Annotated in this window: 49 protein-coding genes and 1 pseudogene (2 of these 50 running past the window's edge); 36 read left to right on the plus strand and 14 right to left on the minus strand. The window is 55.0% G+C overall.

Going from position 1 to position 57671, the window contains the following annotated elements; all coding sequences use genetic code 11:
* From yfcD to KXR87_RS02575, 3 genes are all read left to right on the plus strand, one after another.
* Window positions 1–13, plus strand: partial view of an NUDIX hydrolase YfcD gene (gene yfcD, locus KXR87_RS02565; RefSeq protein ID WP_437430701.1) — the final stretch only. Its footprint begins 533 nt before the window's first position; 13 of the gene's 546 nt are visible here — the last part of the coding sequence; the start codon falls outside the window, past its left edge; it ends in the stop codon at window positions 11–13.
* 141 nt (window positions 14–154) lie between these two features.
* Window positions 155–1216, plus strand: a complete 1062-nt coding sequence (locus KXR87_RS02570) for an AAA family ATPase (RefSeq protein WP_437430702.1) — start codon at window positions 155–157, stop codon at window positions 1214–1216.
* Window positions 1217–1218: 2 nt separating this feature from the next.
* Window positions 1219–3015 (plus strand): vWA domain-containing protein, encoded by a 1797-nt coding sequence (locus KXR87_RS02575; protein ID WP_437430703.1) that lies wholly within the window; start codon window positions 1219–1221, stop codon window positions 3013–3015.
* Window positions 3016–3065: 50 nt separating this feature from the next.
* On the opposite strand, the gene pta is transcribed toward KXR87_RS02575, so the two are convergent.
* Together pta and ackA are read right to left on the minus strand one after the other, a co-directional pair.
* A complete protein-coding gene (gene pta, locus KXR87_RS02580; protein ID WP_437430704.1) occupies window positions 3066–5204 on the minus strand; it encodes a phosphate acetyltransferase in 2139 nt (712 codons plus the stop codon).
* A gap of 199 nt (window positions 5205–5403) precedes the next feature.
* On the minus strand, window positions 5404–6606 hold the full coding sequence (gene ackA, locus KXR87_RS02585; protein WP_437430705.1) for an acetate kinase: 1203 nt from the start codon (window positions 6604–6606) through the stop codon (window positions 5404–5406).
* A 335-nt stretch (window positions 6607–6941) separates the two neighbouring features.
* Here ackA and yfbV point away from each other — a divergent pair, with 335 nt between their 5' ends.
* From yfbV to KXR87_RS02605, 4 genes are all read left to right on the plus strand, one after another.
* A complete protein-coding gene (yfbV, locus tag KXR87_RS02590; RefSeq protein WP_437430706.1) occupies window positions 6942–7397 on the plus strand; it encodes a terminus macrodomain insulation protein YfbV in 456 nt (151 codons plus the stop codon).
* An 85-nt stretch (window positions 7398–7482) separates the two neighbouring features.
* Entirely contained in the window at window positions 7483–7977 is a 495-nt protein-coding gene (locus tag KXR87_RS02595; RefSeq protein WP_437430707.1) for a YfbU family protein, read from the plus strand.
* Window positions 7970–8647, plus strand: a complete 678-nt coding sequence (locus tag KXR87_RS02600; protein WP_437430708.1) for a sugar phosphatase — start codon at window positions 7970–7972, stop codon at window positions 8645–8647. Before KXR87_RS02595 ends, KXR87_RS02600 begins: the two co-directional genes overlap by 8 nt.
* 75 nt (window positions 8648–8722) lie before the next feature.
* Window positions 8723–10555: an SLC13 family permease gene (locus KXR87_RS02605; RefSeq protein ID WP_437430709.1), complete on the plus strand. Its 1833-nt coding sequence runs from the start codon at window positions 8723–8725 to the stop codon at window positions 10553–10555.
* Between the two features lie 39 nt (window positions 10556–10594).
* Here the strand turns inward: KXR87_RS02605 and yfbR are convergent, their stop codons facing one another.
* A complete protein-coding gene (gene yfbR / locus KXR87_RS02610) occupies window positions 10595–11194 on the minus strand; it encodes a 5'-deoxynucleotidase (RefSeq protein WP_437430710.1) in 600 nt (199 codons plus the stop codon).
* A gap of 81 nt (window positions 11195–11275) precedes the next feature.
* Window positions 11276–12490, minus strand: a complete 1215-nt coding sequence (gene alaA, locus KXR87_RS02615; protein ID WP_437430711.1) for an alanine transaminase AlaA — start codon at window positions 12488–12490, stop codon at window positions 11276–11278.
* 940 nt (window positions 12491–13430) lie between these two features.
* Here alaA and lrhA point away from each other — a divergent pair.
* The 14 genes from lrhA to nuoN all read left to right on the plus strand — a co-directional run bounded on the left by lrhA (window position 13431) and on the right by nuoN (window position 30248).
* The gene (gene lrhA / locus KXR87_RS02620; RefSeq protein WP_437430712.1) at window positions 13431–14369 is read left to right on the plus strand and encodes a transcriptional regulator LrhA; all 939 of its coding nucleotides are present in this window, start codon (window positions 13431–13433) and stop codon (window positions 14367–14369) included.
* 621 nt (window positions 14370–14990) lie between these two features.
* Window positions 14991–15434, plus strand: a complete 444-nt coding sequence (nuoA, locus tag KXR87_RS02625; protein WP_437430713.1) for an NADH-quinone oxidoreductase subunit NuoA — start codon at window positions 14991–14993, stop codon at window positions 15432–15434.
* Between the two features lie 15 nt (window positions 15435–15449).
* Window positions 15450–16124, plus strand: a complete 675-nt coding sequence (nuoB, locus tag KXR87_RS02630) for an NADH-quinone oxidoreductase subunit NuoB (RefSeq protein ID WP_437430714.1) — start codon at window positions 15450–15452, stop codon at window positions 16122–16124.
* Between the two features lie 90 nt (window positions 16125–16214).
* On the plus strand, window positions 16215–18017 hold the full coding sequence (nuoC, locus tag KXR87_RS02635) for an NADH-quinone oxidoreductase subunit C/D (protein WP_437430715.1): 1803 nt from the start codon (window positions 16215–16217) through the stop codon (window positions 18015–18017).
* A 2-nt stretch (window positions 18018–18019) separates the two neighbouring features.
* On the plus strand, window positions 18020–18520 hold the full coding sequence (nuoE, locus tag KXR87_RS02640; RefSeq protein WP_437430716.1) for an NADH-quinone oxidoreductase subunit NuoE: 501 nt from the start codon (window positions 18020–18022) through the stop codon (window positions 18518–18520).
* Window positions 18517–19854, plus strand: coding sequence for an NADH-quinone oxidoreductase subunit NuoF (gene nuoF, locus KXR87_RS02645; protein WP_437430717.1), 1338 nt, complete (start codon window positions 18517–18519; stop codon window positions 19852–19854). Before nuoE ends, nuoF begins: the two co-directional genes overlap by 4 nt.
* Before the next feature lie 202 nt (window positions 19855–20056).
* Window positions 20057–22783 carry an NADH-quinone oxidoreductase subunit NuoG gene (nuoG, locus tag KXR87_RS02650; RefSeq protein ID WP_437430718.1) on the plus strand — a complete coding sequence of 909 codons (2727 nt, stop codon included), beginning with the start codon at window positions 20057–20059 and terminating at the stop codon, window positions 22781–22783.
* The gene (gene nuoH / locus KXR87_RS02655; RefSeq protein ID WP_437430719.1) at window positions 22780–23757 is read left to right on the plus strand and encodes an NADH-quinone oxidoreductase subunit NuoH; all 978 of its coding nucleotides are present in this window, start codon (window positions 22780–22782) and stop codon (window positions 23755–23757) included. The genes nuoG and nuoH overlap by 4 nt, the downstream gene beginning before the upstream one ends.
* A 13-nt stretch (window positions 23758–23770) precedes the next feature.
* A complete protein-coding gene (gene nuoI, locus KXR87_RS02660) occupies window positions 23771–24313 on the plus strand; it encodes an NADH-quinone oxidoreductase subunit NuoI (RefSeq protein ID WP_437430720.1) in 543 nt (180 codons plus the stop codon).
* Between the two features lie 11 nt (window positions 24314–24324).
* Window positions 24325–24879, plus strand: coding sequence for an NADH-quinone oxidoreductase subunit J (gene nuoJ / locus KXR87_RS02665; RefSeq protein ID WP_437430721.1), 555 nt, complete (start codon window positions 24325–24327; stop codon window positions 24877–24879).
* Window positions 24876–25178 carry an NADH-quinone oxidoreductase subunit NuoK gene (nuoK, locus tag KXR87_RS02670; protein WP_002463445.1) on the plus strand — a complete coding sequence of 101 codons (303 nt, stop codon included), beginning with the start codon at window positions 24876–24878 and terminating at the stop codon, window positions 25176–25178. The genes nuoJ and nuoK overlap by 4 nt, the downstream gene beginning before the upstream one ends.
* Complete coding sequence (gene nuoL / locus KXR87_RS02675; protein WP_437430722.1) at window positions 25175–27016, plus strand: NADH-quinone oxidoreductase subunit L; 1842 nt, start codon at window positions 25175–25177, stop codon at window positions 27014–27016. Before nuoK ends, nuoL begins: the two co-directional genes overlap by 4 nt.
* 238 nt (window positions 27017–27254) lie before the next feature.
* A complete protein-coding gene (nuoM, locus tag KXR87_RS02680; RefSeq protein ID WP_437430723.1) occupies window positions 27255–28784 on the plus strand; it encodes an NADH-quinone oxidoreductase subunit M in 1530 nt (509 codons plus the stop codon).
* Window positions 28785–28790: 6 nt separating this feature from the next.
* Window positions 28791–30248 carry an NADH-quinone oxidoreductase subunit NuoN gene (gene nuoN / locus KXR87_RS02685; protein WP_437430724.1) on the plus strand — a complete coding sequence of 486 codons (1458 nt, stop codon included), beginning with the start codon at window positions 28791–28793 and terminating at the stop codon, window positions 30246–30248.
* Window positions 30249–30314: 66 nt separating this feature from the next.
* Here nuoN and KXR87_RS02690 read toward each other — a convergent pair whose 3' ends face one another.
* Window positions 30315–31340, minus strand: coding sequence for a chemotaxis protein (locus KXR87_RS02690; RefSeq protein WP_437430725.1), 1026 nt, complete (start codon window positions 31338–31340; stop codon window positions 30315–30317).
* A gap of 77 nt (window positions 31341–31417) precedes the next feature.
* The gene (gene rnz, locus KXR87_RS02695; protein WP_437430726.1) at window positions 31418–32335 is read right to left on the minus strand and encodes a ribonuclease Z; all 918 of its coding nucleotides are present in this window, start codon (window positions 32333–32335) and stop codon (window positions 31418–31420) included.
* Window positions 32336–32407: 72 nt separating this feature from the next.
* Here rnz and KXR87_RS02700 point away from each other — a divergent pair, with 72 nt between their 5' ends.
* From KXR87_RS02700 to menE, 8 genes are all read left to right on the plus strand, one after another.
* Window positions 32408–32869, plus strand: coding sequence for a GNAT family N-acetyltransferase (locus tag KXR87_RS02700; protein ID WP_437430727.1), 462 nt, complete (start codon window positions 32408–32410; stop codon window positions 32867–32869).
* Window positions 32870–32923: 54 nt separating this feature from the next.
* Window positions 32924–33226 (plus strand): stress response protein ElaB, encoded by a 303-nt coding sequence (gene elaB / locus KXR87_RS02705; RefSeq protein WP_437430728.1) that lies wholly within the window; start codon window positions 32924–32926, stop codon window positions 33224–33226.
* 86 nt (window positions 33227–33312) lie between these two features.
* A complete protein-coding gene (menF, locus tag KXR87_RS02710) occupies window positions 33313–34611 on the plus strand; it encodes an isochorismate synthase MenF (protein ID WP_437430729.1) in 1299 nt (432 codons plus the stop codon).
* A 71-nt stretch (window positions 34612–34682) separates the two neighbouring features.
* Window positions 34683–36353, plus strand: a complete 1671-nt coding sequence (gene menD, locus KXR87_RS02715; protein WP_437430730.1) for a 2-succinyl-5-enolpyruvyl-6-hydroxy-3-cyclohexene-1-carboxylic-acid synthase — start codon at window positions 34683–34685, stop codon at window positions 36351–36353.
* The gene (menH, locus tag KXR87_RS02720) at window positions 36350–37111 is read left to right on the plus strand and encodes a 2-succinyl-6-hydroxy-2,4-cyclohexadiene-1-carboxylate synthase (protein WP_437430731.1); all 762 of its coding nucleotides are present in this window, start codon (window positions 36350–36352) and stop codon (window positions 37109–37111) included. Before menD ends, menH begins: the two co-directional genes overlap by 4 nt.
* A 10-nt stretch (window positions 37112–37121) precedes the next feature.
* Window positions 37122–37979: a 1,4-dihydroxy-2-naphthoyl-CoA synthase gene (menB, locus tag KXR87_RS02725; protein ID WP_437430732.1), complete on the plus strand. Its 858-nt coding sequence runs from the start codon at window positions 37122–37124 to the stop codon at window positions 37977–37979.
* Window positions 37979–38944: an o-succinylbenzoate synthase gene (gene menC / locus KXR87_RS02730; RefSeq protein WP_437430733.1), complete on the plus strand. Its 966-nt coding sequence runs from the start codon at window positions 37979–37981 to the stop codon at window positions 38942–38944. The genes menB and menC overlap by 1 nt, the downstream gene beginning before the upstream one ends.
* Complete coding sequence (menE, locus tag KXR87_RS02735) at window positions 38941–40305, plus strand: o-succinylbenzoate--CoA ligase (RefSeq protein ID WP_437430734.1); 1365 nt, start codon at window positions 38941–38943, stop codon at window positions 40303–40305. Before menC ends, menE begins: the two co-directional genes overlap by 4 nt.
* Window positions 40306–40422: 117 nt before the next feature.
* Here menE and nudI read toward each other — a convergent pair whose 3' ends face one another.
* Window positions 40423–40848 (minus strand): nucleoside triphosphatase NudI, encoded by a 426-nt coding sequence (gene nudI / locus KXR87_RS02740; RefSeq protein WP_437430735.1) that lies wholly within the window; start codon window positions 40846–40848, stop codon window positions 40423–40425.
* A 189-nt stretch (window positions 40849–41037) separates the two neighbouring features.
* Here nudI and KXR87_RS02745 point away from each other — a divergent pair, with 189 nt between their 5' ends.
* The 6 genes from KXR87_RS02745 to yfaU all read left to right on the plus strand — a co-directional run bounded on the left by KXR87_RS02745 (window position 41038) and on the right by yfaU (window position 47245).
* Complete coding sequence (locus KXR87_RS02745) at window positions 41038–41580, plus strand: YfaZ family outer membrane protein (RefSeq protein ID WP_437430736.1); 543 nt, start codon at window positions 41038–41040, stop codon at window positions 41578–41580.
* 97 nt (window positions 41581–41677) lie between these two features.
* Window positions 41678–42877: a nicotinamide mononucleotide deamidase-related protein YfaY gene (locus tag KXR87_RS02750; protein ID WP_437430737.1), complete on the plus strand. Its 1200-nt coding sequence runs from the start codon at window positions 41678–41680 to the stop codon at window positions 42875–42877.
* Window positions 42878–43083: 206 nt separating this feature from the next.
* On the plus strand, window positions 43084–43866 hold the full coding sequence (locus KXR87_RS02755; RefSeq protein ID WP_437430738.1) for an IclR family transcriptional regulator: 783 nt from the start codon (window positions 43084–43086) through the stop codon (window positions 43864–43866).
* Between the two features lie 13 nt (window positions 43867–43879).
* Window positions 43880–45085 carry an L-rhamnonate dehydratase gene (gene rhmD / locus KXR87_RS02760; RefSeq protein ID WP_437430739.1) on the plus strand — a complete coding sequence of 402 codons (1206 nt, stop codon included), beginning with the start codon at window positions 43880–43882 and terminating at the stop codon, window positions 45083–45085.
* 49 nt (window positions 45086–45134) lie between these two features.
* Window positions 45135–46421 (plus strand): MFS transporter, encoded by a 1287-nt coding sequence (locus KXR87_RS02765; RefSeq protein ID WP_437430740.1) that lies wholly within the window; start codon window positions 45135–45137, stop codon window positions 46419–46421.
* A 14-nt stretch (window positions 46422–46435) separates the two neighbouring features.
* Window positions 46436–47245 carry a 2-keto-3-deoxy-L-rhamnonate aldolase gene (gene yfaU, locus KXR87_RS02770; RefSeq protein WP_437430741.1) on the plus strand — a complete coding sequence of 270 codons (810 nt, stop codon included), beginning with the start codon at window positions 46436–46438 and terminating at the stop codon, window positions 47243–47245.
* 43 nt (window positions 47246–47288) lie between these two features.
* Here yfaU and glpC read toward each other — a convergent pair.
* The 3 genes and pseudogenes from glpC to glpA form a co-directional block, all read right to left on the minus strand.
* Window positions 47289–48473: pseudogene (gene glpC, locus KXR87_RS02775) on the minus strand (anaerobic glycerol-3-phosphate dehydrogenase subunit GlpC); the annotation flags it as partial.
* Window positions 48470–49726, minus strand: coding sequence for a glycerol-3-phosphate dehydrogenase subunit GlpB (glpB, locus tag KXR87_RS02780; RefSeq protein ID WP_437430742.1), 1257 nt, complete (start codon window positions 49724–49726; stop codon window positions 48470–48472). The gene glpB and the pseudogene glpC, both read right to left, overlap by 4 nt.
* A complete protein-coding gene (glpA, locus tag KXR87_RS02785; protein WP_437430743.1) occupies window positions 49716–51338 on the minus strand; it encodes an anaerobic glycerol-3-phosphate dehydrogenase subunit A in 1623 nt (540 codons plus the stop codon). The genes glpB and glpA overlap by 11 nt, the downstream gene beginning before the upstream one ends.
* Before the next feature lie 275 nt (window positions 51339–51613).
* Here glpA and glpT point away from each other — a divergent pair, with 275 nt between their 5' ends.
* Window positions 51614–52966, plus strand: a complete 1353-nt coding sequence (glpT, locus tag KXR87_RS02790; RefSeq protein ID WP_437430744.1) for a glycerol-3-phosphate transporter — start codon at window positions 51614–51616, stop codon at window positions 52964–52966.
* A 30-nt stretch (window positions 52967–52996) separates the two neighbouring features.
* Here glpT and yfaE read toward each other — a convergent pair whose 3' ends face one another.
* The 4 genes from yfaE to ubiG form a co-directional block, all read right to left on the minus strand.
* On the minus strand, window positions 52997–53251 hold the full coding sequence (gene yfaE, locus KXR87_RS02795) for a class I ribonucleotide reductase maintenance protein YfaE (RefSeq protein WP_437430745.1): 255 nt from the start codon (window positions 53249–53251) through the stop codon (window positions 52997–52999).
* Window positions 53251–54381, minus strand: a complete 1131-nt coding sequence (nrdB, locus tag KXR87_RS02800; RefSeq protein WP_437430746.1) for a class Ia ribonucleoside-diphosphate reductase subunit beta — start codon at window positions 54379–54381, stop codon at window positions 53251–53253. The genes yfaE and nrdB overlap by 1 nt, the downstream gene beginning before the upstream one ends.
* A 105-nt stretch (window positions 54382–54486) precedes the next feature.
* Window positions 54487–56772 (minus strand): class 1a ribonucleoside-diphosphate reductase subunit alpha, encoded by a 2286-nt coding sequence (gene nrdA / locus KXR87_RS02805; protein WP_437430747.1) that lies wholly within the window; start codon window positions 56770–56772, stop codon window positions 54487–54489.
* A gap of 344 nt (window positions 56773–57116) precedes the next feature.
* A protein-coding gene (gene ubiG, locus KXR87_RS02810) for a bifunctional 2-polyprenyl-6-hydroxyphenol methylase/3-demethylubiquinol 3-O-methyltransferase UbiG (protein WP_437430748.1) crosses the window boundary here: on the minus strand, window positions 57117–57671 show its 3' portion. The gene runs 174 nt beyond the window's last position; 555 of the gene's 729 nt are visible here — the last part of the coding sequence; its start codon lies off the right edge, out of view; the stop codon is at window positions 57117–57119.

The raw sequence follows: 57671 nt of genomic DNA on the forward strand, positions 1-57671 counted from the left end.
AGAGACCGAGTAACGTCTTTGTTTCTGCATTACTGAAAACCAGTCTGTGGTTCAGCGACTGGTTTTTTTTTATAACCAGCCTCATGCATACGTCATCGACTGTACGGGCCCCCCCTGGAGTACCGCCGCAACCCTCTTAGCTAAAAGGAATTTTATGCTTTCCGCGATTCAACTTACCCCGGATGACACCTTTACTTTTCTGCTCAACGTGGCCATAACCCGCCCTGTTTTTTTATGGGGTCCGCCAGGCATTGGTAAAAGCGCCCTGATTAGGCGGTTTGCCGACGAAGTGGGTATGGAGTGCGTGTCGTTGTTGGGTAGTCAGCTTGCGCCAGAAGATTTGCTGGGCATTCCGCAAATTGACGGGAAATGCTCTCGTTTCTTCCCACCTGCCAGTATCGTACGCGAACGTCCCTTCGTACTCTTCCTGGATGAGCTCAACGCCTCATCCCATGAGATACAAAAAGCCTTTTATTCATTAATTCTCGAGCAGCGAATCGGGGAGTACCGCCTGCCCGAAGGCACTATTGTGATTGGTGCCGGCAACCGGGCAAAAGATGCTGCGATTGTGAAGCCCATGCCATCGGCGCTCATTAATCGCATGGTGCACATCCATTTGCGCGCCGATCATCGCCAGTGGCTGAACTGGGCGATTAATAGTGAAGGTATACATCCCTGGGTGGTGCAGTACATTCAGCTGCGCCCCGATCAGCTCTGGAACGAGCCGCCCAAGCATGAAGAACCCTTTTCGACCCCCCGTAGCTGGCACATGCTCTCCGATGCGCTTCACTCATTTGGTGAGGGCATTGAAGACGACATGCTGGAAGCGCTGATTTATGGTCTGCTTTCGCCCTCCCATGCGGGAAGTTTTAAAGGTTTTATTAAACAGGTGCGCCAGAAGCACACGATCGCTGCGATTCTGAAAGGTGATGCCGCCTGGCCGGACGATCCTGCGGATCGTGATGTGCTCTATTTTCTGGCCCAGTCGTTCCGTTCGCATCTGTACAAGGAGTTGCCGGAGAACGAGAAATCCCTCCGCGCTGAGCATACCCAGCTCGCTATTCGTGCGAAGGACGTGCTCAAAAGCCTTGCACGCATAAGCGTTGAGATAGCCCAGTCGGTCATGAGCGAAGATGAAAATGGCAGGACACTACCGGCCTGGTTCCTGCTGGAAGTGGCCCGCGATCTCCCTCGACTGGCGTCAAGGGGAGGCTGAGAATGCGAAAGCCTGGTCGCAACCCGGCGCTGGAGGCCTGTAACGCGGGTCTGAACATTATCAAACAACATGCGCTCTTCTCACCCATTTTCTCGCATGTTTATGAACGTATTGATAACGACCATCATTATGTCTCCTCACGTGGCTGGCTGACCCTGAGCAACCGGGGTTACCTGTGGCTGAATGCAAAACGCCACGCTACGCCAGAACAGTGGGCGCGTATGATAGCGCAGGCGCTGGCAGCGCTGGGGTTTGGCTACATAGAACCCCGCCAGCCCAGAGAGATCTGGGAGCTTGCGGTATTGACGGCCTCAATGCGTTTCTGCGAAGCCCTGAAAATTGGCACGCTGCCGGAGGAATTACAGTCGTTCCCGTTTCCGCAGGGAGGACCTTCTGACGCACAAGGCCTGTTCCGTCAGTTTACTGATGAGGGGATCTCGCGTGAGCTATCGCACTGGCGCACCATTTATGGCGGCGGCGACGACTGTTTTCTTTACGAGTCTGAACCTTCTCATCCTCGCGGCGTGACCTGGCAGTCGCTGCTTGCAGAGGGGCTGAGTAACAGCGTGAGCGATGCGCTGAACAAAGTCGGGGGCTATCAGCCGAACGGCGGCAAGACGCGTATAACTTTAGCGCAGAAAGCGCGCCGACAGATGATGACCCTTTATCCGTTACTGGGCGCGCTGGCGGCCAGCTTTGATATCGAAGAAGATGCGCAGCTGTGCAGCCAGTATGATATCGCGGTCGCCGCGATTGATGTGGGTGCTGGTAAGATTTGGATTAACCCAACCGCGCGACTGTCGGCAACTGAAATGCTGTTTGTTTTTGCCCATGAACTGCTGCACGCCGGTTTAAATCATGCGTCACGCCGACGTGGGCGGGATGCCGAACTGTGGAACGTCGCCTGCGATTTTATAATCAATGACTGGCTAATCGAGATGCAGATTGGCACGCCTCCTGCCATCGGGCTGCTTTATGACGCACAGTTTTCCGCTATGTCCGCGGAAGAGATTTACGATTTTCTCGCCCAGGATATGCGCAAAGCGCGCAAGCTCATCACCCTTCGTGGTCGCGCGGGGGGCGATATAATTGGCGAGATGGGTGACAGTCGGTTTACCGATGCCGAGGCCTACTGCCGGCGGGCACTTTATCAGGGGATGGATCGCTGCCTGTATGGCGCATCGCGCGGCACGCTGCCAGCCGGATTAATCGAAGAGATCAGAAGTCTGGCTCAGCCTCCCGTACCGTGGGATGTAGCGCTGGCAGAATGGTTTGATGAGCATTTTCCACCACCAGAGCATCGGCGCTCATACGCTCGCCCCTCAAGGCGGCAGAGTGCGACACCCGATATCCCCAGAGCCTCGATTAAAAAGCCGGACGAAGAGGAGCAGCGTTCGCGGGTATTTGGCGTGATTCTGGATACCTCCGGTTCAATGGAGCCGCAGCTGCTCGGAAAAGCGCTGGGGGCCATCGCCAGTTATGCCTTATCCCGCGATGTGTTTGCCGTGCGTTTCATCTGCTGCGACGCCCGGGCATACGATCGCGGCTGGGTGCGGCCAGAGGAGATGGTCCACCATTTCACGCTCTATGGGCGGGGCGGAACCCTACTGCAACCGGGCGTGGATCTGCTGGATACGCTCTCATTACAGGGCGATTTCCCACGCGGTGGCCCGTTGCTTATCATTACCGATGGCTATTGCGAGGATCACGTGTCAGTGAAGATGGAGCATGCCTGGTTATTACCGCAGAATAACCGGTTGCCCTTCGCCCCCCGGGGAAAGGTATTTTTCCTGAGCTGACAAAAAAGGCCCCTGTAAACAGGGGCCTTTAGCATCAGCAAGGGCAACAATTATTGCTGAGCAGACTGAATCGCGGTCAGGGCGATGGTGTAGACGATGTCATCTACCAGCGCGCCACGGGACAGATCGTTAACCGGTTTGCGCATGCCTTGCAGCATCGGCCCGATGGAGATGAGGTCGGCAGAACGCTGTACCGCTTTGTAGGTGGTGTTACCGGTGTTCAGATCCGGGAAGATGAACACGGTCGCGCGACCTGCAACCGGTGAGTTCGGTGCTTTGGATTTTGCAACATCGGCCATAACGGCGGCGTCGTACTGCAACGGACCATCGATAACCAGATCCGGACGTTTTTCCTGTGCCAGACGGGTTGCTTCACGCACTTTCTCAACGTCGCTACCTGCACCAGAGTTACCGGTGGAGTAGGAGAGCATGGCTACGCGTGGCTCGATGCCGAAGGCAATCGCGGAGTCCGCAGACTGGATGGCGATTTCTGCCAGCTGTTCTGCAGTCGGGTCCGGGTTAATCGCGCAGTCGCCGTATACATAAACCTGCTCCGGCAGCAGCATAAAGAACACGGAAGAAACCAGAGAGCTGCCCGGTGCGGTTTTGATCAACTGCAGCGGCGGACGAATGGTGTTCGCAGTGGTGTGAACCGCACCGGAAACCAGACCATCAACTTCGTCCTGCTCCAGCATCAGGGTACCCAGAACAACGTTGTCTTCCAGTTGCTCACGCGCTACCGCTTCGGTCATGCCTTTGCTCTTACGCAGTTCAACCAGACGCGCCACGTAGCTTTCACGTACCACTTCCGGGTCAACGATTTCAATGCCGGTGCCCAGTTCAACGCCCTGTGCGGCGGCAACGCGGTTGATCTCGTCCGGGTTACCCAGCAGTACGCAAGTCGCGATACCGCGTTCAGCACAGATTGCCGCTGCTTTAACAGTACGCGGTTCGTCACCTTCCGGCAGAACAACGCGTTTACCCGCTTTACGTGCGAGCTCAGTCAACTGATAACGGAAGGCAGGCGGAGAGAGACGACGGCTACGCTCGGAGGTGGCGGTCAGGGACTCGATCCAGTCAGCATTGATGTAGCTTGCTACATACTCCTGAACTTTCTCGATACGCTGATGGTCATCAACCGGAACTTCCAGGTTGAAGCTCTGCAGGCTCAGTGAGGTCTGCCAGGTGTTGGTGTCAACCATGAATACCGGCAGGCCGGTTGCAAAGGCACGTTCGCACAGCTTGCTGACACGCGAGTCCATTTCATAGGCACCGGTCAGCAGGATGGCACCGATTTCCACGCCGTTCATCGCAGCCAGACAGGCGGCAACTAAAACATCAGGACGGTCAGCAGAGGTGACCAGCAGGGAGCCTGCACGGAAGTGCTCCAGCATATGCGGAATGCTGCGTGCACAGAAGGTGACAGACTTCACGCGGCGGGTGCTGATTTCGCCTTCGTTAACGATGGTGGCGTTCAGGTGGCGAGCCATGTCGATTGCGCGGGTGGCAATCAGGTCGAAGCTCCAGGGTACCGCGCCCAGAACCGGCAGCGGGCTGGAGGCGGCCAGGTTTTCTGCATCAATCTTAATGATTTTCGCTTTGGAAGAGTCATCAAAGATTTCAGACAGGTCAGGACGAGTACGACCCTGATCGTCAACCGGCGCATTCAGTTTGTTAACAATCACGCCGGTGATGTTAGTGTTTTTCGCGCCGCCAAAGCTGCTGCGGGTCAGCTCGATACGCTCTTTGAGCTGTTCCTGAGTATCGGTGCCCTGAGACATCACGAAGACGATTTCTGCGTTCAGGGTTTTCGCGATTTCAAAGTTCAGCGACTGGGCGAACTGGTGTTTACGGGTCGGGACCAGGCCTTCAACCAGTACCACTTCAGCATCTTTGCTGTTCTCATGGTAGCGTGCGACGATCTCTTCCATCAGCACGTCTTTCTGGTTGCTGGACAGCAGGGACTCAACGTAGCTCATCTTCAACGGCTCTGCTGCAGGCAGGCCGGAGTTAGTGCGTACGATGGTGGTGGTCTGGTCTGGCGCATCGCCGCCCGCGCGTGGCTGAGCGATAGGTTTGAAGACGCTCAGACGAACGCCTTTACGTTCCATAGCACGGATAACGCCCAGGCTGACGCTGGTCAGACCGACGCTGGTTCCGGTAGGGATCAGCATGATAATACGGGACACGGTTAATCCTCTTCGTTACCGCCGCAAGTGGGCGGGTTACAAAACAGCACCGCCAGCTTCCCGTCATACTTCAAGTTGCATGTGCGTTGGCTTTCCTCGCTCACCCCAGTTACGTACTACTCGTACGCTCCCGGGGATTCGCTACGTCGCCGCCTTCCTGCAACTCGAATTATTAAGGGTTATCGCTGGCGGTGTGGTATCAGGCGGTCAGACGGCTCGCGTCCTGCGCGATGACCAGTTCTTCGTTAGTCGGGATAACGACAGCCGGACGAGTGCCTTCTTTGTTGATGAAACCGGATTTGCCGAAACGGGCAGCCAGGTTACGTTCGTGATCAACTTCGAAGCCGAGAACGCCCAGTTTACCCAGGGACAGTTCACGAACCATTGCTGCGTTCTCACCGATACCACCGGTGAAGACGATACCGTCCAGACGGCCTTCCATCAGCGCCGCGTAGGAACCGATGTACTTGGCGAGACGGTGACAGTAAACGTCCATAGCACGTTTAGCGTCTGCTTTATCCTGGTAGTTATCTTCTACATAACGGCAGTCGCTGGTGACTTCGGTCAGACCCAGCAGGCCAGACTCTTTGGTCAGCATTTTGTTGATAGCTTCAACGCTCATGCCCAGGGTGTCGTGCAGGAAGAAAATGATCGCCGGATCCAGGTCACCGGTGCGGGTGCCCATAACCAGCCCTTCCAGCGGGGTCAGACCCATAGAAGTATCAACACATTCACCGTTACGGATAGCAGAAACAGAACCACCGTTACCCAGATGACAGGTAATGATGTTCAGTTCGTTAACCGGCTTGTTCAGCATTTTCGCGGCTTCTTGTGTCACGTAGTAGTGGCTGGTGCCGTGGAAACCGTAGCGACGGATGCCGTGCTCTTTGTACAGGCTGTACGGCAGAGCATAGAGGTAAGATTCTTCCGGCATGGTCTGATGGAACGCGGTGTCGAACACGGCAACGTTCTTGTCTTTCAGATTCGGGAAGGATTTAAGCGCTTCAGCGATACCGATAAGGTGGGCCGGGTTGTGCAGCGGAGCAAACGGTGCTGCATCTTTAATACCCTGAATAACCGTCTCGTCGATAACAACAGAGCGGGTGTATTTTTCGCCGCCGTGCACGATACGGTGACCGATCGCGGTGAGCTGTGCGGACAGTTCTGGTTTTTGTGCCAGAATAGTATTAACAATAAAGTTCAGCGCTTCGCTGTGAGCGGCACCTGCACCTAAAGCCGCTTCCTGTTTACCACCGTCAATTTTCCACTTGATGCGTGCTTCAGGAAGATGGAAACATTCGGCTAAACCAGAAAGGAACTCTTCACCGTTAGCGGCATCGATGATGGCGAATTTCAGTGAGGAGCTACCGCAGTTCAGAACCAGTACTAACTTACTCGACATGGAAGTACCTATTTATGATACGTGGCTAAAAAAACGTCAGTGAGTCTCTCAGCGTAGCGCATGATGAGGCTGACATTTATGATTAACATCATGCCCGAGCAACTTTCTGGCATGATGAAAGAATACTTATGATTTTATGCCATTTTGCTCAAATTACCGACAGTGGCATAATAGGCACAAATTTGACGATTGGCGTGACCTCGTCTATGGCCCACTAAGGCCGGCACAGGATACCTGATACGCAGTCCAATTGACAAAAAATTTTAACGTTGTCATAGACAGTTGTTGTTTTGCACAATTTTTTTAATTTTTATATGTGAAGTTGAGGTAAAGCCATGTCCAATTCCGAAAAGCACCCGGTCAGTTTTTTTGGACTGTTTCGCCGGGGACAGCAGTATTCAAAAACCTGGCCTATGGATAAACGCCTCGCCCCGATTTTTGTTGAGAGTCGTGTCATTCGCGCCACCCGCTATGCCATTCGGTTTATGCCGCCGGTCGCGGTGTTTACGCTATGCTGGCAGATTGCTCTCGGTGGGCAGCTCGGCCCCGCCATCGCCACGGCCCTTTTTGCACTGAGTCTGCCGATGCAGGGCCTGTGGTGGTTGGGTAAGCGCTCCGTCACGCCGCTGCCTCCCTCTGTTTTACAGTGGTTTTATGAGGTAAGAGGCAAACTGCAGGAGGCGGGGCAGGCGCTCTCGCCTGTCGAAGGTAAGCCGGACTATCAGGCGTTAGCTGACACGCTTAAGCGCGCCTTCAAACAACTGGATAAAACTTTCCTGGATGATTTGTAATTGACCCCGGAATACGCATATAAAAGAAGGCACATAATTTATGTGCCTCTTTTTTATTGCACCGATGTGCCACAGGAGCAGAACGATGGAAATGACCAATGCCCAACGACTGATTTTATCCAATCAGTACAAAATGATGACGATGATGGATCCTGCCAATGCAGAGCGTTACCGTCGTCTGCAGACCATTATTGAGCGTGGTTATGGTTTGCAGATGCGTGAACTGGACAGAGAGTTCGGTGAGCTGAAGGAAGAAACCTGTCGCATCGTCATCGACATCATGGAGATGTACCATGCTCTGCATGTCTCCTGGGCCAACCTGAAGGATGCACAGGCCATTGATGAACGCCGCGTGACCTTCTTAGGCTTTGATGCCGCAACGGAAGCGCGTTATCTGGGCTATGTGCGTTTTATGGTTAACGTCGAAGGGCGTTATACCCACTTTGATGCAGGCACGCACGGTTTCAATGCGCAAACGCCAATGTGGGAAAAATATCAGCGCATGCTCAGTGTGTGGCACTCCTGCCCGCGTCAGTATCATCTGAGCGCCAATGAGATTAATCAGATCAGTAATGCTTAAGGAGCGACACGTGCAGTGCAAAGGATTTCTTTTTGACCTCGATGGCACGCTGGTGAATTCTCTGCCGGTTGTGGAACGTTCATGGTGTGAATGGGCCGACCGCTTTGGTATTGCCCATGACGAGGTGCTCAATTTTATTCATGGCAAACAGGCCATCACCTCGTTACGCCACTTCATGCCTGGCAAAACCGAAGCCGATATCCAGGAGGAGTTTACCCGCCTGGAAGCGATCGAGGCCAAAGATACCGATGGCATTGTCGCCTTACCGGGTGCCGTTGAGCTGCTTAATCATCTAAACGACCTCGGGATCCCCTGGGCGATAGTGACCTCCGGTTCTGTTCCTGTTGCCCATGCACGTCATCGTGCTGCTGGCCTGCCGATGCCGGAGGTATTTGTAACGGCAGAGCAGGTGGCGCGTGGGAAACCCGAACCCGACGCATATCTGCTGGGCGCAAAGTTGCTTGGTCTGACACCGGAATCGTGTGTGGTGGTGGAAGATGCGTCCGCTGGCGTACTGTCGGGTCTTGCGGCTAACTGCCATGTTATTGCGGTGAATGTGCCTGCGGATTCGCCACGGCTTGATGAAGTCGATTTTGTCCTGACCAGACTGGATGAGGTTACGGTGGGCAAACGAGACGACGGTTCGGCAGTGGTCACCCGAAAAGCATGAGACATGATTTAGCCCCGCACCGTCGGGGCTTTTTTATGGCATGATTTATCTCCCCATTTAAAACAAGGAAATGTTGTGAACGGTGAGTTGATTTGGGTTCTGTGCCTGCTGGCGATTGCAGTCGTGCTTTTTGCGACGGGTAAGGTTCGAATGGATGCCGTGGCGTTGCTCGTTATCGTGGCCTTCATCCTCAGTGGAACCCTGACAATGACGGAAGCCCTGTCCGGGTTTAGCGATCCCAACGTCATTCTGATTGGCGCACTGTTTATTATCGGCGAGGGGCTGGTTCGTACCGGGGTGGCAACCAGTATGGGGGCCTGGCTGATGAAGATGGCCGGCAGCAGTGAGATCAAAATGCTGGTGCTGCTAATGCTTACCGTTGCGGGGCTTGGCGCCTTTATGAGCTCAACCGGCGTGGTGGCTATCTTTATCCCGGTGGTACTGAGCGTCTCGATGCGCATGCAAATCTCACCGTCACGCTTAATGATGCCGCTCAGCTTCGCCGGACTTATCAGCGGTATGATGACGCTGGTGGCGACGCCACCGAATCTGGTGATTAACAGTGAACTCCTGCGTGAAGGTCTTGAGGGGTTTAGCTTTTTCAGCGTGACACCGCTCGGGCTGGTCATCCTCGTGACAGGCATCCTTTATATGCTGCTGATGCGCGTTATGCTCAAAGGCGAAAAAGAAGAGCATCAACGCGATAGCTGGAAGCGTCGAACCTTTCGCGATCTCATTAAGGAGTATCACCTCACCGGACGAGCCCGCCGTCTTGCTATTCGCCCGGGATCGCCGTTAATCGGGCAGCGCCTGGACGACCTTAAACTGCGCGAACGCTACGGCGCTAACGTCATTGGCCTGGAACGCTGGCGACGCTTTCGCCGGGTAATAGTCAACGTCACCGGCGGGTCGGAATTCCGTGCAAGAGACGTGTTGCTCATTGACATGTCTGCGGCCGATGTTGATTTACGCCAGTTTTGTGGGGAACAGTTGCTCGAGCCGATGATCCTGCGTGGTGACTATTTTTCCGACCAGGCGCTGGATGTGGGCATGGCCGAAGTTTCACCGATGCCGGAATCAGAAATGCTCGGTAAGACCATCCGGGAAATTGGGTTTCGTAGTCGCTATGGCATTAACGTGGTGGGATTCAAGCGTGATGGTGTAGCCATGTCAGGTGTCGTGGTGGATGAGCCACTGCAGTTGGGTGATATTATGCTGGTGGTCGGCAACTGGAAACTCATCCGCCAGATGAGCCAGAACGGGCGCGATTTTCTGGTGCTGAATATGCCTGTTGAAGAGAGCGCCGTGTCGCCCGCGCACAGCCAGGCACCTCACGCCGTCTTTTGTCTGGTGCTGATGGTCGCTCTGATGCTGACCGACGAAATCCCCAATCCTGTTGCGGCGATTGTAGCCTGCCTGCTGATGGGGAAATTTCGCTGTATAGATGCCGAGAGTGCTTATAAAGCTATCCACTGGCCCAGCATTATTTTAATTGTAGGAATGATGCCTTTTGCACTGGCATTACAAAAGACAGGCGGCGTTGATTTAGTGGTTAAAGGTCTGCTGGAGTTTGGTGGCGGCTACGGCCCTTATATGATGCTCTTTTGTCTGTTTGCGATGTGTTCAGCCATCGGGTTGTTTATCTCCAATACGGCGACGGCGGTGTTAATGGCGCCGATTGCGCTGGCCACAGCAAAATCAATGGCGGTTTCGCCTTATCCATTTGCGATGGTGGTAGCCATGGCGGCGTCGGCGGCATTTATGACTCCCGTCTCTTCACCTGTTAACACGCTTGTGCTGGGGCCAGGCCATTACCGGTTCAGTGATTTTGTAAAAATCGGTGTGCCTTTCACCTTCCTGGTGATGGTGGTGTGTGTGGTAATGATCCCGGTGCTGTTTCCGTTCTGACAGGCTTCCCTCCCCGGCAGAGAGGGAAGAAAAGGGCAGTTACAGGGGCGAATCCTGACTTATTTCATCCAGTGACAGGTGGAAGCTGGGTACAAAGACCTGCATGAAATAGTCCATTTCCTGGGTACGTCTGGCCTCAAGGGTCTTTTCAAGACGAGTTTTGGCCAGGCGAAACTCATTATTTCCCGCAGACATCTCTTCCAGGCATTTCAGATACGCGCACAGGGCATCTGCCTGTTTCACAATCGCTTTCTCTTCAGCACTGTATTGATGCTCATCGATAAGCGGAGAGAAGATATCGCGAAGCTCCTCAGGCACCATATCAACCAGTTTTTGTTGAGCAATTTTCTCTATGGCTTTGTATTCCTGAGCGATTTGCGAATTGAAGTATTTTACAGGTGTCGGTAAATCGCCGGTAAGCACTTCAGAGGCATCATGGTACATCGCCAGCAACGCAATACGTTCCGGGTTCACTGTCCCACCGAATTTGCGGTTTTTGATGGCTGCCAGGGCATGCGCCACCATCGCAACCTGCAGGCTGTGCTCGGAGACGTTCTCCGTCCTGACGTTACGCATTAAAGGCCAGCGGTTGATAAGTTTAAGGCGAGATAAATGTGCGAAGAAATGACTCTGACTCATAAGTGACCTTGTCTGTAACTGCGACGGTGGGTCATTGTGCGCAGACCTGGGGGGAAGATGCAAATCCTCCCCCCGACACGATTACTGGTGGTAACCGGACAAGAAACGACCGAAACGGGTAATAGACATTTCCAAATCGTCCACGCGCGGTAAGGTCACGATGCGCACATGGTCAGGCCAGGGCCAGTTAAAGGCGGTGCCCTGTACCAGCAACACTTTTTCCTGCAGCAGGAAATCCAGAACCATCTTTTGATCGTCGTGGATAGAAAAGCGTTTCGCGTCAATTTTCGGGAACATATAAAGCGCGCCCTGAGGCTTAACGCAGGAGACGCCCGGGATCTCATTGAGCAGTTCCCAGGCACGATTGCGCTGCTCATAAAGACGTCCGCCCGGTACAATAAATTCGCTGATGCTCTGGTAACCGCCGATAGCGGTCTGAATCGCATGCTGCGCAGGAACGTTGGCGCACAGTCTCATGGAGGCCAGCATCTCCAGACCTTCAATATAGCCTTTTGCATGCTTCTTCGGCCCGCTCAGTACCATCCAGCCCTGACGGAAGCCCGCCACACGATAGGTCTTGGACAGACCGTTGAAAGTGATGGTGAACAGATCCGGTGCCAGTGCCGCAATGGAGTGGTGCTCGGCATCATCGTAGAGAATTTTGTCGTAAATTTCGTCGGCAAAAATAATCAGATTATGCTGGCGCGCAATCTCCACAATCTCCATCAACAGCGCTTTCGAATAAACCGCACCGGTGGGGTTGTTGGGGTTGATGATGACGATACCGCGGGTACGCGGCGTGATTTTTGCGCGAATGTCGTCGAGATCCGGGAACCAGCCCGCAGACTCATCACAAAGGTAATGCACCGCTTTTCCGCTGGACAGCGAGACTGCGGCAGTCCAGAGCGGGTAATCCGGAGCCGGAACCAGCATTTCATCGCCGCTATTTAGCAGAGCCTGCATCGACTGTACGATAAGTTCGGACACGCCATTGCCAATATAAATGTCTTCAACCGTGACATCCCGCATGCCGCGCGCCTGATAGTGCTGCATGATGGCTTTGCGTGCAGAATAAAGGCCTTTCGAATCGCAATACCCCTGCGCCGTGGGCAAATTACGAATCACATCAACCAGAATCTCATCCGGCGCATCGAAGCCGAAGGGGGCGGGGTTGCCAATATTTAACTTAAGTACTTTATTGCCTTCTTCTTCAAGGCGCTTAGCCTCTTTAAGTACCGGCCCACGAATGTCGTAACAGACGTTATCTAATTTGCTGGATTTTTCAATGGAGGACATGAACGTTGAACCTTTTAGCTATGGATGCCACTCCCTGCCGTGGAAGTCAGCACGGAATAATGTACTCCCACAACGGCTCGTTTTGAAGGGTTGGCAGGAGAAGATTTTGCCTTAACCACATCACATTTAACGATTTTTACACTGGAATTATTGCCAAAATCTCTATCTTTTCAGGGTAAAACACTATAATTCAGTGATTATATTTACTATCCCAATTTTGTTGCGAATTTTATGCTAAAAAGAAGTCCCCAGGCAGCGTGGGGGAAAACTGGCGATAATCTCATCAGTCTTATAAACCTTCATCAGGACGATGAAAATCATGGACCCGGAAGAAATTATCAACGGTAATCGACTAAACTGTAAGAGCATTGTTAAGTATTATTTATACATAGGGCTATTTCCCTTTTTGTATATTTAATATTGAGAATGGTTACGATCAATAACAGTAATATTAATAAGATTAAGTAGCTCGCGAGTTAATGTTATGCTTCAGATTAATCGCAATAGGACTTATAAATATAAGGGTTTTAGGTTAAACTGCCGTTCGAAATGGTGCACATGAGAGTCCCCGCTTGCTTTGTGGACTATTTCTGCCTGTCCGTTGTCTGTTATTACAAGTTTTAACTCCCGGTTAGCCATATGTATGGGCTGTATATGAGACATCCGTTATCTACAGTCGATATTGTTGCAAAAAAATGCTTTTCCCTTAAAAGGATTAACATGTATTCGTATGGTTTATATATTCAAAAAGAAGGGAGTCGTAAATAACGACGCGACGTTCGCCTGGGATCACATGGCGAACTATAAGCACCAGAACTTTCAGTCAGGTTGACCAGGCTATAACTCTGCTGGATGCACATTTTAAAGGGAATTGCTTAAATCTTACGCGCACAGCATAAACCCGGGTAACTCCGAGTGAGGAACCCGTAAGTGAAAAATTATGATAAATGCAAATCGTCCGATACTGAATCTCGACCTCGATCTGCTGAGAACCTTCGTTGCGGTCGCTGATTTGAACACGTTCGCTGCGGCAGCCGCTGCGGTTTGTCGCACCCAGTCTGCGGTCAGTCAACAAATGCAGAGGCTGGAGCAGTTGGTTGGAAAAGAGCTTTTCGCCCGTCACGGTCGTAATAAGCTTCTCACCGAACACGGCATTCAGTTACTGGGCTACGCCAGAAAAATTTTACGCTTTAATGATGAAGCATGTACCTCGCTGATGTTTAGCAATTTACAGGGGGGGCTTACGATTGGCGCGTCTGATGAATCGGCCGATACCATCCTGCCGTTCCTGCTCAACCGTATAAGTTCGGTTTACCCAAAGCTGGCGTTAGATGTTCGTGTAAAACGTAACCCTTTCGCCGGGGAAAGGTTGCAGGAAGACGATGTTGATTTGATTGTGACCACCCACCGATCAGGCCTGGAGAACTGCCTGACACTGAGGACGTCTCCAACCCACTGGTATTGCGCGGCTGATTTTATGCTGCAAAAAGGCGAGGCGGTACCTCTGGTGCTGCTCGATGAACCCAGTCCGTTTCGCGAGCTCATCCTTAACGCGCTGAACGCCGCTGACGTTGCCTGGCGCATTGCTTATGTTGCTTCGACTTTGTCAGCGGTCAAAGCCGCCGTAAAGGCAGGGTTGGGCGTCACGGCACGACCTGTTGAGATGATGAGTCCCGATCTGCGAGTGCTTGGCAATACGGAGGGATTACCCGCGCTTCCTGAAACCGAATATGTGCTCTGCGTCAACGCCCGTAGCCAGAATAAACTGGCGCAGGTCATTTTCCAGGCGATGGAGCACTACCAGAATCCGTGGCAGTATGGCACGCGTGCCACCGAAGGAGGAGGCGACTCGCTGGTCGCGGAGGATGATTTTGGCTGACAGGCACGGCAAAAACTGGTAACAAATTGTAAATGCAAAAATGGACCGCTGATGGAAAAAAGCAAGTCATCGGTTCATTTTTGACACCAATGCTTATGGATGAGCGAAATGAAAATTATAAAATGCTGCTATATCAACAGATTAACAATCTTTCCTCCACAATTCCCCTTCATGTTCTATAGTTTTTAGTGATACTGCGGCATGTTAAAAATCAGGCTATTTTGTTGCCGTTTTTAGTGATGAATTAACAAAAGCGTGTCTCAGATCAAGAAAATACTCCCACAGAGGGGGAGGAATCCGTGCAAAATCCTGTCAAAATAAGAGGGTAATTTTTGTAAAACCTCACAACGGACACGATTCAACACCCTAAAAGATCATGGGCTTCGTCGAGGTTGAATAAGAAAACGGCATTTAATGTTAATGAGTTGCTGCCGATGTAAACTAATGTGAGGAAACTTTTGTTAAAGTTGACAAAAGGTTATAGAAAGGAGTAAAACCCACATCGTTTGGCTGACTTGTCAAATTCTTACTTAACGTGTGGTTTTATTCCTCCCCATGAATCGATGTAGCGCCATCTGCCGAAAAGAGCAGAGTAGTAAGCGCTACCTTTTGAGCTAAGCAATGCGTATGTCAACATCCACTGAAATCATCGCTCATCATTGGGCGTTCGCAGTCTTTCTTATTGTCGCAATTGGCCTGTGCTGCCTGATGTTGCTCGGCGGCTGGTATCTCGGCGGTCGCGCACGCGCAAGACACAAAAACGTTCCTTTCGAATCGGGTATTGATTCGGTCGGTACCGCACGCCTGCGTCTCTCCGCTAAGTTCTATTTGGTGGCCATGTTCTTCGTCATCTTCGATGTTGAAGCGCTCTATCTGTATGCATGGGCAACTTCCATTCGCGAGAGTCGTTGGCTCGGTTTTGCCGAAGCCGCAATTTTCATTTTAGTGCTGCTGGCAGGTCTTTTTTATCTGGTGCGAATCGGCGCGCTGGACTGGACGCCGTCGCGTTCACGTCGTGCTCAAATCAACCCAGAGACTACCAACTACACTAATCGTCAACGCTAACCGCGAGGCAATAAGATGGATTATACGCTCACCCGCATAGATCCCAACGGTGAGAACGACCGTTACCCCCTGCAAAAACAGGAGATCGTAACCGACCCCCTGGAACAGGAAGTTAACAAAAGCGTCTACATGGGCAAACTCGAAAATGCCCTGCATGACATGGTTAACTGGGGCCGCAAAAACTCAATCTGGCCTTATAACTTCGGGTTGTCCTGCTGTTATGTCGAGATGGTGACCTCCTTCACCGCCGTGCACGACGTTGCGCGTTTTGGTGCTGAGGTACTGCGTGCTTCCCCACGTCAGGCCGACCTGATGGTGGTTGCAGGAACCTGTTTTACCAAGATGGCCCCGGTCATTCAGCGTTTGTACGATCAAATGCTGGAACCAAAATGGGTTATCTCCATGGGCGCATGCGCTAACTCCGGTGGGATGTATGACATCTACTCCGTGGTTCAGGGCGTCGATAAATTTATCCCCGTGGATGTCTATATCCCAGGATGTCCGCCGCGTCCTGAAGCCTATATGCAGGCTCTGATGCTGTTGCAGGAATCCATTGGTAAAGAGCGCCGCCCGCTGTCGTGGGTCGTTGGCGATCAAGGTGTATACCGCGCCAACATGCAGTCGGAACGCGACCGCAAACGCGGCGAGCGTATTGCAGTCACGAATCTGCGTACGCCTGACGAGATTTAATTTGCGCCTGCGGGTTGTGGCATCAATCTTCGCATTTTAATAATCAACTAACGCGAAGCCATACCTGACAGTCACCACGGAAATTTTGCAATGGTGAACAATATGACTGACTTAACTGCGCAAGACGCCACATGGCAGACCCGGGATCACCTTGATGATCCCGTCATTGGCGAACTGCGCAACCGTTTTGGGCCGGATGCCTTTACCGTTCAGGCGACCCGCACCGGGGTGCCCGTAGTATGGGTGAAGCGCGAACAGTTACTGGAAGTGGGCGATTTCTTAAAGAGACTGCCAAAACCTTACGTCATGCTGTTTGATTTACACGGCATGGACGAACGTCTTCGCACGCACCGCGCGGGTTTACCTGCCGCGGATTTTTCCGTTTTCTACCACCTGATTTCCATTGAACGCAATCGCGATATCATGCTCAAGGTGGCATTGTCTGAAAACGATCTGCGCGTACCGACGTTCACCAAACTTTTCCCGAACGCCAACTGGTATGAGCGTGAAACCTGGGAAATGTTTGGAATTGATATTGAAGGCCACCCTCATCTGACGCGCATCATGATGCCGCAGACCTGGACAGGCCACCCGCTGCGTAAAGACTATCCGGCGCGTGCAACCGAGTTCGATCCCTTTGAGCTGACCAAAGCCAAGCAGGATCTGGAAATGGAAGCGCTGACCTTCAAACCGGAAGACTGGGGCATGAAGCGCGGCACCAGTAACGAGGACTTTATGTTCCTCAACCTGGGTCCTAACCACCCCTCTGCGCACGGTGCTTTCCGCATTATTCTTCAGCTTGATGGCGAAGAGATTGTCGACTGCGTCCCGGACATCGGTTACCACCACCGTGGTGCTGAAAAAATGGGTGAGCGCCAGTCCTGGCATAGCTACATTCCTTACACCGACCGTATCGAGTATCTCGGCGGTTGCGTGAACGAAATGCCGTATGTGCTGGCCGTTGAGAAGCTGGCGGGTATTACTGTCCCGGCGCGTGTGGACGTGATTCGTGTGATGCTCTCTGAACTGTTCCGCATCAACAGTCACCTGCTCTATATCTCGACCTTTATTCAGGACGTTGGCGCAATGACGCCGGTCTTCTTTGCCTTCACCGATCGTCAGAAAATTTACGATCTAGTGGAAGCGATCACCGGTTTCCGTATGCACCCGGCCTGGTTCCGTATCGGTGGTGTGGCACACGATCTGCCGCGCGGTTGGGATCGTCTGCTGCGTGAATTCCTCGACTGGATGCCAAAACGTCTGGCTTCGTATGAGAAAGCCGCGCTGCGCAACAGCATTCTGAAAGGGCGTTCTCAGGGTGTTGCCGCCTACGGCGCGAAAGAAGCGCTGGAGTGGGGCACCACGGGTGCAGGCCTGCGTGCTACCGGGATCGATTTTGACGTGCGTAAGGCGCGCCCTTACTCCGGTTATGAAAACTTCGACTTTGAAGTGCCGGTTGGTGGTGGGGTATCCGACTGCTACACCCGTGTCATGCTGAAAGTTGAAGAGCTGCGCCAGAGTCTGCGCATCCTTGAGCAGTGCCTCAACAATATGCCGGAAGGCCCGTTCAAAGCGGATCACCCGCTGACCACGCCGCCGCCGAAAGAGCGCACGCTGCAACATATCGAAACCCTGATCACGCACTTCCTGCAGGTTTCCTGGGGTCCGGTCATGCCGGCGCAAGAATCCTTCCAGATGATTGAAGCGACCAAGGGTATCAACAGTTACTACCTGACCAGCGATGGCAGCACCATGAGCTACCGTACGCGCGTGCGGACGCCAAGCTTCCCGCACCTGCAGCAGATACCATCCGCCATTCGCGGTAGCCTGGTTTCCGACCTGATTGTGTATCTGGGTAGTATCGATTTTGTTATGTCAGATGTGGACCGCTAATTATGCACGAGAATCAATTACCAGAAACCGAGGCCTTTGAGCTGAGTGCGGCAGAGCGTGAAGCCATTGAGCACGAGAAGCATCACTACGAAGACCCGCGTGCGGCGTCCATTGAAGCGCTGAAGATTGTTCAAAAACAGCGCGGTTGGGTGCCGGATGGGGCGATTTACGCCATCGCTGAGGTGCTGGGCATCCCGGCAAGTGATGTCGAAGGCGTTGCCACCTTCTACAGCCAGATTTTCCGCCAGCCGGTGGGGCGTCATGTGATTCGCTATTGCGACAGCGTGGTCTGCCATATTACCGGCTATCAGGGCATTCAGTCTGCGATTGAAAGCCATCTGAAAATCAAGCCGGGCCAGACGACGTTTGACGGACGCTTTACGCTGCTGCCGACCTGCTGTCTGGGCAATTGCGATAAGGGGCCAAACATGATGATTGATGAGGACACTCATGCACATCTGACCCCGGAAGGCATCCCCGAATTACTGGAGCGGTATAAATGAAAGACGTTATCCGTACTCCCGAAACGCATCCGCTGACCTGGCGTCTGCGTGATGACAAACAGCCCGTGTGGCTGGATGAATATCAAAGTAAAAATGGTTATGCCGGCGCGCGTCGTGCGCTGTCGGGTATGGCCCCGGATGAAATCGTCAATGCGGTCAAAGACTCTGGTCTTAAAGGCCGTGGCGGCGCTGGCTTTTCCACCGGTCTGAAGTGGAGCCTGATGCCCAAAGACGAGTCCATGAACATTCGTTACCTGTTATGTAACGCTGATGAAATGGAGCCGGGTACTTATAAAGACCGTTTACTGATGGAGCAACTGCCGCACCTGCTGGTGGAGGGCATGCTCATCTCCGCGTTTGCGCTGAAAGCGTATCGGGGCTACATCTTCCTGCGCGGTGAGTATATTGAAGCCGCCGTGCACCTGCGTCGTGCGATTGCCGAAGCGACCGAAGCCGGTCTGCTTGGCAAAAACATCCTCGGCAGCGGGTTCGACTTCGAACTGTTCGTGCACACCGGGGCAGGGCGCTACATCTGTGGTGAAGAGACTGCACTGATTAACTCCCTCGAAGGGCGTCGTGCTAATCCGCGCTCCAAGCCGCCTTTCCCGGCAAGTTCGGGCGTATGGGGTAAACCGACCTGCGTCAACAACGTCGAAACCCTGTGTAACGTCCCGGCTATTCTGGCGAACGGCGTTGAGTGGTATCAGAACATTTCGACCAGTAAAGATGCCGGCACCAAACTGATGGGCTTCTCAGGTCGCGTGAAAAACCCCGGCTTGTGGGAGCTGCCATTTGGCACTACCGCACGTGAAATCCTGGAAGATTATGCAGGTGGTATGCGTGACGGCCTGAAATTCAAAGCCTGGCAACCGGGTGGAGCGGGTACCGATTTCCTGACCGAGTCTCACCTGGATCTGCCAATGGAGTTTGAAAGCATTGGCAAAGCGGGCAGCCGCCTGGGTACGGCGCTGGCGATGGCGGTCGACCACGAAATTGGCATGGTGCCGCTGGTGCGTAACCTGGAAGAGTTTTTCGCCCGTGAATCCTGCGGCTGGTGTACACCTTGCCGTGACGGTTTGCCGTGGAGCGTGAAAATTCTGCGTGCGCTTGAGCGTGGCGAAGGCCAGCCCGGGGATATCGAGACACTTGAGCAACTGTGTCGTTTCCTGGGTCCAGGTAAAACCTTCTGCGCGCATGCGCCAGGTGCGGTTGAACCCCTGCAAAGCGCGATTAAATATTTCCGAGAAGAATTCGAAGCAGGCATCAAGCAGCAGTTCAGCAATACCAACGCCATAGGCGGTATTCAGCCGAACCTGTTGAAAGCGCGCTGGTGATAGGGGTATCTCGCCCAAACGCGATACCTGAGAAATTTCGATTAATGCCTGAGTAATAACCCAATCCTTCGCACTGTAGCAAGGCGGCAACAGAGCGAATTCCGGAAAAGGGAGTCAACTGAACTCGCCGGATGAGAGATGGCAACCAACGCGACAACAGCGTGAAGGGTGATGGTTATTTGGGCCAACTGGAAGCATGCTAATGGCTACGATTCATGTAGACGGCAAAGAATACGAGGTTAACGGTGCGGACAACCTGCTACAGGCATGTCTCTCACTGGGCCTTGATATTCCTTATTTTTGCTGGCATCCGGCGCTGGGCAGCGTGGGTGCGTGCCGCCAGTGTGCGGTGAAGCAATACCAGAACGCGGAAGACACGCGTGGTCGCCTGGTGATGTCCTGTATGACACCGGCAACCGAAGGCACTTTTATTTCTATTGATGATGCAGAGGCGAAACAATTCCGCGAGAGCGTCGTAGAGTGGTTGATGACCAACCATCCGCACGACTGCCCGGTCTGTGAAGAAGGGGGCAACTGCCACCTGCAGGATATGACGGTCATGACCGGTCATAGCTTCCGCCGTTATCGTTTTACGAAGCGTACCCACAGAAACCAGGACCTGGGGCCGTTTATTTCTCACGAAATGAACCGCTGCATCGCCTGCTACCGCTGCGTGCGTTACTACAAAGATTATGCTGATGGCGTGGATCTGGGCGTTTATGGCGCACATGACAACGTCTACTTCGGTCGCCCGGAAGACGGGGTGCTCGAAAGCGAGTTCTCCGGTAACCTGGTTGAAATCTGCCCGACCGGCGTATTTACCGACAAGACGCACTCCGAGCGTTACAACCGTAAATGGGACATGCAGTTTGCGCCAAGCATCTGCCAGCAGTGTTCTCTGGGCTGTAACACCAGCCCCGGTGAGCGTTACGGTGAACTGCGTCGTATTGAAAACCGTTATAACGGCTCCGTGAACCACTATTTCCTCTGCGACCGTGGCCGTTTTGGCTATGGCTACGTGAACCTGAAAGACAGGCCGCGTCAGCCGGTTCAGCGTCGTGGCGATGATATCATCACCCTCAACGCCGAGCAGGCCATGCAGGGCGCAGCAGATATCCTGCGTCAGTCCAAAAAAGTGATTGGTATTGGTTCGCCGCGTGCAAGCGTTGAAAGCAACTTCGCCTTACGTGAGCTGGTGGGCGCTGAGAACTTCTATACCGGTATCGCGAAAGGCGAGCAGGAACGCCTGCAGATGATGCTCAAAGTGCTGCGTGAGGGCGGTATTCGTACCCCGACCCTGCGCGAAATTGAGTCTTATGATGCGGTGCTGGTTCTGGGTGAAGACATCACGCAAACCGGCGCACGTGTTGCGCTGGCGGTGCGTCAGGCCGTGAAAGGCAAGGCACGCGAAATGGCAGCGGCGCAAAAGGTAGCTGACTGGCAGATTGCCGCCATCCTGAACATTGGTCAGCGTGCAAAACATCCGCTGTTTGTCACCAACGTCGACACTACCCGTCTGGACGATATCGCCGCGTGGACCTACTGCGCACCGGTTGAAGATCAGGCGCGACTGGGTTATGCCATTGCCCATGCACTCGATGAAAATGCCCCTGCAGTAGAGGGCATCAGCCGTGATCTGCAAAACAAAATCGACGTCGTGGTTCAGGCGCTGGCTGGCGCGAAGAAACCGCTGATTATCTCCGGCACTAATAACGGTAGCGTGGATGTCATTCAGGCGGCGGCTAACGTTGCCAGGGCACTGAAAACGCGTGGTGCGGACGTCGGCGTCACCATGATTGCCCGTTCTACCAACAGCGTCGGGCTTGGCATGATTGGCGGTGGCTCGCTTGATGAGGCGCTGAACGAACTGGAAACCGGTGCGGCAGATGCCGTGGTGGTGCTGGAAAACGATCTGCATCGTCATGCGTCCGCCACCCGTGTGAACGCCGCGCTGGCTAAAGCGCCGTTGGTACTGGTTATTGACCATCAACGCACGGCGATTATGGATCATGCGCATCTGGTGCTCTCCGCTGCCAGCTTTGCAGAAAGTGACGGCACGGTTATCAACAATGAAGGCCGCGCGCAGCGCTTCTTCCAGGTGTATGACCCGTCCTATTACGACAGCAAAAACATCATGCTTGAAAGCTGGCGCTGGCTGCACTCCCTGCACAGCACGGTGCAAAACCGTGAGGTGGACTGGACGCAGCTTGACCATGTGATTGATGCCGTTGTTGAGAAGCTGCCGCACCTGGCCGGCATCAAAGATGCAGCACCTGATGCAAGCTTCCGCATTCGCGGTCAGAAACTGGCGCGTGAACCGCACCGTTACAGTGGCCGTACTGCGATGCGCGCCAACATTAGCGTGCACGAACCGCGTCAACCGCAGGATAAAGACACCATGTTCGCCTTCTCAATGGAAGGGAACAACCAGCCATCCGCACCGCGCTCGCAAATTCCATTTGCCTGGGCACCAGGCTGGAACTCACCGCAGGCGTGGAACAAGTTCCAGGCTGAGGTCGGGGGGCACCTGCGTCATGGCGATCCTGGTGTGCGTCTGTTTGAAGCCTCGGAAAGTGGTCTCGATTACTTCACTCACGTACCCGCGAGCTTCGAAGCGCAGGACGGGCAGTGGCTGATCGCCCCTTACTATCATCTGTTTGGTAGTGACGAAATGTCTCAGCGCTCCCCGGTCTTCCAGAGCCGTATGCCGCAACCCTATATCAAACTCAACCCGGCCGATGCCGCGAAGTTGGGGGTGAATGCCGGTGCGCGTATCTCCTTTAGTTACGACGGCCAGACGCTCAGCCTTCCGCTTGAGCTGTCCGAAAAGCTGACGGCAGGGCAGGTTGGTTTACCGATGGGCATGCCGGGCATCGCGCCGGTGCTCGCGGGTGCTCGTCTTGAAAATCTGCAGGAGGCGCAAGCATGAGTTGGTTAACACCGGATGTTATCGACATTCTGTTAAGCATCCTGAAAGCGGTCGTCATTTTGCTGGTGGTGGTCACCTGTGGCGCGCTCATGAGTTTTGGTGAGCGTCGTCTGCTGGGGCTGTTCCAGAATCGTTACGGACCGAACCGCGTAGGCTGGGGTGGCTCACTCCAGATCGTCGCGGACATGATCAAGATGTTCTTCAAAGAAGACTGGGTGCCGAAATTTACGGACCGCATGATCTTTACCCTTGCGCCGGTCATTGCATTCACCTCGCTGCTGCTGGCCTTCGCTATCGTTCCGGTCAGCCCTAACTGGGTGGTTGCCGACCTCAACATCGGGATTTTGTTCTTCCTGATGATGGCCGGCCTCGCGGTGTATGCGGTGCTGTTCGCGGGCTGGTCGAGTAACAACAAATACTCCCTGCTAGGGGCAATGCGTGCATCTGCGCAAACCCTGAGCTACGAAGTGTTTCTTGGCCTCTCCCTGATGGGCGTAGTGGCGCAAGCCGGTTCCTTTAATATGACCGACATCGTCAACAACCAGGCTGATATCTGGAACGTCATCCCGCAGTTCTTTGGTTTTATTACCTTTGCGATTGCCGGCGTGGCAGTGTGTCACCGCCATCCCTTTGACCAGCCCGAAGCCGAGCAGGAGCTCGCTGATGGTTACCACATCGAATATTCCGGTATGAAATTCGGTCTGTTCTTTGTCGGGGAATACATTGGGATTGTGACCATCTCAGCATTGATGGTGACGCTGTTCTTCGGTGGCTGGCACGGCCCGTTCTTACCGCCATTCCTCTGGTTCGCGATCAAAACCGCGTTCTTTATGGTGATGTTCATTTTGATTCGCGCAGCGTTACCCCGTCCTCGTTATGACCAGGTAATGTCTTTCGGCTGGAAAGTCTGCCTGCCGCTGACGCTTCTCAATTTGTTGGGCACGGCGGCTGTCATTCTCTGGCAAGCGCAATAAGGGGCTTAAGACCATGACTTTAAAAGAAATACTCGTGGGCTTCGGCACCCAGGTGCGCAGTATCTGGATGATCGGCCTGCATGCGTTTGCTAAACGCGAAACCCGTATGTACCCGGAAGAGCCGGTCTATTTACCGCCGCGCTACCGTGGACGTATTGTTCTGACCCGTGACCCGGATGGTGCCGAGCGCTGTGTTGCCTGTAACCTGTGTGCGGTCGCCTGTCCGGTAGGGTGTATCTCCCTGCAAAAAGCAGAAACCAAAGACGGACGCTGGTATCCGGAGTTCTTCCGCATCAACTTCTCACGCTGCATCTTCTGCGGTATGTGTGAAGAGGCGTGCCCGACGACCGCTATCCAGCTGACGCCGGATTTTGAAATGGGTGAGTACAAACGTCAGGATCTGGTTTACGAAAAAGAGGATCTGCTGATCTCCGGTCCGGGCAAATACCCGGAATATAACTTCTACCGGATGGCAGGTATGGCAATCGACGGCAAAGATAAGGGCGAAGCGCAGAACGAAGCCAAGCCTATCGACGTCAAGAGCCTGTTACCGTAAGGAGAGGGGCAATGGAGTTCGCTTTTTATATCTGTGGCCTGGTTGCCATCCTGACGACACTGCGGGTGATAACCCACACCAATCCGGTGCACGCTTTGCTGTACCTGATTGTGTCGTTGCTGGCTATTGCAGGGGTCTTCTTCTCATTAGGTGCCTACTTTGCGGGTGCGCTGGAAATCATCGTTTACGCAGGGGCCATTATGGTGCTGTTTGTGTTCGTGGTGATGATGCTCAACCTGGGCGGTTCTGAAATCGAACAAGAACGCCAGTGGCTGAAACCGCAGGTGTGGATTGGCCCGGCCATCTTGTCGGCTGTTCTGCTGGGCGTAATCATTTACGCCATTACCGGCATTAATGACCAGGGTATTGACGGTACGCCAATTGGCGCGAAAGCCGTCGGTATCACGCTGTTTGGACCTTATGTCCTCGCAGTAGAGCTGGCGTCAATGCTGCTGTTGGCGGGTCTGGTTGTGGCCTTCCATGTTGGTCGTGAAGACCGACAGGGTGAGGTGCTGAGCAACCGTACGGACGATCGCCCGAAAAGAAAAACGGAGGAGCATGCATGATCCCCTTACAACATGGACTGATCCTTGCCGCGATCCTGTTTGTTCTCGGGCTGACGGGTCTTGTCATTCGACGCAACCTGCTGTTTATGCTGATTGGTCTTGAAATTATGATCAATGCGGCCGCCCTGGCATTTGTCGTGGCGGGCAGCTATTGGGGCCAGACCGACGGTCAGGTGATGTACATCCTCGCCATTAGCCTCGCCGCTGCGGAAGCAAGCATTGGCCTGGCGTTGCTGCTGCAACTCCATCGTCGCCGCCAGAATCTGAATATCGATTCAGTAAGTGAGATGCGTGGATGAACATGCTCGCCTTAACCATTATTTTTCCTTTAATTGGCTTTTTGCTGCTCGCCTTCTCTCGTGGACGCTGGTCTGAAAACCTCTCTGCCACGGTGGGAATGGGTTCTATTGGCCTGGCGGCTCTGGTCACCGCCATTGCAGGCGTGGATTTCTTTAACAACGGTCGTCAGGTCTTTACGCTGCCGTTGTGGACCTGGATGTCCGTTGGCGATTTCAACATCAGCTTTAGCCTGGTGCTGGATGGCCTGTCGCTGACCATGCTTTCCGTGGTCACTGGCGTCGGCTTCCTTATCCATATGTTCGCCTCCTGGTATATGCGCGGTGAAGAGGGGTATTCCCGCTTCTTCGCCTACACCAACCTGTTTATCGCCAGCATGGTGATTCTGGTACTGGCGGATAACCTGCTGCTGATGTACCTCGGCTGGGAAGGGGTGGGTCTGTGTTCCTATCTGCTGATCGGGTTCTACTACACCGATCCGAAGAATGGTGCCGCAGCCATGAAAGCGTTTGTCGTGACCCGCGTGGGTGACGTCTTCCTCGCCTTCGCACTGTTCATTCTTTATAACGAACTGGGCACCCTGAACTTCCGGGAGATGGTTGAACTGGCACCGGCGCACTTCGCAAACGGCAACACGATGCTGTGGTGGGCGACGCTGATGCTGCTGGGCGGGGCGGTTGGTAAATCCGCGCAGCTGCCGTTGCAGACCTGGCTTGCCGATGCGATGGCGGGTCCGACACCTGTTTCAGCGCTTATCCACGCGGCTACCATGGTCACCGCCGGGGTCTACCTGATTGCCCGTACTCACGGCCTGTTCCTGATGACCCCGGAGATTCTGCATCTGGTAGGTATCGTCGGGGCAGTGACCCTGGTGCTGGCAGGTTTTGCTGCGCTGGTTCAAACCGACATCAAACGCGTTCTCGCTTACTCCACCATGAGCCAGATTGGCTACATGTTCCTGGCGCTGGGCGTGCAGGCATGGGATGCGGCGATTTTCCATCTGATGACGCATGCGTTCTTTAAAGCGCTGCTGTTCCTCTCGTCTGGTTCGGTGATTCTGGCCTGCCACCACGAGCAGAACATCTTTAAGATGGGGGGTCTGCGTAAATCCATTCCGCTGGTTTACGCCTGCTTCCTGGTGGGTGGCGCGGCGCTGGCGGCCCTGCCGTTGATTACCGCAGGCTTCTTCAGTAAGGATGAAATCCTTGCCGGGGCTATGGCAAACGGACACATCAACCTGATGGTTGCAGGGCTGGTCGGTGCGTTCATGACCTCGCTCTATACGTTCCGTATGATTTTCATCGTCTTCCACGGGAAAGAACAAATTCATGCGCATGCAGGGAAGGGGATAACCCACCATCTGCCACTGATTGTGCTGCTGATTCTCTCTACCTTCGTGGGCGCAATGATTGTACCGCCGTTGCACGGTGTTTTGCCTGAAACGACTGAGCTTGAGCATGGCCATGTGATGATGCTTGAAATCACCTCGGGTGTGGTGGCGATTGCTGGCATCCTGATTGCTGCGTGGCTGTGGCTAGGCAAACGTACGCTGGTGACATCTGTTGCCAACAGCGCACCGGGCCGCCTGCTGGGTACCTGGTGGTACAACGCCTGGGGCTTCGACTGGCTCTACGATCTCATCTTCGTGAAGCCGTTCCTCGGCATTGCGTGGCTGCTGAAGCGTGACCCGCTGAATGCCTTGATGAACATCCCGGCCATCCTTTCTCGCTTTGCAGGCAAAGGTCTGCTGCTTAGTGAGAGTGGGTATTTGCGCTGGTATGTGGCATCCATGAGCATCGGGGCCGTCGTGATTCTGGCGCTGTTGCTGGTATTGCGTTGAGTTTGTTGGCTTGCCGGATGGCGCTGCGCTTATCCGGCCTACAAACCCATAACTATTTTAGAATTCGTTGAAAATCTGTTCCTGAAGTACAGGCGTCATCGGCGAAGTCAGACCGGAGACCGCCAGCGCAGAGCAACCGGAGCGTACTTGAGTACGTGAGGAGTGCGAGCACTGCCGGGATTCGGGCTGGCAAGCGAGACAGCCTGAGCAGGAGTAAATATAAGGGACATACTTAGCTATGTTATTACCCTGGTTGATATTAATTCCCTTTATCGGCGGCTTCCTGTGCTGGCAGACCGAACGCTTCGGCGTGAAGCTGCCGCGCTGGATAGCGCTGATTACCATGGGACTGACGCTGGCGCTTGGTCTGCAACTGTGGTTGCAGGGCGGCTATTCACTGACGCAATCTGCGGGTATCCCACAGTGGCAGTCGGAGTTTTTACTCCCCTGGATCCCGCGCTTTGGCATCAATATCCATTTAGCGCTGGACGGTTTGTCCCTGCTGATGGTGGTGCTGACCGGCTTCCTCGGCGTTCTGGCGGTACTGTGTTCCTGGCGTGAGATCGAAAAATACCAGGGCTTCTTCCACCTGAACCTGATGTGGATCCTTGGCGGCGTCATTGGCGTGTTCCTTGCCATCGATCTGTTCCTGTTCTTCTTCTTCTGGGAGATGATGCTGGTGCCGATGTACTTCCTGATCGCACTCTGGGGCCACAAAGCCTCTGACGGGAAGACACGTATTACCGCAGCCACTAAGTTCTTCATCTATACCCAGGCGAGTGGTCTGGTGATGCTGATTGCGATTCTGGCGCTGGTACTGGTGCATCACAACGCGACGGGCGCCTGGACCTTCGATTATGAAGATCTGCTGAAAACGCCTATGTCTTCTGGCGTGGAATATCTACTGATGCTCGGCTTCTTTATCGCCTTCGCGGTGAAAATGCCGGTGGTACCATTGCACGGCTGGCTGCCTGACGCGCACTCGCAGGCACCCACCGCAGGTTCCGTTGACCTCGCCGGTATCTTGCTGAAAACCGCGGCCTACGGTCTGCTGCGCTTCGCGCTGCCGCTGTTCCCGAACGCTTCGGCAGAGTTTGCGCCTGTCGCCATGTGGCTGGGTGTGATTGGTATCTTCTACGGCGCATGGATGGCGTTCACCCAGTACGACATCAAACGTCTGATTGCCTACACCTCCGTTTCCCACATGGGCTTCGTACTGATTGCTATCTACACCGGTAGCCAGTTGGCTTACCAGGGTGCGGTGATTCAGATGATTGCGCATGGTCTGTCCGCAGCGGGTCTCTTCATCCTGTGCGGCCAGTTGTACGAGCGCCTGCATACTCGTGATATGCGCATGATGGGTGGACTCTGGAGCAAGATTAAGTGGTTGCCTGCACTCTCCATGTTCTTTGCCGTTGCCACGCTCGGGATGCCGGGGACGGGTAACTTCGTTGGCGAGTTCATGATCCTGTTCGGTAGCTACCAGGTGGTTCCGGTGATCACCGTCATCTCCACCTTTGGCCTGGTGTTTGCGTCTGTTTACTCACTGGCGATGCTGCATCGCGCTTACTTCGGTAAAGCAAAAAGCGAGATTGCCAGTAAAGCGTTGCCAGGGATGTCACTGCGAGAGCTGTTGATGATTCTGTCGCTGGTTGTACTTCTGGTACTGCTTGGCTTCTATCCGCAGCCGATTCTGGATACCTCGCATTCTGCGATGAGTAATATCCAGCAGTGGTTTGTTAATTCTGTTTCTACTACAAGGCCGTAAAGCGCTATGACTTTAACCACACAACACCTGATTGCGCTGCTGCCGCTGCTGATCGTCGGATTGACGGTGGTGGTTGTGATGCTCTCCATAGCGTGGCGACGCAACCATTTCCTCAATGCCACGCTGTCAGTGGTGGGCCTGAACGTTGCGTTAGTCTCCCTCTGGTTTGTTGGCCAGGCGGGGGCGATGGACGTCACGCCGCTGATGCGCGTCGATGGCTACGCCATGCTCTACACCGGGCTGGTACTGTTGGCGAGCCTCGCCACCTGTACCTTTGCTTATCCGTGGCTGGAAGGCTATAACGACAATAAAGAAGAGTTCTATCTGCTGGTGCTGATTGCGGCACTGGGTGGGATACTGCTCGCCAATGCAAACCATATGGCCTCGCTGTTCCTCGGTATTGAACTTATCTCTCTGCCGTTGTTTGGCCTGATTGGCTATGCCTTCCGTCAGAAGCGTTCGCTTGAAGCGAGTATTAAATACACCATCCTGTCAGCGGCTGCCTCGTCATTCCTGCTGTTTGGTATGGCGCTGGTCTACGCACAGTCCGGAAGTCTGTCGTTTGTCGCGCTGGGCAAAAGCCTCAGTGGCACTGCGCTGCATGAACCGCTGTTGCTCATTGGTCTGGGTCTGATGATTGTGGGACTCGGCTTTAAACTTTCGCTGGTCCCCTTCCATCTGTGGACGCCAGACGTATACCAGGGTGCTCCTGCCCCGGTTTCCACCTTCCTGGCGACAGCGAGTAAAATCGCTATCTTCGGTGTGGTGATGCGTCTTTTCCTGTATGCGCCGGTAGGCGACAGCGAAGCCGTCCGCCTGGTGCTGGGTATCATCGCCTTCGTTTCCATTATCTTCGGGAACCTGATGGCGCTGAGTCAGACCAATATCAAGCGTCTGCTCGGTTACTCGTCCATTTCTCACTTAGGTTATCTGCTGGTGGCGCTGATTGCCCTGCAAAGCGGTGAGATGTCGATGGAAGCAGTGGGTGTTTATCTGGCGGGTTACCTCTTCAGCAGCCTCGGCGCCTTTGGTGTGGTGAGCCTGATGTCCAGCCCGTATCGCGGTCCGGATGCAGAGTCGCTTTACTCCTACCGTGGTCTGTTCTGGCACCGTCCGATTCTGGCGGCTGTAATGACCGTGATGATGCTGTCACTGGCCGGTATTCCGATGACGCTGGGCTTTATCGGCAAGTTCTACATTCTGGCAGTGGGTGTACAGGCGCACCTGTGGTGGCTGACAGGGGGCGTGGTTCTCGGCTCCGCCATTGGTCTTTACTACTACCTGCGCGTGGCCGTGAGTCTCTATCTGAATGCGCCGCAACAGCTCAACCGTGATGCGCCTTCTGACTGGCAGTACAGTGCAGGTGGTATCGTGGTGCTGATCTCTGCGCTGCTGGTGCTGCTGCTCGGTATTTACCCGCAGCCGCTCATCTCGCTGGTCGCGCTGGCGACACCGCTGATGTAACCCAGCTCAGTAAATAAAAAACCGCCGGTTCCGGCGGTTTTTTTATGCTCTGAAGACGCTGCGAATTTATTTAGCCAACAGCGGTTTCGCCATGATTTTCTGTCCACTGACCAGCGGCCCGCTGATGCGGCTCGCGGAACGCTCAAGCACTTCCTGAATAACGGAAGAGAGTTCGTTAATTTCAAATTTGGCCACGTAGCCATCAGCCTGGACTTTACGCACGTGATCCTCGTTCGCGCTGCCGGAGAGCGATGAGTGGATAACCACCGGAATTTGCTTAAGGCGTGGATCGCTTTTGATCAAACGAGTCAGGGTAAACCCATCCATCTCCGGCATCTCAAGGTCAGTCAGTACCATAGAGATCTTATCGCTGATTGGTACCCCTTCGGCGTCGGCCTGCTGGCTCAGAACCTGAATACGTTCCCACGCATCTTTCCCGGTAATATGCATGGTGTTGGGGATCTGCATGGCCTGCAGACCTTTATCCAGCATCGCGCGCGCTACCTTTGAGTCTTCCGCCACGATAGCGACGGCACCAGGCTTGATGTTGAATTTCTTGTCCGGGATATGGTTGCCGTGCAGATCATGATCGGCCGGTGAAATGTCATACAGGATCTGTTCCACATCCAGCACCATCGCCAGGTTGTTGCTGTCTTTATCTTCATCAAGGCAGGCAATACTGGTGATGTAATGGCCGTTGATGGCCTTCTCGGCGGTGTGTACCTGCTTCCAGTCCAGACGGATGATGTTCTCGACCGACTCAACGGCAAACGCCTGCACGCTGCGCGCATATTCGGTGATCAACAAAATATTGAGACCGGTGGCTGGCTTACAGCCCGCGACTGCCGCAAGGTCGATGACCGGGATGACCTGATCGCGAATATTGACCATCCCCATCAAAGGCGGTTTCATTCCGGCCGGACGGGTAAAGGTTGGCATAGGAACAATTTCGCGCAATTTGAAAACGTTTATGCCGAAAAGCTCCGACTTTTCATCATTCAGTGAGGCACCAAGACGAAACAGCAACAGCTCAAAACGGTTCGACAGGGTGAGATTCGCCCTGTCATCGATATCTTTCTGGAAATTATCCATCGTGCCCTCAGTGTGAAATGCCTGCGTTAATACTGTTATCGGCACAATGTGCAAAAAGTAGAGTGCGCAATATCACATCACAGAGGAACAATCTGAAAATCTTTTGCAAGCCGGGTATCGCGGAATATCGCCTGACACTCCTGGAGCAAACGCTGCGCCCCTTCTTCATCGTAACGGGAGCTGAGATGGGTAATCACAAGCTCTCTGGCTCCGGCATCCGCTGCCAGCTGTGCCGCCTGGCGGGACGAACTATGACCGCGACTGTTTGCTTTCTCTTCCATCGCCTGTTCAAGGGTGGCCTCGTGCACCATAAGATCGACCTCGCGTGCAAGCTCAAGAGCTGCCGGGCAGGGGGCAGTGTCCCCGAAAATTGTCACTGTCTTTCCCGCCACTGGCGGGGCAAGGAAATCTTCACCTCTGATGGTTCGGCCGTCGTCGAGGGTGACGGTTTCCCCTTTTTTAAGTTTCTGGAATAGCGGGCCAGGCGGGACGCCCCATTCAATCAATGCCTGCGCATCGAGCGCGCCCGGTTTGTCATATTCTTCAATACGATAGCCATAGCATTCAACCGGATGATTCAGCGCTCGTGCGCTGACGCGGCGTAAACCATCATCCAGCACCAGACCTTCGCTGATTTCAACTATGGTCAGCGGATAATCGGTCCAGGAGCCGCTCAGACGAAGCGTCGTATCGACAAACGCCTTGATGCCTTTGGGGCCATAGATGGTCAGGGGCTGAACGTTACCCGCCATCGACCGACTGCACAGCAGCCCCGGCAGACCAAACAGATGATCGCCGTGCAGATGAGTGATGAAGATGTTGTCCAGCTTGCCTGGATTAAACGCCGTATTGAGCAGTTGATGTTGGGTGCCCTCACCGCAGTCAAATAACCACAGCCCGGCTCGGGTAGGGTGCTGAAGGTTGAGGAGAATAGCCGAGACATTACGGCTTCGGGTGGGCACGCCAGCGGAGGTGCCTAAAAAAATCAGTTCCACAGGAGATGACGTCCTTTGCGTTTAAAGCGAGAGTTTTAGTATAACGGGGTCAACGCTAATAAGGAGCACAACATGATTCGCTGGCAGGACCTGCACCATTCTGAATTAACCGTGGCCGAACTCTATGCCCTGCTCAAACTGCGCTGCGAGGTATTTGTTGTGGAACAAGCCTGCGCCTATGCCGACGTAGACGGTGAAGATCTTGTGGGAGATAACCGTCATCTGCTCGGCTGGCAGGATAATGCGCTGGTGGCGTATGCGAGGATTCTGAAAAATGACGACGATACGGCGCCAGTTGTGATTGGTCGGGTGATTGTCAGCCATACAACTCGCGGTGAAAAAACCGGTAGTCAACTGATGGAACGCGCCCTGGCGGTCTGCCAGCAACACTGGCCGCAACACGCGCTATATCTGGGTGCGCAGGCACATTTGCAACACTTTTATGGTCGATTTGGCTTTGTAGCCGTAACCGAGGTTTACGAGGAAGATGGTATCCCTCACGTCGGAATGGCGCGAGAAGGAGGCCAGGCGTAACCCAAAGGGATTGTCTATAGTTTAGCGGACAGGTTCACAACATGGAGATAACTGATGTCTAATCAATTTTATGATTCACGTATCGATGACGACCTGGCCCTGCTGAGCGAAACGCTGGAAGAAGTCCTGCGCTCATCGGGCGACCCCGCTGACCAGAAGTACATTGAGCTTAAAGCTCGTGCTGAGCAGGCGCTGAGTGACGTTAAAAATCGCGTCAGTAACGCGTCGGACACCTATTACTATCGGGCTAAAAAAGCGGTTTATCGTGCGGATGATTACGTGCACGAAAATCCGTGGCACGGTATCGGTGTTGGTGCCTCGGTCGGTCTGGTGTTAGGCCTGTTGTTGCGTCGCTAACCAAAAAGTCCCCTCCCTCTACGGGGGTACTCCTCTTTATGGCGTACACCCCGTATAATGTGCGGTTTTAGAAGGGAGGGGGTTGCGTGCTGTCTGTTTCTGCTGCGCTTGAACTTTTGCTGGAAAAATTATCAGGCGACCTTGCGCATTCGCCTGGCCTGCAGGTGTTTGATGTTCCCTTCGCGCTGAATGACGCGTTTGACCCACTCTCCTGGCTGGCAGGGCAGCGAACCTGGCCGCAATTTTACTGGCAACAACGCAGTGGTGAGGATGAAGCCGCCGCCCTCGGTGCAGTGTTACGCTTTCCATCACTTCCCCTTGCACAACACTTTCTTCGCGATCATCCTGAACACGATCTACGCATCTGGGGACTGAATGCCTTTACCCCTTCGCAGGGAGACTTATTCCTTCCTCGCCTCGAATGGCGCAGGTCAGGCGGGCACGCCTCACTCCGGCTCATTGTCAACAATGATGCTCAGCAGGCCACGGATGTGCAGAGCGCCAGAGCTTTTCTCGCCGCTCTCGTGAGCGCCGTCCCCCTTCCTGACGTCCGACAACCTTTGCTGGAACAGAACCATACGCCTGACCAATCTCACTGGGAGCATCTGGTGGCACAGGCCACCTGCGCTATTCGCGACGGCGTCATGGAAAAAGTGGTGCTTGCCCGCACGACGGACCACCGTTTTTGCCGACCCGTTAATGCCGCTGCATTGATGGCCGCCAGTCGGCGGTTAAACCATCACTGCTTCCACTTCTATATGGCGTTTACGGCCCAGGAGGCCTTTCTGGGCTCCTCACCAGAGCGTTTATGGCGTCGGCGGGGGAGTGCTCTGCGCACCGAAGCCCTGGCCGGGACCGTGGCCAGTCATCCGGACGATGTTCAGGCGCAAGCGCTGGGCAACTGGTTGATGACGGACGATAAAAATCAGCGGGAAAATATGCTGGTGGTGGAGGATATCTGCCAGCGTTTACAACCCGTGGTATCCACACTGGATATCCTGCCAGCGCAGATTATAAGGTTGCGCAATGTGCAGCATTTACGCCGCTGCATCTGGACCGAGTTTGCAAGCGAAGATGATGCAGAGTGTCTGTTTCTCCTGCAGCCGACGGCGGCGGTAGCTGGCTTGCCAAGAGCGGCAGCGCACTCGTTTATCCGGCAGGCGGAACCTTTTGACCGCGAATGGTATGCCGGTTCAGCAGGGTATCTCTCATTACGCGAAAGTGAATTTTGCGTCGCCCTACGTTGTGCAATGATTAAGGGTGACAATGTGCGGCTTTATGCCGGTGCGGGGATAGTGGCCGGCTCCGATCCGGCACAGGAGTGGCAGGAAATCGAGAATAAGGCGGCGGGACTGCGATCTTTATTGGTGTTGTCGCACGCATAACCGACCCATATCAAAAATCCATCGTTTTCGATTCTTTATACTTAACCGCATTATTGATACCGGACAAATTTATGTCAGTGAGCAGCTTTAACCGACGCTGGGCCGCGGTGATCCTCGAAGCGTTAACCCGTCATGGCGTGCGCCATGTTTGTATCGCCCCAGGTTCCCGCTCCACCCCCCTGACGCTGGCGGCGGCTGAAAACAGGGCCTTTATCCGCCATACGCACTTTGATGAACGCGGACTGGGGCACCTTGCGCTGGGCCTTGCCAAATCGGATCAATCGCCTGTCGCCGTCATTGTTACATCCGGTACGGCGGTTGCGAATCTCTATCCGGCGCTGATTGAAGCCAGTCTGACCGGTGAGCGGCTGATTCTGCTTACCGCGGACCGTCCACCGGAACTTATTGACTGCGGGGCGAATCAGGCGATTCGTCAGCCCGGTATGTTTGCAACTCACCCAACCCAGTCTCTGGCCTTGCCACGTCCCACGCAGGAGATACCGGCTCGTTGGCTGATCTCAGCCATTGATAATCTGCTCGGCTCCGTTCAGGCCGGCGCGGTGCACATTAACTGCCCGTTTGCCGAACCGTTGTACGGCGAGATGGATGAAACCGGCCTTGGCTGGCAACAGGCCCCGGGCGACTGGTGGCAGGACGATAAACCCTGGCTGCGTGAAGCGTTGCATACCGGCAGCCATGCCCAGCGTGACTGGTTTTTCTGGCGGCAAAAACGGGGTGTGGTGGTCGCAGGGCGCATGAGCGCGGCAGAAGGTAAACAGGTTGCGGCCTGGGCAAAAACCCTCGGCTGGCCTTTAATTGGCGATGTGCTCTCGCAGACCGGGCAGCCGCTGCCGTGCGCAGATTTATGGCTGGGCAATGCGCGCGCGGTCACTGAGCTGCAGCAGGCGCAGATCGTTATTCAGCTCGGCGGGAGCCTGACGGGAAAACGTCTTTTACAGTGGCAGGCGACCTGCGAGCCGGAAGAGTACTGGCTGGTTGATCCCATGCCGGGCAGGCTCGATCCGGCGCACCATCGTGGTCGCCGTCTGACGTCGCCGGTTGCTGACTGGTTGAATGCTCATCCTGCTGAAGTTCGCGCCCCCTGGTGTGTTGAACTTCCTGAGCTTTCAAAGCAGGCCTGGGAAGCCGTCCTCATGCGACGGGAAACCTTTGGTGAAGCACAGCTTGCCCACCGACTTGCTCGCTATTTGCCTGAGCAGGGGCAGCTTTTTCTGGGTAACAGCCTGGTCGTGCGGCTTGTTGACGCGCTGGGACAACTGCCGGCGGGCTATCCGGTTTACAGCAATCGTGGCGCGAGCGGTATTGACGGTCTCATTTCCACGGCGGCAGGCGTACAGCGGGGCAATGCGCGGCCCACGCTGGCGCTGGTGGGGGATCTCTCCGCGCTTTACGATCTGAATGCGCTGGCGTTGCTGCGTCAGGCCTCTGCACCCTTTGTGCTCATCGTGGTTAATAACAATGGCGGGCAGATTTTCTCGCTGCTACCCACAGCGCCTGACGAACGTGAAGCGTTTTACCTGATGCCGCAGCATGTCAATTTTGAGCATGCGGCCGCCATGTTCGGGCTTAAATATCACCGGCCTGACAGCTGGCAGGCGCTGGAAGAGGTATTCGCAAGCGCCTGGGGACGACCAGGCACCACGTTAATTGAACTGGTTGTGGACGGCGCCGAAGGCGCACAGACCCTGCAAAGTTTGCTGGCACAGGTGAGTCGGTTTTGATACTGCATGCCCGGATGGCGCACGCGCAGGCGACCGGCCCCTGGCTGGTTTTCCTGCATGGTTTTTCCGGCGATAGCCTGGAGTGGCAGCCGGTGGGCGACCGCATTTGCGGGTGTCCGTGCCTCTATATAGACCTTCCCGGGCACGGTGGCTCCGCCGGAATAACCGTCGGGTCCTTTGCTGAGATGCGTTATCTGCTGTCCGCCACCTTAAATAGTTACAACATACTAAAGTACTGGCTGGTGGGCTATTCCCTCGGTGGGCGCATAGCGATGGACTTCGCCTGTGAGGCACCTGCAGGCATCTGCGGATTGGTGGTCGAAGGCGGGCATCCCGGGCTCACTGATGAGGCTGAACGGTCTTCCCGCAGGGCCAGCGATCGGCGCTGGGCAGAAAGATTACGCCATGAGCCTCTGAGCGAGGTCTTTACCGACTGGTATCAGCAGCCGGTTTTTGCCTCTCTTCAGGCGCAGCAGCGGGCGCAACTGATCGCCCTTCGCAGCCAGAACAGCGGCAGGGCGCTGGCGGCGATGCTGGAAGCCACCTCGCTGGCGGTTCAGGCTGATTTACGCGCTGCGCTGCGACAATGCGCATTTCCGGTTCATTACCTTTGTGGTGAACGGGACAGTAAATTTCGGGCGTTGTCGGCGGAGATCGCTGCACGCTCTCATCTCATTAACGCCGCCGGGCACAACGCACACCGGGAAAATCCCGAAGCGGTTGCCGCCTGCCTGGCACAAATTCTGCGTCTGATATAAAGGGCCCCCTATGATTTATCCTGATGAAACCATGCTTTATGCACCCATTGACTGGCAGGACTGTTCCGGAGAATTTAGCGATATCCGTTATCATAAATCGGCTGACGGCATCGCCAGAATCACTATAAATCGCCCGCAGGTGCGTAACGCGTTTCGTCCGTTGACCGTCAAAGAGATGATTCAGGCGCTCTCGGATGCGCGTTATGACGATGATATCGGCGTCATCATCCTGACCGGGGAGGGTGATCAGGCCTTCTGTTCCGGTGGTGATCAGAAGGTGCGCGGCGATTACGGCGGATACAAAGACGACTCCGGGGTACATCATCTGAACGTGCTCGATTTCCAGCGCCAGATCCGCACCTGCCCTAAACCCGTTGTCGCTGCGGTGGCCGGTTATTCCATTGGTGGCGGTCATGTCCTGCACATGATGTGTGACCTGACTATTGCCGCTGAGAATGCCATTTTCGGCCAGACGGGGCCAAAAGTCGGCTCCTTTGACGGCGGCTGGGGCGCCTCTTACATGGCCCGTATCGTGGGGCAGAAGAAAGCCCGAGAGATCTGGTTCCTCTGTCGTCAGTACAATGCCAAAGAAGCGCTGGAGATGGGGCTGGTTAACACGGTGGTGCCGGTGGCTGAGCTGGAACGCGAAACCGTGCGCTGGTGTCGTGAAATGCTGCAAAACAGCCCAATGGCCTTACGCTGTCTGAAAGCGGCCCTCAATGCAGATTGTGATGGCCAGGCAGGACTTCAGGAGCTGGCGGGCAATGCCACCATGCTGTTTTACATGACAGAAGAAGGGCAGGAAGGCCGTAACGCGTTTAACGAAAAACGCCAGCCTGACTTCAGTAAATTCAAACGGAATCCGTAATGCGTGAGGTGCAGGTATACCGCTGGCAGATACCGATGGACGCGGGCGTGGTGCTGCGTGAGCGGAGGCTGAAAACGCGTGATGGGCTCTTTGTACAACTCCAGGATGGCGCGAGCGAAGGCTGGGGAGAGATAGCCCCTTTGCCCGGCTTCAGCCAGGAGTCACTGGAAGAGGCCACATCCGCGACTCTTGCCTGGGTGAAAGCCTGGCAAGCCGGCGAGGAGCCGGCACTGCCGGGTCTGCCCGCTGCCGATTTTGGTATCAGTTGTGCGCTGGCAGAACTGCACAATACCCTACCCGAGACTGCTGATTACCGCGCGGCGATGCTGTGCACCGGCGATCCGGATGCGCTCTTTGCTGCGCTGGCGGCATTGCCTGGCGCGAAAGTGGCAAAAATGAAAGTCGGACTCTATGAAGCCGTACGCGACGGAATGGTGGTGAATCTGATGCTGGAGGCCATTCCGGACTTACAGCTGAGACTTGATGCCAATCGCGCCTGGACCCCGCTTAAAGCCCGGCAGTTCGCAAAATACGTCAGTCCTGCCTGCCGCAATCGTATCGCGTTTCTGGAAGAGCCTTGCAGGACGCGGGAGGACTCCCGTGCGTTTGCGCAGGAAACCGGCATTGCGATAGCCTGGGATGAAAGCCTGCGGGACGACGATTTCAGTTTTGTAGCGGAAGCGGGCGTGCGCGCTGTGGTCATCAAACCGACCCTGACGGGAAGCCTGGAAAAAGTACAGGCGCAGGTGGTGGCGGCGACGCAACTGGGCCTGGAGGTGGTCATCAGCTCCTCGCTTGAGTCAAGTCTGGGCCTGACGCAGCTTGCCCGTATTGCCGCCTGGTTAACGCCGGGCAGCATCCCCGGACTCGACACGTTGAGCATCATGCAGACCCAACTGCTGCGTCGCTGGCCTGACAGTCCGTTGCCCTGTCAGCAGCGTGAGGCGCTGGAGCCGTTACTATGAACTTCAGCGACTGGCCGTGGCGTCACTGGCGAGCCCAGCGGGGGGAGGCCACAGCACTTCGTCTGCACGAAGAGTCAATGAGCTGGGTGGCGTTATGTGAACAGGTTGATGCCCTGGCCTGCGGTTTTGCTGCGCAGGGGATTGAGCCTGGCGACGGTGTGATGCTGCGTGCGAAAAATCATCCGCGGACCCTTCTGGCGTGGCTGGCATTGTTGCAGTGTGGTGCGCGTGTGCTGCCCATTAACCCTCAACTTCCTGATGCATTGCTTCGGGAGCTGTTGCCCTCTCTGACGCTGCGTTTTGCCCTGGATCTTACGGGGGAGATCGGCTGGCCTGGGCTGACCTCCCTCGACTGGCGCTTAATACCCGGCCGATATGACGCGGGCTGGCAACCAGAGCGACTGGCATCCATGACGCTCACCTCAGGCTCGACGGGATTACCGAAAGCGGCAGTGCACCATTGCCGCGCACACCTTGCCAGTGCGCAGGGGGTGCTCTCGTTAATTCCTTTTGTAGAGGGGGATGACTGGCTGTTATCCCTGCCGCTGTTTCATGTTTCCGGGCAGGGAATACTCTGGCGCTGGCTCCTGGCCGGTGCAAGGCTGACGGTCTCGGAAAGGCCACTGGCTGAGGCGTTACAGGGGTGCACCCATGCGTCACTGGTGCCGACACAACTCTGGCGCTTGCTTAACGACGGCGCATCCGTGAGCCTCAAAGCGGTCCTGCTGGGAGGCGCGTCCATTCCTGTCGACCTGACGCATCACGCCCTGGAGCGGGGGATCAGCACATGGTGCGGCTACGGGTTAACGGAATTTGCCTCAACCGTCTGTGCGAAAGCGGCAGACGGGGGAGCCGACGTCGGCTTCGCCCTTCCGGGTCGGGAGGTTCGCATTGTCGACAATGAAGTCTGGCTACGTGCCAGCAGTATGGCCTCAGGTTATTGGCGTGACGGGGCGCTACAGCCCATCACCAATCAGAGCGGCTGGTTTGCCACCCGCGATCGGGGCATGCTGACAGAGGGGCGGCTGACGATTTCAGGACGGCTGGATAACCTCTTTTTCAGCGGCGGTGAAAGCGTGCAGCCCGAGGAGGTTGAGCGGGTTCTCTGCGCGTATCCTCATGTCCGCCAGGTGTTTGTCGCCCCTATTGATGACCGGGAGTTTGGTCAGCGCCCGGTGGCCGTTGTGCAGGGGAACGCGCTGTTGGAGCTTCATGACCTTGAGCGCTGGTCTCGGGACAAGCTGGCCCGTTTTCAGCAACCGGTGAAGTGGCTTACCCTGCCTGACGATCTCCTTCAGGGGGGCATAAAAATCTCCCGCCGGGCGTTGCAGAACTGGGTGGCGGTTCAGGTCAACGGATGATTTTGCCTGGCACACTCCTGATTGTTGAGGCTGAGTGGGCCGCGAAAAAAGGGTCACTATGGCGGGCATAAAGAAGGGCTGGCACCGGTTCAGCCCTTGTGTGCCAGATAACCGGCCTTAGAGCACGCCTTTAAGCGCCAGGGTTTGACGGGTGGCAACGTTCAGATCGTAATTCGCTAAATCAGCCGGAGCGACCCAGGCAAACGCCTGAAACTCTTCATTGAGCGTAATATCGCGGTTTGCACTGACGCAGTCGAAGATCAGATAAAGCATATGAATTTCCTCTTTACTGCCGTCAGCGTAGGTTTTCAGGCGCACATCATCGCGAAACGTCCACGGGGTTATACTTTCCAGCACAATGTTGCCCCCCAGTTCTTCGCGGATCTCACGGCGTAACGCCTCTTCAATCCTTTCACCGGGTTCAACGCCGCCGCCCGAAAGCGCCCATTGTCCGGGAAACACGCCACGATCGTCGGCCATTTTGCAGAGCAAATAGTCGCCATTATTTTGAATCAGCGGGCACACAATGGTTCTCTGTCGCATCGTCTTATCCTTATCCACACGCAGTGAAAGGGTTATACCATTTACCGACTGATTATGCAGTTCATGCCATGAAAAGAATAAAAATCAGCAATTGGTGTAACAATTCATTTTTAGTTCGCTCCCGACGAAAAAAAAGATCGTACAATCAGCCGCTTTGATTGTTAGATCCTTTTTGCGCGGAATATGGAAATGAAAAAATTAGCTTTTATGGCCCTGGCGGCATCTCTTTTGGTATCAACGGGGGCAAACGCAATCAGTCTGAGCGGACAGGTAGGCGAGCATTACACCAACCTTGGCGTAGGCATGGGGACGGAAAGCAGCGGTCTGGCACTGAGCGGCAACTGGGCGCATAACGACAACGATGGCGATATTGCTGGCCTGGGTCTCGGGTTTAATCTTCCGCTTGGCCCGTTTATGGGCACTGTCGGTGGAAAAGGGGTCTATCTCAACCCTAATGAAGGCAGCGAAGGCTATGCCGCCGCGGTCGGTGGCGGTCTGGCATGGCAGGTCACTGACAGCTTCCGCTTGTTTGGTGAGTATTACTACTCCCCGGACTCTCTCTCCAGCGGCGTGGATGATTACAAAGAAGCGAATGCAGGCGCACGCTTTACTATTCTGCGCCCGCTGAGTATTGAAGCCGGTTACCGTTATGTCGAACTGACAGGCAAAGACGGCAAACGCGACAGCACCGTGGCTGACGGTCCGTACGTCGGCGTCAACGCGAGCTTCTGATGGCTTTTTCTGGCGCGACCTTCGTTGCGCCAGTTTCTTCCCGCCTTTCCCTCACCCATGCGTTATAGTATTTCGACCGCTATTGCAGGAGAAAATAATGTTAAATGTGGAGATGCTGTCAACCGGCGATGAAGTGCTGCATGGGCAAATCGTGGATACTAATGCAGCCTGGCTGGCAGATTTTTTCTTTAATCAGGGCGTACCGCTCACCCGCCGTAACACCGTGGGAGACAACCTGAATGACCTGGTGGCCATCCTGCGCGAGCGCAGTGAACATGCCGATATCCTTATCGTAAACGGTGGCTTAGGCCCGACCAGCGACGATCTCAGCGCGCTTGCCGCTGCCACTGCTAAAGGGGAGTCACTCGTTATGCACCAAGAGTGGCTTACCCACATGGAGCGGTTCTTCAGCGAACGTGGCCGCGTGATGGCACCGAGCAACCGTAAGCAGGCCGAAATTCCCGCCAGCGCAGAGCTTGTGGATAATCCGGTCGGGACTGCCTGTGGTTTTGCCGTCCAGCTTAACCGCTGCCTGATGTTCTTTACACCCGGCGTACCTTCAGAATTTAAGGTGATGGTCGAGCAGGAGATTTTGCCCCGTATTCGAGCCCGCTTCACGCTACCTGCGCCGCCGGTTTGCCTGCGCCTGACCACCTTTGGCCGCTCAGAAAGCGACCTTGCGCAAAATCTGGCGCATCTCGCCTTACCGCAAGGGGTGGTCATGGGCTATCGCTCTTCCATGCCCATCATTGAGCTAAAACTTACCGGACCTGCGGAACATAAGCAGGCAATGGACGCCTTGTGGCCTGAAGTCAAACGGGTTGCCGGTGAAAGTCTTATTTTCGAAGGCACGGAAGGGTTGCCTGCGCTTATTGCCCGGCATTTGCGTGAGCGCCAGTTGAGTCTGACAGTGAGCGAACAATTTACGGCTGGACTGGTGGCGCTGCAGCTTTCCCGCGCCGGCGCACCGTTGTTGGTCAGTGAGGTGCTTCCCTCACAGGATGAAGCCCTGCTGCAGGCAGCACGCTGGGCAGCGGGCCTGCGCGACCGGCATCTTGCAGGCCTGGCGTTAACCGTGACGGGGCTTGAGGAGGAATATCTGAATTTTGCCCTGGCGACACCCGAAGGCACTCATGCGTTGCGCGTGAAGTTCAACACCAACCGACATAGCCTGGCGGTGCGTCAGGAGGTGTGCGCGATGATGGCGCTGAACATGTTGCGCCGCTGGTTACTGGGTAAAGATCTCACCAGTGAGCATGGATGGGTTAACGTCGTCGACACGCTGACGGTGGAATAATTTGTTCTTAAAGGGAGGTTTACTTGACCTCCCTCATTTTTTGTCCAGCCGGTTGTACTCATCGTAAAAAAATCTGTGTGGCCTCTCACAAATCTTCTCATGATTTTGTGCAAAGGGTCAGACAGTCCACGCTTCATGACGTGCTTCACAAAATTCTCCGCGCCAGGCCGCAACACTGATTCCAATCCCTGAGACCGGAGTCCAGTATGTTGGAATCAAGTAAAGTCCCGGCACTTACCCGTGCCATTCAAATACTTAATCTTATTGCCAGCGTAGGGCCCTGTAGCGCGGCAACCATTATTGAAAAAACCGGCATCCCCAAAAGTACGGCGTATCTGCTTCTTGGCGAATTAAAAAAAGAGCGGCTGCTGCGCACGGACAGCCAGGATAATTTTTGCCTGTGGACAAAGCTGGTTGAACTTGCCGGACAGGCGCTCAGCAAAATGGATCTTCGCGAAATTGCTCGTCCTCGCCTGACTCGTCTCATGGACGAGACCGGGCTGCTCTGCCACCTGGGTATTATCGATAACGCCAACGCCTATTACATTCTCAAAATAGAGTCTTCCTCAACCATCAGTGTGCGTTCCCACGAAGGCAAAAGTCTCTCCCTTCACCGTTCAGGTATCGGGAAATGTCTGCTGGCCTGGCAATCTCCCGTGGTGCGCGATGAGATCATTCAAAAGCTTGAGTGGGAAAAAACCACCCCAACGACGATTAGCGGGCCAGAAGCCCTGCAGAATGAGTTACTGCGCATTCGCGCCTGCGGCTGGAGCTATGACAACGGGGAAGATTATCCCGACGTCCGCTGTGTCGCTGCTCCCGTTTTTAACGCCAGTGACACACTCACCGCAGCCATCTCTGTCGTCGGTACCTGCCTGCAAATTAATGAAGATAACCGGGACTATCTCGCCGGTAAGGCCATCGCCTGCGCGAAAGATATTTCCCGTCTGTTGGGGTGGATGAGCCCCTTCGAAAAACAAGCCTCATAACAAGGAGAACATCATGACCCTACCGAAAATTAAACATGTCCGCGCCTGGTTTACCGGCGGAGCCACGGCTGAAAAAGGCGCAGGCGGCGGTGATTATCATGACCAGGGGGCAGATCACTGGATTGACAGTCATATTGCGACCCCCATGAGTAAATACAAAGAGTATGAGCAGTCCCGTCAGTCTTTTGGCATTAATGTACTCGGTACGCTGATAGTGGAGGTGGAGGCTGAAAACGGTCAGACCGGCTTTGCCGTCACCACCGCTGGCGAGATGGGCTGTTTCATCGTTGAAAAGCATCTCAACCGTTTTATCGAGGGCAAATGCGTCAGTGACATCAAGCTCATTCACGACCAGATGCTGGGGGCGACTTACTACTACGCGGGCTCCGGCGGCCTGGTAATGAACACGATTTCCTGTGTCGATCTGGCGCTCTGGGATCTGTTCGGCAAAGTCGTGGGGCTGCCGGTGTATAAACTTCTGGGCGGCGCAGTGCGCGAAGAAATACAGTTCTACGCCACCGGTGCACGACCGGATTTAGCCAAAGAGATGGGCTTCATCGGCGGTAAAATGCCTACCCACTGGGGACCGCACGACGGGGATGCAGGGATCCGCAAAGATGCGGCGATGGTGGCGGAATACCGTGAAAAATGCGGTGAAGACTTCTGGCTGATGCTCGATTGCTGGATGAGTCAGGACGTGAACTACGCGACAAAACTGGCCCACGCCTGTGCGCCGTACAACCTCAAATGGATTGAAGAGTGTCTGCCGCCGCAGCAATACGAAGGCTACCGTGAACTCAAACGTAATGCGCCAGCCGGCATGATGGTGACCAGCGGCGAGCACCACGGCACCCTGCAATCATTTCGGACGCTGTCGGAGACCGGCATCGACATCATGCAGCCGGACGTCGGCTGGTGTGGCGGGTTGACCACGCTTGTGGAGATAGCCGCCATTGCCAAGGCGCGTGGGCAGCTGGTGGTGCCGCACGGTTCTTCCGTCTATTCCCACCACGCGGTGATCACCTTCACCAATACGCCGTTCAGTGAGTTTTTAATGACCAGTCCGGACTGCGCCACCCTGCGTCCGCAGTTCGATCCCATCCTGCTCGATGAACCGGTGCCGGAGAAGGGCCGTATTCATAAATCCGTGCTCGATAAACCCGGGTTTGGCGTTGAACTCAACCGCGACTGCAACCTGAAGCGTCCTTACAGCCATTAATGTTCATCTGCCGCGCCCTGTCGCGCGGCGGGCGTCCAAGGAATCATTCATGAACACGACCTTGCTTGCCAGCGTGGTGAAGAAAAACCGCGCCCGTTTGATCCCGTTTATGCTGATGCTGTATGTGCTTGCGTTTCTCGATCGCTCCAACATTGGTTTTGCGAAAGAGACTTACCAGATTGATACCGGCTTGAGTAATGAAGCCTATGCCCTGGGGGCGGGGATCTTTTTTGTTGTTTATGCCTTTTTAGGGGTGCCGGCGAACCTGCTGATGCGCAAATTTGGCGCCCGCTACTGGATTGGCGGTACCACGCTGTTGTGGGGATTTTTGTCTGCGGCAATGGCATGGGCGGATACCGAAGCGAAGTTTTTACTGGTACGCACGTTGTTAGGCGCTGCCGAAGCCGGTTTCTTCCCCGGTATGATCTACCTGACCTCCCAGTGGTTCCCCCAGCGTAACCGGGCCAGCATCATGGGGCTGTTTTATATGGGGGCACCGCTGGCCCTGACGCTCGGATCGCCGCTCTCTGGTGCACTGCTTGAGATGCACGGCTTTATGGGGCACCCCGGCTGGTTCTGGATGTTCCTGATTGAGGGGCTGCTCGCGGTGGGCGCGGGGATCTTCACCTTCTACTGGCTGGACGATACACCGGAACAGGCCCGCTTTCTGACTGCCGATGAAAAAGAGGTGCTAACCCGGCAGCTTGCCTCTGAAGAGGAGACCAAAGTCACCTCGCGTCTCTCTGATGCATTACGTAACGGGCGGGTGTGGCAACTGGCGATTATCTATATGACGATTCAGGTGGCGGTCTATGGGCTTATCTTCTTCCTGCCCACCCAGGTGGCGGCATTACTGGGCACCAAAGTTGGCTTTACCGCCTCGGTAGTGACGGCCATTCCCTGGGTTGCCGCACTGTTCGGCACCTGGCTTATTCCCCGTTACTCCGACAAAACCGGTGAGCGTCGCAACATCGCCGCCTTCACCCTGCTGGCCGCCGGACTGGGAATCGGTATCTCGGGACTGGTCTCACCGGTGCTGGCAATCCTCGCCCTGTGCGTAGCCGCCGTGGGATTTATTGCGGTACAGCCGGTCTTCTGGACCATGCCCACCCAGCTGTTATCCGGCACGGCGCTGGCGGCGGGGATTGGATTTGTGAACCTCTTTGGCGCAGTGGGTGGATTTCTGGCGCCCATTATCCGGGTTAAAGCCGAAACCATGTTTGCCAGCAGCGCTGCCGGGCTGCTGACGCTGGCTGCCGTCGCCATTGCGGGGTCGCTGATCATTTTCACATTAAGCGTGACGCGTCAGGTGGCGCAGCACAACGCGCATCAATAGAGAAGGACACGTAAATGAATGCAGAGGCGATTTTATCTAACCCCTTTAAAGCCGGGTTGCGTAAGGGTGAGACCCAGATTGGATTGTGGCTCAGCTCAACATCCTCCTATATGGCAGAGATAGCGGCGACCTCCGGCTACGACTGGCTGTTAATTGATGGGGAACATGCGCCCAACACCGTTCAGGATCTTTATCACCAGCTGCAGGCCATTGCCCCGTATGCCAGCCAGCCGGTGATTCGCCCGGTGGAAGGAGACCGGGCACTGATTAAACAGGTGCTGGATATCGGCGCAAGAACGCTGCTTATTCCTATGGTGGACAGCGCGCAGCAGGCGCGGGATATCGTGGCGGCCACACGTTATCCCCCGGAGGGAGTGAGAGGTGTCGGGGCTGGCGTCGCCCGCGCGGCACGCTGGGGGCGGGTTGAACGCTATATGGCACGTGCCAATGAGGAGCTTTGCCTGCTGATTCAGGTAGAGAGCAAACTGGCGCTGGAGAATCTCGATGAGATTTTGACGGTGGAGGGGATTGATGGGGTGTTTATCGGTCCGGCCGATCTCTCCGCCTCGCTGGGTTACCCTGATAACGCCGGTCATCCGGAGGTGCAACGCCTGATCCAGGATGCCCTGAAGCGTATTCGGGCAGCAGGAAAAGCAGCAGGTTTCCTGGCGGTGGATCCGCAGATGGCGCATCAGGCGCTGGCGTGGGGAGCGAACTTTGTCGCCGTCGGCGTCGATACCATGCTCTATACCGAAGCGCTGGATAATCGCCTTGCGCAGTTCAAAACTGTCGTCAGCCCGGCCGCGCAAAAAACGAGCTACTAAGCAACTTCCCGCCAGCGTCGTCGCTGGCGGGGTTAGCCTGGCGCAGCGCCTGAGCCAGCAGGGTGAAAGGGTGCTCGCAGCGTTTGCTGGTGGACATCTCAATCTGCCATTTACAGGTTTCGCAGTCGCAGACCACAAGATCAGCGCCGCTCTCTTCAATCTGGCGGAATAAAGGATCGCCGATGGCCTGAGAGGTAGGATAGTTCTCGCGTTTGAAGCCCCATGTGCCCGCGATACCGCAGCAACGAGAGTCCAGCACCGTCAGTTCAAGCCCTGGAATGCGTCGCAGCAGGTCAAGGGTGTAATGCGTCCAGCCCATTTTCTCCATATGGCAGGGGGTATGATAGACCACTTTTAAAGGCAGGGTGCGCAACGGTAATTCAGCCCCGTCCGCCAGTTTGCGCCAGACCCAGCGGGTAGCCAGATCGATATGTGAGCGCAGATGCTCGTTATCCACCCCCAGCAAATGCGGGTATTCGTCTCGCAGCGTAAAGGTGCAGGTCGTGGAGGTGGCAATGATCGCTAAACCATCGTTATTCACGCGTTGTTCAATGGCCTGTAGATTAAATTCGGCCTGCTTTTTAGCTTTTTCGATATAGCCATTGGCGATAAGCGGCACGCCACAACATTTCTCTTTTTCCAGCAACTGCACGCCGATCCCCATCGCATTGAGCACCTTCAGCATGTCTTTACCCAACTGCGGGTTATTGTAGTTGACGTAACAGCCGTGGAAGAACGCCACCTGCTGAGTGAAGTTTTTCTGCTGTTCTGCGACCGAACGATACCAGCGGCGGAAGGTGCCGGTTGCATATTTTGGCAGCATGCGGCGATGGTCGATTTTCAGCGCCGCATCCAGCAACTGACGGACGGGTTTTAGCCCCGTAGCGGCATTAACCAGTGGAGCAAAGGGGGTGGACAGAGACCCCATCACGTCGGTGTGGCTGAGAATAGCGTTACGTAAGGAGCGCGTTCCGGGCGCATGTTTTGCTTTGGCGCGCTGAATGATGTCACCAATTTTCACCCCGGACGGACAGGCCGTTTCGCACCGTTTACAGTTGGTGCAATACTTTAGCGCCTCGTCGAACAGCGCCGGATCTTTCAGGCGCAGGCGTTCACCGTCGGGGCCGGATTGTTTTGGGCCGGGGTAGAGGGGATTGACCGCACTTACCGGGCAGACGGTGGTGCAGGCGGTGCATTTGATGCAGCTTTCAAACCGGGTGATTGTCATTTATTCTCTCCTGCAGCGCAGATTTCATCGGCAGCAAACAGGGCCGTAACGGCACAAACCCCGCCGCCGCACCCTTGTGCTATGGCATCAAATCCGCCCAGCACCGAGCCGATAACGTACAGATTCTCCACTTTCTCTCCACCACGCAGCCCGTGGAGCTTCTCGTCCGTCACTACGCCGAATTGCTGCCACGGCTGGGCATCAAAGAGATCGTCGCGGTACCACGTTTCACGTGCGCCATGTTCAAGCACATCGAGGTTAAACACGGCTTCACGTACCTTTGTGCGCTCCGCTATCAGGCCATTACTGAAGAAGCTGCCACTGGCAAGAACCACATGCGCTGCGGTGAGCGGAATGTCTTCATTTTTGCGCGTCCAGAGAGTGGTAACCCGGTTTTCTACCATGCTGGCATTCATCACCTCGTCGCCGGGCATCCAGGTGCCGCCACTGCGTACAAAACGCTGTTGCAGCAGGGTCTGCATTCGGGAGCCTGGCACCGAAGGCGGAAGGGTCGGCAGCAGGAATATCGGGCAAGAAAGTGACTGATTTAGCGCGGCAAAAACCTCACTGTTGGTCAGCCCAAAACAGGCTGGCAGATAGAGCATGTCGTAGCGGCGGCTAAGTGGGAGCAGGGCGCGATAGAGTTCATCGTAGTTGTCCGGATTATCGAGAACCCTGGCGATAGTCACTGAGCGAAACTCACTGGGGTTATCGCGAAGCCTGTCCAGCACTGGTAACTCTATCTCTTCTGCACTGGCATTGATGCCGTGGTCACGAAGCGAGGCGGCGATGAGCGATGGCTGAAAATCCAGAAAACCACTGATACCTGTCACGCCAATGGCGCTGCTGGTCGCCGGTTTAAGAGGCACTTCAACAGGGCTTAACCACGCCTGGCGAAAGGTCCCAAGGGGAGTAACACGCTGATGGGGCGCGTCGACATCGCCCTGAAGCGCGACACCGCACTCTGCCAGCAGGGTTTGGGCGAGTGTCGCGTAGTGATGGACACGTTGCGCGCCGAGCAGGGCATACGGGTGAGGAGTGTGCATGGCGCGCAGGGCGTTAACCGCATCATCTATCGCTTCCACCGGCTTACCGTCTGGCAGATGGGAGAGCAGATCGAGCGAGCCGGAGGAGAAGCTGAGGGCGCTCTGCCCACGGCTGACGATGGCACAGCGCTGGCCCTGTGCCTGCAAACGAATGCCGCACAGTAAACCGGCCAGCCCGCCGCCAATGATGACCGTATCAAACTTCATGAGATGACTCCTTCTCCAGCCCGCACAGTCCCTGATAAACCCAGCGGGTAAATTCGCTTTCGCGCAGCGCATCGCCCCAGGCGATGGGCTTCACCCCTTTCCAGCGCTCATTCAGAAATGCAGAAAGCTGTTGCAGTGACTGCGTGTCATGGGTGACCCGCAGACTGGCAAGCAGGCCCGCGGCGCGGCAGGCACATAGTTCGCCCTGGCAGGTGCCCATTCCCACGCGGGTACGGCGACGTAAATCCAGCAGGGAGGTGACGTTAAGATTTTCCACGGCATACCGGACCTCGCCCGCGGTCACCGCTTCGCATTCGCAGACCAGGCTACGGTTGTGACGATGGCTTCCCAGCCAGTCCGGGGTGCGGTCCCCGTGACGATAGACGACTGAACCACGTAGCGGAACGGGCAGAGAGATAATCCTCTCCAGCGTTTTTTCCGTGGGTTGTTGGGAGCCAGGCAGAGGGGTTATCGCCGTGGTACAGGCGGCGCTGTGATTGAGTTTGCGGCAGACCGCGTCGGTTGCCCACTCCGCCATTAGCCGGTATGTCATCAGCTTGCCGCCGGTTATGGTAATAAACCCTTCCATACCGTCACGCGCAGCGTGATCGAGCAGAACAATGCCGCGACTGACGTTACGTCCGGTTGGATCATCATCACTGGCGACCAGCGGACGGACGCCGGCGTAGCCGCGCAGGATGCGCGTTTGCGCCATGCGGGGGGCCAGTTTCTCCCCTTCGCGCAGTAAAATATCCACCTCCTGCGGCGTGACCCGGGTGTTATCGATGTCCCGGTAATCAATGTGGGTGGAGGTGGTGCCAATCAGAGAAATAGTGTCGCCCGGTACCAGTATGTCGGCGTCAGCCGGTTTGCGGCAGCGGTTAATCACTTGCTGATTGATGCGGTGATCGAGGATGAGTAAGGCACCCTTCGCCGGGAACATACGGATGCGCAGATCGGCGTATTCCGCAATCTGTTGCCCCCAAATCCCGGCAGCGTTCACCACCACCGGCGCATGCAGGGCATAAACGTCGTGAGACTGAGGGTGAAGCAGCTGCACGCCAGACACCCGGTCTCCGTGGCGAATCAGACCGCAGACCGCATGCCCGGTCAGGATCACTGCCCCATGTTCACGTGCATCGAGCATATTGCTGGCGGTCAGACGGAAGGGGTCGACGGTGCCGTCCGGTACGCGTACCGCGCCCGTCAGCGTCGGATTGACGCTGGGTTCAATGCGTATTGCTGCTTCAGGCGTAATGGCCTCTGCATTGATGCCTGCTTTCTGACAGGCAGCAATAAAGCGCTGCTGATACGCCATGTCATCTTCCGGCAGCGTGATGAACAGCCCGCCGGTCGGTTCAATGCAGTGGCTGGCAATACGTTTGAGGATCTGGTTTTCTGCGATGCACTCCCGTGCGGATTCGTTATCCGTCACTGCATAACGTGCGCCGCTGTGCAGTAAACCGTGGTTGCGGCCCGTTGCACCCGTGGCAATATCATGGCGTTCAACCAGCGCCGCCCGCAGACCCCGCAGGGCGCAGTCCCGGGCGATCCCGGCCCCGGTCGCCCCTGCGCCAATGATGATGACATCGAAGTCATTTACGTTGCTCATCGTCCAGTCCTTCCACCGCGAAATCATTTTTCACATTTAGCCACACTGGCACTGTGGTTTGTTTGATATCGCGCATATTCGAACAAAAAACGAAAATGAAAAGGACGTTTGCTGCGTGAACCTGGAGCTTTGTCATAATTCTGTAACATAAACAGCGACAGTTGCGTTTTTCTTATTAGACTTTCCTTACTATTAGGGCCGCAGAAACATACCGTAGTTTCGTTTTCACTCATGACAGTAATAAATAACGAGAAATACACGCCACGGAGGCTAATATGCTGAGTATTTTCAGACCTGAAGCGCATCGGGAGAGAGTTGCCCCTGCACACGTTGATCCTCTCTATCGACGCCTGCGATGGCAGATTTTCCTGGGCATTTTCTTTGGTTACGCTGCCTATTACCTGGTACGCAAAAACTTTGCTCTCGCGATGCCCTATCTGGTGGAGCAGGGGTTCTCCCGTGGGGATTTGGGGTTCGCGCTGTCCGGCATCTCCATTGCTTACGGATTTTCCAAGTTCATCATGGGCTCGGTGTCGGATCGCTCGAATCCGCGGGTATTTCTTCCGGCCGGATTGATTCTTGCCGCTGCCGTCATGCTGTTTATGGGCTTTGTGCCCTGGGCCACCTCCAGCATCGCTGTAATGTTTGTTCTGCTATTTTTGTGCGGCTGGTTTCAGGGCATGGGCTGGCCACCCTGCGGGCGCACCATGGTGCACTGGTGGTCGCAGAAGGAGCGCGGCGGGATAGTCTCTGTCTGGAACTGCGCGCACAATGTGGGCGGCGGTATTCCACCGCTGCTGTTCCTGCTGGGGATGGCCTGGTTTAACGACTGGCGGGCGGCACTTTATATGCCAGCATTCGGCGCGATCATCGTGGCGCTGTTTGCCTTTGCCATGATGCGTGACACGCCGCAGTCCTGTGGCTTGCCGCCGATTGAAGAGTACAAAAACGATTATCCGGACGATTACAGTGACAAAGCGGAAGAGGAGCTGACGGCGAAGCAGATCTTTATGCAGTACGTCTTCCCGAACCGTCTGCTGTGGTATATCGCCATCGCTAACGTATTCGTTTACCTGCTGCGTTACGGCATTCTTGACTGGTCACCCACCTATCTTAAAGAGGTTAAGCACTTCGCGCTGGATAAGTCCTCCTGGGCCTATTTCCTCTACGAATATGCCGGGATCCCTGGCACCTTACTCTGCGGCTGGATGTCCGATAAAGTGTTCCGGGGCAACCGTGGCGCGACAGGCGTCTTCTTTATGACGCTGGTGACCATTGCCACCGTGGTTTACTGGCTTAACCCGCCGGGCAATCCGCACGTGGACATGGCCTGTATGATTGTCATCGGCTTCCTGATTTACGGCCCGGTCATGCTGATTGGCCTGCATGCGCTTGAGCTGGCACCGAAAAAAGCGGCCGGAACGGCCGCAGGCTTTACCGGCCTGTTTGGCTACCTTGGCGGGTCGGTGGCGGCCAGCGCCATCGTCGGCTACACGGTCGACTTCTTCGGCTGGGACGGCGGCTTTATGGTGATGATCGGCGGCAGTATCCTGGCGGTGCTACTGCTGATAGTGGTCATGATCGGTGAGCGCAGACACCATGCGCAGGTAGCGACGAAGCGTCAGTAACGTCATAAAAAAGGGCCGAAAGGCCCTTTTTTACATCTCAATCTCAATATCGCCTTTTGCCCGGCAACAGCAGGGCAAAATTTCGTCCGGCTGGATGAAGGCCAGCGGTTCAGTCAGCCAGTCCACCTGGCCTGAGACCAGGCGGCAGCGGCACGAACCGCAATAGCCTTCACGACACTGATACTCTACCGTCACCCGGTGTGACTCCAGCGCCACCAGCAGAGAAGGGTGCTCTTCCTGACACTGAAGCTCAGTGCCCGTCAGACGCAGGGTTACGCGTGTCATCAGAGCTGGAAGTTGCTCAGATCGTCAGTATCGACTTCAGAGTCGATCTGGCCGACCAGATAGGAACTCACTTCCACTTCCTGTGGGGCAACCTGCACGTTGTCAGATACCAGCCAGGTGTTGATCCACGGAATGGGGTTAGAGCGGGTCTGGAACGGCAGATCCAGACCGACCGCCTGCATGCGGATATTAGTGATGTACTCAATGTACTGCCAGAGAATGTCTTTATTCAGGCCAATCATGGAGCCGTCGCGGAACAGGTATTCTGCCCACTCTTTTTCCTGCACGGCAGCCTGAACAAACAGGTCATAGCACTCCTGCTTGCACTCCTCGGCGATCTCCGCCATTTCCGGGTCGTCGGCCCCGGAACGCAGCAGGTTCAGCATATGCTGAGTGCCGGTCAGATGCAGGGCTTCATCACGGGCAATCAGACGGATGATTTTGGCGTTGCCTTCCATCAGCTCGCGCTCGGCAAAGGCGAAAGAGCAGGCGAAGCTAACGTAGAAGCGAATGGCTTCCAGGGCATTAACACTCATCAGGCACAGATAGAGTTGCTTTTTCAGCTCACGCAGGTTCACGGTCACGGTTTTACCGTTAACGGTATGCGTGCCTTCCCCCAGCAGATGCCAGTAGCTGGTCATCTCGATCAGCGAGTCGTAGTAATGGGCAATCCCTTCCGCACGTTTCTGGATCTGTTCATTCGTCACAATGTCATCAAAAACCACCGAGGGATCGTTGACGATGTTACGGATAATGTGGGTATAGGAGCGGGAGTGGATAGTCTCTGAGAAGGCCCAGGTCTCCACCCAGGTTTCCAGCTCGGGAATTGAGATCAGCGGCAGCAGCGCTACGTTCGGGCTACGACCCTGAATAGAGTCCAGCAGCGTCTGATATTTCAGGTTGCTGATGAAAATATGTTTTTCGTGATCCGGCAGCGCCTGGTAATCAATGCGGTCGCGGGAAACGTCCACTTCTTCCGGACGCCAGAAAAAGGAGAGTTGCTTTTCGATCAGCTTTTCGAAGATGTCATATTTTTGCTGATCGTAGCGCGCCACGTTCACCGGCTGACCGAAGAACATAGGTTCCAGCAGCTGATTATTTTTCGTCTGTGAAAAAGTGGTATAGGCCATTCGATGTGAGTCCTGTTATTGATTGTTCCCCTCACCCCGACCCTCTCCCCGAAGGGGCGAGGGAGAAGACCGCACGGAGCAGTGGTCAGGGGAGGGTATGCATTATTAGATCTTACATGCGCCGCTTTCGCAGCCATCGTCCTGAATAGACGGTGCCAGATCGTCCTGCGCATCTTCAGCACCGTCGCGGGTGTTCTGATAGTACAGGGTTTTCACGCCGAATTTATAGGCGGTGAGCAGGTCTTTCAGCAACTGCTGCATCGGCACTTTTCCTGACGGGAAGCGCGACGGATCGTAGTTGGTGTTCGCAGAGATCGACTGGTCGATAAATTTCTGCATGATACCCACCAGTTGCAGATAGCCATCGTTATTAGGCATATCCCACAGCAGTTCATAGTTGTTTTTCAGGAGCTCGTAATCCGGCACAACCTGACGCAGGATGCCGTCTTTGGAGGCTTTGATGCTGACATGACCGCGCGGCGGCTCAATGCCGTTAGTGGCGTTAGAGATCTGCGAAGAGGTCTCAGACGGCATCAACGCAGAGAGGGTGGAGTTACGCAGACCGTGTGTTTTCACGGATTCGCGAAGCTGCTCCCAGTCATAATGCAGCGGCTCGCTGGTGATAGCATCCAGGTCTTTTTTATAGGTATCGATCGGCAGAATACCTTTGGCGTAAGTGGTTTCATTGAACCACGGGCAGGCACCTTGCTCCTTCGCCAGTTCGTTTGAGGCTTTCAGCAGGTAATACTGAATGGCTTCAAAGGTCTGATGCGTCAGGTTATTGGCGCTGCCGTCAGAGTAACGCTTGCCATTTTTCGCCAGCCAGTAGGCGTAGTTGATAACACCAATACCCAGGGTACGGCGGCCCATTGCACCACGTTTCGCCGCCAGAATCGGGTAATCCTGATAGTCCAGAAGGGCGTCCAGCGCACGGACGGCAAGCACCGCCAAATCTTCCAGTTCATCCAGGTTTGAAATAGCACCCAGGTTGAATGCTGAAAGCGTACACAGCGCAATTTCGCCGTTTTCGTCATTCACATCGTTAAGCGGTTTGGTCGGCAGCGCAATTTCCAGGCACAGGTTGGACTGGCGCACCGGCGCTACTACCGGGTCAAACGGGCTGTGGGTGTTGCAGTGGTCGACGTTCTGGATGTAGATACGGCCGGTAGAGGCACGTTCCTGCATCATCAGAGAGAACAGTTCCACCGCTTTCACGCGCTGCTTACGGATGCTGTCATCTTTTTCGTAACGAGTGTACAGACGCTCGAATTCGTCCTGATCGGCGAAGAACGCATCATACAGGCCCGGGACGTCGGACGGGCTGAACAGGGTGATCTCTTCACCCTTCAGCAGACGGGTGTACATCAGCTTGTTGATCTGCACACCGTAGTCCATATGACGAACGCGGTTACCTTCCACGCCACGGTTGTTTTTCAGGACCAGCAGGCTTTCAACTTCCAGGTGCCACATCGGGTAGAAAAGGGTTGCCGCACCACCGCGCACACCGCCTTGCGAACAGGATTTGACGGCGGTCTGGAAGTGTTTATAGAACGGAACACAGCCGGTATGGAACGCTTCGCCGCCACGAATCGGGCTGCCCAGCGCACGAATGCGACCGGCGTTGATGCCGATACCGGCGCGCTGGGAAACGTATTTCACAATGGCGCTGGAGGTGGCATTGATTGAATCCAGGCTGTCGCCGCACTCAATCAACACGCAGGAGCTGAACTGGCGGGTCGGAGTACGCACGCCGGACATGATAGGCGTTGGCAGTGAGATCTTAAACAGCGACACCGCGTCATAAAAACGCTTCACGTAATCGAGACGGGTCTCACGCGGATAGCCGGAGAAGAGGCAGGCGGCGACCAGCATGTAAAGGAACTGGGCGCTCTCGTAGATTTCACCGGTGACGCGGTTCTGCACCAGGTACTTACCTTCGAGCTGTTTTACCGCCGCGTAGGAGAAGTTCATATCGCGCCAGTGGTCGATAAACCCGTCCATCTGCTTGAACTCTTCTTCCGTGTAGTCTTCCAGCAGATGCGTGTCGTATTTGCCAAGCTCAACCATCTTAACAACATGATCATAGAGTGCTGGCGGTTCGAACTGACCGTATGCTTTTTTACGCAGATGGAAAATGGCCAGGCGCGCGGCGAGGTACTGGTAATCCGGGGCGTCACGGGAAATCAGGTCCGCGGCCGCCTTAATGATGGTCTCATGGATATCAGAGGTCTTGATACCGTCATAAAACTGGATATGTGAACGCAATTCCACCTGGGAAATAGACACATTGGTCAGCCCCTCTGCCGCCCAATCCAGCACCCGATGAATTTTGTCGAGATTGATGCGTTCTGTCGCGCCATCGCGCTTTGTCACCAGTAGACTCTGATTCATGTAAGATTTACCTGTCCGTGAATAAAAATATCCCCCGCTTATCCACAAAGCAGCCTTGTGACTAACTCTGTGGATAAATACTATATATAGGGGGTTTTAGATAAGAGAAACGCTATATGGTGAGTATTCTAGTAAGGATTCTTTTGAGTACAAGAGTTGATTTTGAGGTTAATTTGAGGTTGCAAAAGGGTAATAAACGCTAAGTCCTCGTCGCATAAGGCCTGGCGGGAATGTCAATATTGGATAAAAAAAATAGAAAATATGATCAAATGCCGATTTCTTCAGCGGAAGGAAAGATTGCACCACATGATGTCGTGCAATCTTTATAAGCATTGCGCATGACGTCAGACGTTTTTTGCGCTTGTATGCAACATATAGTTAACATCCACGCCGGGGGCGAGCTTAAAACGGTTAAGCAGCGGATTATAATGCAGCCCGGTTATGTGACGCTCCTGCAGACCGCTCGCGCTGACCCAGTCCAGCAACTCGGCAGGCTTAATGAATTTTTTAACGTCATGCGTGCCCCTGGGCACCATCTTTAATACGTATTCGGCCCCCACAACCGCCATCAGCCAGGCCTTACCATTGCGGTTAATGGTAGAAAAGAAGACGTGACCGCCGGGTTTGACCAACTGCGCACAGGCGCGTACCACTGACTGCGGGTCTGGCACATGCTCCAGCATCTCCATGCAGGTCACCACATCGTAACGCTGCGGATTTTGTGCCGCATGGTCTTCAACCGTTTCCTGAACATAATCGACGGTGATGCCGGACTCCAGCGCATGCAGTCGCGCGACCTGTAACGGCTCAAAACCCATATCAAGCCCGGTAACATGCGCGCCTTCACGGGCCATGCTTTCAGCGAGGATGCCGCCGCCGCAGCCAACATCTAACACCGT

It is taken from the genome of Yokenella regensburgei, assembly GCF_051486985.1.
Taxonomy (GTDB): Bacteria; Pseudomonadota; Gammaproteobacteria; order Enterobacterales; family Enterobacteriaceae; genus CBFFRJ01.

What these genes read in the sequence shown, in the direction of transcription:
- nuoI (WP_437430720.1), top strand. Translation starts at nt 23,771, where the DNA reads ATGACTTTAAAAGAAATACTCGTGGGCTTCGGCACCCAGGTGCGCAGT.
- KXR87_RS02765 (WP_437430740.1), top strand. Translation starts at nt 45,135, where the DNA reads ATGAACACGACCTTGCTTGCCAGCGTGGTGAAGAAAAACCGCGCCCGT.
- glpA (WP_437430743.1), bottom strand. Translation starts at nt 51,338, where the DNA reads ATGAGCAACGTAAATGACTTCGATGTCATCATCATTGGCGCAGGGGCG.
- alaA (WP_437430711.1), bottom strand. Translation starts at nt 12,490, where the DNA reads ATGTCCTCCATTGAAAAATCCAGCAAATTAGATAACGTCTGTTACGAC.
- yfaU (WP_437430741.1), top strand. Translation starts at nt 46,436, where the DNA reads ATGAATGCAGAGGCGATTTTATCTAACCCCTTTAAAGCCGGGTTGCGT.
- elaB (WP_437430728.1), top strand. Translation starts at nt 32,924, where the DNA reads ATGTCTAATCAATTTTATGATTCACGTATCGATGACGACCTGGCCCTG.
- menD (WP_437430730.1), top strand. Translation starts at nt 34,683, where the DNA reads ATGTCAGTGAGCAGCTTTAACCGACGCTGGGCCGCGGTGATCCTCGAA.
- nuoL (WP_437430722.1), top strand. Translation starts at nt 25,175, where the DNA reads ATGAACATGCTCGCCTTAACCATTATTTTTCCTTTAATTGGCTTTTTG.
- nuoG (WP_437430718.1), top strand. Translation starts at nt 20,057, where the DNA reads ATGGCTACGATTCATGTAGACGGCAAAGAATACGAGGTTAACGGTGCG.
- nuoH (WP_437430719.1), top strand. Translation starts at nt 22,780, where the DNA reads ATGAGTTGGTTAACACCGGATGTTATCGACATTCTGTTAAGCATCCTG.
- nuoM (WP_437430723.1), top strand. Translation starts at nt 27,255, where the DNA reads ATGTTATTACCCTGGTTGATATTAATTCCCTTTATCGGCGGCTTCCTG.
- yfbR (WP_437430710.1), bottom strand. Translation starts at nt 11,194, where the DNA reads ATGAGTCAGAGTCATTTCTTCGCACATTTATCTCGCCTTAAACTTATC.
- nudI (WP_437430735.1), bottom strand. Translation starts at nt 40,848, where the DNA reads ATGCGACAGAGAACCATTGTGTGCCCGCTGATTCAAAATAATGGCGAC.
- nuoF (WP_437430717.1), top strand. Translation starts at nt 18,517, where the DNA reads ATGAAAGACGTTATCCGTACTCCCGAAACGCATCCGCTGACCTGGCGT.
- nuoN (WP_437430724.1), top strand. Translation starts at nt 28,791, where the DNA reads ATGACTTTAACCACACAACACCTGATTGCGCTGCTGCCGCTGCTGATC.
- glpT (WP_437430744.1), top strand. Translation starts at nt 51,614, where the DNA reads ATGCTGAGTATTTTCAGACCTGAAGCGCATCGGGAGAGAGTTGCCCCT.
- KXR87_RS02575 (WP_437430703.1), top strand. Translation starts at nt 1,219, where the DNA reads ATGCGAAAGCCTGGTCGCAACCCGGCGCTGGAGGCCTGTAACGCGGGT.
- glpB (WP_437430742.1), bottom strand. Translation starts at nt 49,726, where the DNA reads ATGAAGTTTGATACGGTCATCATTGGCGGCGGGCTGGCCGGTTTACTG.
- menB (WP_437430732.1), top strand. Translation starts at nt 37,122, where the DNA reads ATGATTTATCCTGATGAAACCATGCTTTATGCACCCATTGACTGGCAG.
- yfbV (WP_437430706.1), top strand. Translation starts at nt 6,942, where the DNA reads ATGTCCAATTCCGAAAAGCACCCGGTCAGTTTTTTTGGACTGTTTCGC.
- nuoA (WP_437430713.1), top strand. Translation starts at nt 14,991, where the DNA reads ATGCGTATGTCAACATCCACTGAAATCATCGCTCATCATTGGGCGTTC.
- nrdA (WP_437430747.1), bottom strand. Translation starts at nt 56,772, where the DNA reads ATGAATCAGAGTCTACTGGTGACAAAGCGCGATGGCGCGACAGAACGC.
- nuoJ (WP_437430721.1), top strand. Translation starts at nt 24,325, where the DNA reads ATGGAGTTCGCTTTTTATATCTGTGGCCTGGTTGCCATCCTGACGACA.
- KXR87_RS02570 (WP_437430702.1), top strand. Translation starts at nt 155, where the DNA reads ATGCTTTCCGCGATTCAACTTACCCCGGATGACACCTTTACTTTTCTG.
- yfaE (WP_437430745.1), bottom strand. Translation starts at nt 53,251, where the DNA reads ATGACACGCGTAACCCTGCGTCTGACGGGCACTGAGCTTCAGTGTCAG.
- lrhA (WP_437430712.1), top strand. Translation starts at nt 13,431, where the DNA reads ATGATAAATGCAAATCGTCCGATACTGAATCTCGACCTCGATCTGCTG.
- nuoC (WP_437430715.1), top strand. Translation starts at nt 16,215, where the DNA reads ATGGTGAACAATATGACTGACTTAACTGCGCAAGACGCCACATGGCAG.
- menE (WP_437430734.1), top strand. Translation starts at nt 38,941, where the DNA reads ATGAACTTCAGCGACTGGCCGTGGCGTCACTGGCGAGCCCAGCGGGGG.
- KXR87_RS02700 (WP_437430727.1), top strand. Translation starts at nt 32,408, where the DNA reads ATGATTCGCTGGCAGGACCTGCACCATTCTGAATTAACCGTGGCCGAA.
- KXR87_RS02600 (WP_437430708.1), top strand. Translation starts at nt 7,970, where the DNA reads ATGCTTAAGGAGCGACACGTGCAGTGCAAAGGATTTCTTTTTGACCTC.
- nuoK (WP_002463445.1), top strand. Translation starts at nt 24,876, where the DNA reads ATGATCCCCTTACAACATGGACTGATCCTTGCCGCGATCCTGTTTGTT.
- nuoE (WP_437430716.1), top strand. Translation starts at nt 18,020, where the DNA reads ATGCACGAGAATCAATTACCAGAAACCGAGGCCTTTGAGCTGAGTGCG.
- menC (WP_437430733.1), top strand. Translation starts at nt 37,979, where the DNA reads ATGCGTGAGGTGCAGGTATACCGCTGGCAGATACCGATGGACGCGGGC.
- nuoB (WP_437430714.1), top strand. Translation starts at nt 15,450, where the DNA reads ATGGATTATACGCTCACCCGCATAGATCCCAACGGTGAGAACGACCGT.
- KXR87_RS02595 (WP_437430707.1), top strand. Translation starts at nt 7,483, where the DNA reads ATGGAAATGACCAATGCCCAACGACTGATTTTATCCAATCAGTACAAA.
- nrdB (WP_437430746.1), bottom strand. Translation starts at nt 54,381, where the DNA reads ATGGCCTATACCACTTTTTCACAGACGAAAAATAATCAGCTGCTGGAA.
- KXR87_RS02755 (WP_437430738.1), top strand. Translation starts at nt 43,084, where the DNA reads ATGTTGGAATCAAGTAAAGTCCCGGCACTTACCCGTGCCATTCAAATA.
- rhmD (WP_437430739.1), top strand. Translation starts at nt 43,880, where the DNA reads ATGACCCTACCGAAAATTAAACATGTCCGCGCCTGGTTTACCGGCGGA.
- KXR87_RS02750 (WP_437430737.1), top strand. Translation starts at nt 41,678, where the DNA reads ATGTTAAATGTGGAGATGCTGTCAACCGGCGATGAAGTGCTGCATGGG.
- ackA (WP_437430705.1), bottom strand. Translation starts at nt 6,606, where the DNA reads ATGTCGAGTAAGTTAGTACTGGTTCTGAACTGCGGTAGCTCCTCACTG.
- KXR87_RS02690 (WP_437430725.1), bottom strand. Translation starts at nt 31,340, where the DNA reads ATGGATAATTTCCAGAAAGATATCGATGACAGGGCGAATCTCACCCTG.
- KXR87_RS02745 (WP_437430736.1), top strand. Translation starts at nt 41,038, where the DNA reads ATGAAAAAATTAGCTTTTATGGCCCTGGCGGCATCTCTTTTGGTATCA.